Here is a 55,918-nt window from a genome sequence, read left to right as displayed (position 1 = left end):
ACGGTGGCTACCGGCAGCAATGACAACGTCCGTGCCTCAGCCACATCGCGCATGTGCAACAGGCTCAACCGACCCCGCCCGATCTCGTGCTCCGAGTCTGCGGTTGAGTCTTGCCCTGGTCGCATCCCCGCCCTGGCACTTACGTGCAGCCCCACTCCTTCGAGGTCTGGTCAGACGCGTGTGGTCGAAGAGGTTCATTTGCTGATCGATCACTTGAGGTACGTATGTCTCCGCGTTTGCTGGCGATGGCGCTGGCACCCCTGCTCGGGCTGTTCATCATTGCCCTGGGCAATGGCCTGCTGTATTCCCTGACCACCCTGCGCCTCGGCGAAGCCGGCGAATCGGCAACGATGATCGGTATCGTCTCGTCGGGCTTCTTCATCGGGCTCACCCTCGGCGCCATCTTCAACGACCGGCTGATCCTGCGCATTGGCCACATCCGTGCCTACAGCAGTTTCGCTTCGCTGATTGCCGCAACCATTCTGTTGCAGGGCCTGTTCGTCGACACCTGGGGCTGGTTCGCCCTGCGCCTGCTCAACGGCTGGGCGACGGTCGGCGTGTTCCTGGTGATCGAAAGCTGGCTGCTGCTGGCCGGTGACGCGAAGATTCGTGGACGCCTGCTGGCCCTGTACATGATTGCGCTGTACGGCGCGGGCGTGCTGGGCCAGGCGATGCTCGGCGAGCTGGTGAGCCTGGGCGCCAGTGCGCCGTTCACCGTTGCGGGCATGCTGGCGGCGCTGTCGGTACTGCCGATCGTGATCCTGCCGCGGGTATCGCCGTTGCTGGACCAGGTCGAGCCGCTCAAGCCGCGGCAACTGCTGGGGGTGACGCCGAGCGGCCTGGTCGGCTGTTTTGGTTCGGGCGTGGCGATTGCTGCGGTATATGCGCTGCTGCCGCTGTACCTGCAGCGTATTGGCCTGGATGTCGGTGAAGTCGGGCGCATGATGGCCTGGGTGATCCTGGGCGCGATGCTGCTGCAGTACCCGGTCGGGCGCTGGTCCGACCGCAAGGATCGCCAGGATGTGTTGATCGCCCTGGGTACGCTGTGCGTCGTGCTGTCGCTGGTCATCCTGCTGTTGCCCTCCACCTCGGCGTGGCTGCCAGCGGTATTGTTCCTGCTGGGTGGCGGTGTGTTCGCGGTGTATCCGGTGGCGGTCAGCCATGCCGCCGACCGCGCGCCGATGGATGCGCTGGTGCCGATGATCCAGGGCCTGCTGCTGATCAACTCGCTGGGGTCGGCGATGAGCCCGCTGGCGATCTCGCCAGTGATGACCTCCTATGGCGAGGCCGGGCTGTTCTGGGCCTTCGCCGTGATCAACCTGGCAATGGTCAGCTTCTTCGTCTGGCGGCGTGGCAAGCGCCCGGCGCCCGAGCATCCGGCCCCCTTCGCGCCTACCGCGACCTTCTCGCCAACCGGCGCCGAGTTGCGCATGACCGAGGAACTGATCCACGCCGCGCAGGATCATCCGCCGATCGTCGATGCCGTTACGGGTGAAAGCGCCCCGCTCGCGCGCTCCGAGCCTGCCTGATCGAAGTGCGCACGTGGGGCTGCATGGCATCCCCACGACCGCCCGTCGCTCGACGGGCACCCTGCCCTCTGCGCGCAGCCGAACGAAGGACGATCATCCTCGTAGGAGATTCACCATGGCTCACATGCGCCCGCTCTTTTTCTTCCTCGCCTTGGGGCTGGCTTCCAGTGCCAGCTTCGCCGCAACCGACACCAATCACTCCGACCACAAGGCCCCCGCCACACAGGGCGAGACCGCCGGCGACGGCAGCAGCGTCAACAGCCCTGGCGGCAGCAAGGGTAACGACAGCAGTGATACCGGCAGCAACGCCGACGCGGCTGACGGCAGCACCGGTGGCTCGAGCAGCACTGGCGAGGCTACCGGCAGCGGTGCCGGGGCAACCGGTGGCAGTGCCGAGGACCAGGACAGCCGGTAAGCCCTAGCGCCAGCAGCGTGGGTCATCCACCAGCCGCTCATGCGCCTGGAACAGCACCGGCAACTGCTCCTTGAGAAAGTCCAGCCAGGTACGCACCTTGGCATCGAGATAGTGCCGCGACGGGTAGATCGCATAGATCTCCCGTTGCCGCAACCGATGCGGGGCTAGCAGTCGGCAAAGGCGCCCGTCCTCCAGTGCCTGGCTGGCCGAGTAATAGGGCAGCAAGCCAATGCCCATGCCGAGCTCGGTCGCCTTGACCATCGCATCGGCCACATTGGTGAGAAAGGTGTCCTGGGGGGAAATCACGCAGCTGTCCGGCGCGTCACCGAAGGGCCAGTCCTCCTCGAACAGCGGATCGACCGTGCGCAGGCAGACATGCTCGTGCAGGTCCTCGGGACGCTTGGGGACGCCGTGGCGAGCCAGGTAGTCGGGGGAAGCACACAGCACGCTGTAGATGCTGCCCAGCGGGATGGCGATCAGTTGCGAGTCAGGCAGGCCCTGGCCGATGGCAATGACCACGTCATGCCCTTCGGCGAGCAGGTCGGGGTTGCGCTGGGACAGGGTGAGCTCCATCACCACTTCACGGCACGAGGCGTTGTAGCGTGCCACCAACGGCATCATCAGCAGACCCAGACCATGACTGCAATGCACGCGCAGGCGTCCGCGGGGCGTGAGGTGGGCGCCGCGTGCTTCGTCAAAGGCCTCTTCGGTCAACAGCATGATCTGGCGCGAGCGTTCGAGAAAGCGCTCCCCCGCCTCGCTCATGCGCAGCCGCCGGGTCGTGCGATGCAGCAGGCGAGTCTGCAACTGGTTTTCCAGTTCGGCGACGATCCGCGACACCTGCGCCGCCGAAATGTCCAGAGCATTGGCGGCTGCGGCGAAGCTGCCGCACTCCACGACTCGGGCGAAAGTGCGCATTGCGTGCAGCATGTCCATGAAGTGACGCTCCAGCGTGATTCATACCTTGAAGGCAGGAATCTATCACGGTCCAGCCCATTTATTGTGAAACACCAATGAATGGATCATGAGGGAAACCTCATCTGGAGTTCATCATGAAACGCTCGATCGCCGCACTTGCGCTGTGTAGCGCCCTCCTGCCCATTGCCGCCTTCGCCGAGCAGCCTCGCACGCCGTCTGCCGAGGGGCAGGCTTACGAATACGGTATGCCGCTGGATGTCGCCAAGGTGGTGTCGATCACCCCAGCCAGTAACGCTGCCGATTGCCAGGTGGGCACGGCGCACATGGTCTATGTTAACCATCAGGGCCAGACCCACAAGATCGCCTACCGCGAAATGGGCAACTGCTCGCAGCAATGAGCTTCAGGCCAGCAACTGGTCGATCCAGTCGATGTGCATCGCAAAAGCCCGGGCCTTGTCCTGAGGCACTTCCCTAGCCCGTTCGAAGTTGGCCAATGCCTGTTGACGCTGGCGCCGCATGCGCTGCCACTTGTTGATGAACGCCGCGCTTTTCTCGCGCATGAGCAAGGGGCCGAACAATAGCTCCTGCGGGCTGTAGCGCACCGAGTCGGCTTGTTCGGCGACGATGATCTCGTAGTCGAAGCGGTTCTCCCGCAACACCTCTTCGCTGACAATCCGATAGCCGTTGTCCATCAACCACTGGCGCAGCGGTTGCTCGCCACCATTGGGTTGCAGCACCAGGCGCTGCCCATCCTGCAACCTCGCCTTGCCTGCCTCGAGGATCTCGACAATGGTTTCCCCGCCCATGCCCGAGAGGCTGATGGTGTCGATGCGATCATCGCTTTCGATGGCGGCCAGACCGTTGGCCAGGCGCACGCTGATGCGCGCGTCCAGCCCGTTGCGGCGCACATTGCGCCGGGCTGACTCGCAAGGCCCTGCCGCCGCCTCGCCCGCCACTGCGGCCTCGATGGCGCCACGCAATACCAGGACCACCGGCAGGAAGCCGTGGTCGGAACCGATATCGGCCAGGCGCGCCCCTGGCGGGATGTGAGCCGCCACGCGTTCCAGCCGCTGCGACAATGTCTGTTCGTTCAACGCCAACCCCTTGCATGAGAATCGGCGCGATTCTGAAGGCCGGGGCGCGTCATTTCAATGCATTTGCGACCGGGGCCGCGGCTCGCGTAGGCTTGCGCTTTCACTTCCAAAGCAAGGCAGAGTCGTTCATGGCCCAGACTGGTATCACCTTCACCCCCGATGCGGACGCCGCGTCCATCTCCTCCGATGTCGCCGAATACAACGGTATCCTGGTCACCACCCAGGTCCCGGTGCGCGCCGATGGCGAGCTTGAGCTGGGCGATATCGTCACCCAGAGCGAATGCACCCTGCAGGCACTCAAGGATGCACTGGAGCGCGCGGGCAGCTCGATGGACCGCGTGCTGCACCTGACCATCTACCTGACCGACATGGCCGATCGTGCGGCATTCAACGAGGTGTACCAGCGCTTCTTCGCCAAGCCATGGCCAGTGCGTGCGGCGGTGGGCGTAGCCTCGCTCGCGTTCGAAGGGATGAAGGTCGAAGTGACGGCGATGGCGGCCAAGGGCTGATAGCAGAGCTAGACCTCCATCGCCAACAACGCCGCCCCCAGGCACTTGCCATGGGCATCCAGCGCCAACGAGCGGGTCACGCCACCACGCAATAAACCCGGCAGCACGAAGTTCAGGGCCTTGAGTTGCGGCAAGTCATAGCGACGTACAGGCCCCGCGCTTTCATCGCGAAGATGGGCGAACCACGCTGCCACCCGTTCCGCTGTCAGCTCCCGTTCAAGCAGCGGGTAGTCCTCGTCCCGATACGCGATCAGCGAGATGTTCGAGGTGTCGCCCTTGTCCCCGGTACGGGTGTGGGCAAGTTCGTGCAGTCGGCGGGTCATGGACATTGCTCCAGGTGGACTTGAGGTTGCGCGAGTTCACGCGGCAGGTAGAGGCTGGCGACGGCCAATACTTCGCGGACCTGGCGAGTGGCCCCGCCACCGCCAGCCGGGCCATTGGTGTAGAGGGTCTCGACCTCGTTGGCGACCGCCTGCGCCGCTTCACGGCTCGGGCAACGCGCCGCAACCCGCAGACGTACCTCCCAGGGTTCACCGCCCATGCCGAAGTGGCTGGCGTGCAGCGAATCAACCCCCATCAGCTCGCAGCGCAGTTCTTCGACGGCGACGCCCGTCAATGCCAGGCGTTCTTCGACGATCCGCCCGGCCAAACGCGCCCGCGCCACGGCGTTCGGGCCACCGTAGGACATCTGCCCTTCGCCGATCCAGCCATCCCGATAGCCCACGGTAACCTTGAGGTGCTGCGGGCGAGCCGTGCCTTCGCCACCACTGACGCGCACCTGATCCTTGCCGCAGGCCTGCAAGTGCACGCCCGAAAAGTCGGCCGTGACATCCGGCGTCAGATACCGACGTGGATCGTGTACCTCGTAAAGCAGTTGCTCGGTGCACGTCGCGACATCGATGCGACCGCCACTGCCGGCCACCTTGCCGAGCGTGGCCAGGCCTTCGCTGTCGATATCGGCGAAGGGGAAACCCAGCCGTGCCAGGTCGGCCACATCCTTCATGCCGGGGTCGGCAAAGTAGCCGCCACTGACCTGCCCCGCGCATTCGAGCAAGTGACCGGTCAGCGTCCCTCGGCCACGGCGGCGCCAATCGTCGGCAGGCCAGCCAAAGTGATGCACTTGGGGGGCAAGGAACAGCGACGGATCGGCGACACGACCGGTAATCACCACATCGGCGTCCAGGGCCAGCGCCTGAACGATCCCTTCGACCCCCAGATAGGCATTGGCCGAGACCAGCCGCTCACCCAACCCGGCCACCGTCAGGCCATTGTCTAGTGTCCACTCCGGGTGCTGGCGCAGCACGTCGAGCACATCGTCACCTTCCACGGCCGCGACCTTCAGCCCCTGCACCCCGAGTTCAGCCGCGATGACCGACACTTGTCGCGCGGCGCCACGCGGGTTGGCTGCGCCCATGTTGGTGATGATCCGCAGTCGCTGCCCGCCGCGGCGTACGTAGGGCAGCAGCGCCCGCATGCGCTCGGCCAGCAACGGATCGAAGCCGGCACGAGGGTCAGCCAGTCGGGCTTGCTGGGCCAGGGCAATGGTGCGTTCGGCCAGGCACTCGAAGACCAGGTAGTCCAGCTGCCCATCCCGGGCCAGTTCCACCGCAGGCTCCAGGCGATCGCCGGAATAACCGGCACCGGCGCCGATTCGCAAAGTGTTCATGTTCAGAAGACTCCAAGTGCCAGCGCGGTCAGGGTCATCAGCACCGACGCGGCGAACAGAAATGGCAGGGTGAAACGCTGGTGATCGGCAAGGTCAAGCTTGCACAGCCCCACCAGCAGGAAAGTCGCCGGGGTCAGCGGACTGACCGGGAAGCCGGTGGTATGGACCCCGAGCAGCGACGCCTGGGCCACCTGCACCGGGTCCACGCCCAGCGAGCGGCCGACTTCGGCAATCACCGGCATGACACCGAAGTAGAACGAATCCGGGTCGAACAGCAAGCTGAGCGGCATCGACACGAAGCCCACAAGGGCAGGAATCAGTCGCCCGTGCCCCGGCGGAATCTGTTGCACCGCCACCTCGGCCATGGCCTTGAGCATGCCCGTGCCCTGCATGATCCCGGTGAACACCCCCGCGGCAAGCAGGATGCTGGCCATGGTCAGGGCAGTCTTGGCGTGCGCGTCGATGCGTTCGCGCTGCTGGTCGACACGCGGGTAGTTCAGGCAAAGCGCCGCGACAGTGCCGAGCATGAACATCACCACGGGGTCGACCCAGCCGGCGATCATCACCGCCATCACCAGCACGGTGAGCAGCAGGTTCGGCCAGAACATGTGGGTCCGGCGCAGGGCCTGTTCATCGGCGCTCAAGATGCGCTGCGGTGCCGCGCCGGCATCGGCGCCGGCCATGAGCCCCAGGCGCTTCTCTTCACGTCGGCCCAGCCAGTAGGCACAGCCGAAGACGAACAACAGCCCCACCACCTGCACCGGAATCAGCGGCTGGAACAGCTCGGCCACCGGCACGTGCAGCGCGGCGGATGAACGCAGCACCGGGCCGGTCCAGGGCAGGAAGTTCACCCCCGCCGCCATCGCCGCAACGCAGGCCAGGACCCGCCGGTCGATGCCCAGGCGCGTATACAGCGGCAGCATCGCTGGCACCGTGACGAGGAACGTCACCGCACCCGAGCCGTCCAGGTGCACCAGCAACGCCAGCAGCGCGGTGCCGCAGACGATACGGGTCGGGCGGGTCCCGACGGCGCGCAGGATGCGGTCGATGATCGGGTCGAGCATGCCGGCATCGGTCATCACCCCGAAGAACAGGATGGCGAAGATGAACATGCCGACCACCGGGGCGACATTCTTGATACCCGTGAGAATGAAGCCGCTGGTCTGCAGGCCGAAGCCCGCGAGCAAGGCGGCAACGACGGGAAAGGCGATCATCGCGACCAGGGGCGAGATGCGCTTGCTCATCACCGCGATCAGCAAGGACAGAATGGTAATGACGCCGTAGAGGGCGAGCATGGGGGTACTCCGGCTTGTTTTTGTTGTTGCCCCGAGTATCAGGAGAGGGCCGGTAGCGTGTAAATTGCAATTTAAAGCCATGCACATTCGGAAAAACAAAATGAAGAACGCCCTGCAGCATATTCGTGCCTTCATCACCGTTGCCCAACGTGGCAACTTCGCCCGCGCCGCCGACGACCTGCACCTGTCGCCCTCGGCCCTGACCGTACAGATCCGCCAACTCGAAACCTGGCTGGGCGTCGCCCTGCTCGAACGCAGCCCTCGGCACGTCACCCTCACGGGCGCAGGGCGCGAGGCGCTGCCGGCAATGGAGAAGCTGCTGCTCGATCTTTCCAACATCGTCAGTGCCAGCCAGGGCTTGGCGGCGGTGCGCCGCGGGGTGGTCACCGTGGCTGCCCTGCCCTCGCTGTGCGCCGGGGCGCTGGCCGAGCGGCTGGCGGTGTTCCGCCAGTGGCATCCAGGTGTCGAAGTGCGTCTGCGCGACCTGGTTGCCGAGCGCATCGTCGAGCGCGTGCGCGAAGGCGATGTGGATTTTGGGGTGGGTGTGCGCAGCCAGTTCGGCCATGGGCTGGACTTCACGCCGCTGTTGCGCGATCGACTGTGCCTGTTTGTGCCCGCCGGGCACCCGCTGGCCACCGGCCCTGTCGGTCTGCAAGCCTTGGACGGCCTGCCAATGATTCTCACCGGGCGCGACAGCAGCGTGCGGGCGCAGATCGAACAGGTGTTCCGCGCACACGGGCTGGTGTTGCAAGCGGCCATGGAAGCCAACTACATGTCGACGGTATTGGCGCTGGTGCGCAATGGGTTGGGCGTCACGCTGCTGCCGGAGTCGGCGCACGACGGTACACACAGGTTGCTGCGCAGGCCCTTGGAAGCGCGAGGTCTGGAGCGTGAAATCGGTATCATCACCCGCACAGAGTGCAGCCTTTCGCCAGCAGCTTCGGCCTTGATCGATTGCCTTGGTGATCTGTCTGGCACAGATGAGTGACCTATCATTTTTGCCAGTTGTCGACGAGCGCGGAACCTCAGTAGGTTAGATCTCAACAATGTTGTCCGAAACGGCGATGTCGTGTGTTGCTGTTCAAAGGATCTGACCCGAGGGAGCAAAGACCATGGCGAGTAAAGCACCGACCTCAATTAGTCTATTGGCCGCATTATTTTTATCGTTTTCTGCACTTTCCTCCGCCTGGGCAGCCGAGGTTGCCCCTGATGAAGTAAACAAAGAAAACGCCTTGGCGACAGTTGAAACATTGGGGGAGGAATTGACCAAGGCTCTCACCCCTGGCGTCCTGTATCAGTTGGATTGGGGCAACCCCAAGCATTATGCGTTCTACAAGGCTCAACAACTCCAGGCAGGGAATACAGAAGCACATGCGCCCGAACTGTTCAGGCGCATGGAAGCTGCGCATGAACAGCGGGTGAAAGCGCTAGCGGTTTCCGGCACAAAGGCCAATCCCGTAAAACCGGTTGACTTCCCCGAGACGTCCATTAATGCCGACGCCCCATTGGAAGATCTTCAGTTCATCTCGGAGCTTTCGCGCTCGAGCGCGGCGGTAAATAGTTCAGCGATCACCTACCAGTCTGAAGCCATTTCCTCACTTGTGAACGGCAGTGACGCGAACACGATCACACTCGTTATGTATAACGACTTCACGGGGGATTTTGTTGCCTCGCAGACCGCGACTGACCTGACGAGTCTTCCTGACTTCCGCGTTAGCATGAGTGCCACGGTGGCGTCGGCAATTCCCGTTCGCGCTGTCGCTGTCTTCAGCGTGATCCCCAAAGACCCTGACGCTGAACTTCCACCGCCTGTCATGATAAAGGCGGTCAGTTCAACGGGGCTCGTTGACGCGTGTATGACAGAGCCCAGGCCCTGCGAAAGAGGCGCCAATGGCCAATGTGTCGCTGCTTCTGCATCGACTGAAGCCTGCAGCAATAAACTCGCTGACAAAGATAAACCCATCTTGATGTGCTGGAACCGCCTCAGCCGCGAAGAGTGCGATTATTGGGCAAGCCAGAACAAGCCTGTCAACTATGTAATTCCCGTCTCTGGCTACGCCGTCACCGAGGAAAAGACCGGATCCACGCTCACTGGCGCTACGACGATCTATTTACAAAGTCTGGCTGGAGGGGGATGCCGGGTGTACTCCAAAACAGGGGAAAATTTGGACGATTGGACATCTGACGGTAACGGAAAGATGAGTTTCCAGTACGCTGCCGAAACGTTCAAACGTAATCCGTCATGCTTGACTAACAACGTAGACTCACTCGTCAACTTCTGGATGACCAACAACGTCATCCTCCCAGGAACACCAGACGACCCCTTGCCACGAAACGTAACGTTTGTATTTACCAGCGATACCAGATCCGCTGGGCAACCCGGCAGGGAGATCATCCCTCAACTCCGCATCATGGAAGGTTGTGTCGCAGGGGGCACCTTGATCACCCTGGCGTCGGGCAAGACCAAGAAAATTGAAGATATCGTCTCGGGAGACCAGGTGAAGACACCTGCTGGCGTGCGCACCGTCAGTGAAAGAACCACGGGTACAGAAAATGAATTCATGCTTGAGATACGCACTACCGGCCAGACCCTCCATGTCACGCCCACCCATCCCATCATGCGAGCGATTCAAGTCGGGAGCGCCGTGAGAAACGTAGAGGTACAGGCACGGGAAATCCATCCAGGCGACAAGTTGGCCGTCGAGGGTTCTCCGGTTACGGTGACGGGCGTCGACTATGTCGAGGCTCACGCCACCCCTGTATACAACTTGCAGTTCAACGGTGGCGTCGAGGGTAGTTATTATGCCAACGGCATTTTGTCGGGTAACCTCGCGACGCAAAATATGCTGGCAGATCTCAAAAACAGAGCGCCACTTCTCAGCCCAGCGCAACAGCGAGCAAAAGTCCATCCGGCGTTCTTGACCGATTACGATAACCAGCAAAAACAAAAGGCGCAGCGTTCCTCTGACAAAAGCGGTGCTTCACAGGAGGTCAACAATGCTGCGCGATAACGATGCACTCAGGCCCACCATCGTCCGGGCGGTTTACGAGGCAGACTGCCTGAGCGTGGCATGGAACCCTCTCGAGTGGGTCAAGCCCGCGGGTTGGGTGATCACCTTGTGCCATCAGGACGCAAGTGGCTGGACGTCATTGAAACATCAGTTCATTCCAGACCGCGCGGCCACCGCCGGCATATTGCCTCTGGCCGAACCCCTGAGCGCGATGCGCGAATATCGCGTCACCCTGATGGCCCTGCTGGAGAAGGGGGAATCAAAGAGCAGCGCCCCACTGCCCCTGGCAACCCTCCAGCCGGTCCTGCACTCGGCGATATACGATGGCGAGGCCTTGCACATTGATTGGCAGCCCTCCAGCCAGGCTCTCCTGGGCTATGAGATCGTCGTGTCATCCACGGTCAGCGGCACGACATTCGTCATTCCAGTCAGCGGAACAGACAGCGCCTGTGCTGTCGTGAGCAATTCGCAACTAGACGGGGGGCTAGGCAATAACCAAGGCTGGACAGTCGGCGTGGAGGCTGTGGCTTGCGAGCGTACCCGCGCCCGATCGGAGCTGATTCATTTCCCGCCATCCATGAACCCGCCGAATCTGGAGCAGAGCCCGCTTTATCGCGGTGGAAACCGCATAGCAGTAGCATGGTTTACGCTGGATCCCACAGAGATCGTGCAATACCAACTGAAGCTGCACAGTACGCTTACCGGCAAGCATTACGAAATGAGCCTGCCCATGGAATACGAGTTCGCCGACTTTCCACTGTCGTCGCCACTGCCGGAATTCGATGAGCTCACCTTCACCCTCACGGCCCTGACCGCAAAAGGTGCAGGCATCAGGACCACGCCTTTGCGCGTTGTGGCAGCCAGGCCCGAAATCACTTCAGTGGTGTTGGACAACGAGGGCGTCGATGTAGCCTGGAACATGTCGAACAGTCTGCAGTTCACTCACTACATCGTGCAGGTGTTTTCGCCAGAGACCGGCACGGTCGCCGCCTCTGCGAGCGTCGATGCCCCTCGGACCCAGGCACGCTTGTCGTTGAAAGCGCCGCTCAGGACCGACAAGAAGTGGGTGTGTCAGGTCATTGCATATCCTGGGTCCGGGATCGGTACAGAAGGCGATTGGGTGCCGATGATCACGGGGGCTCCACGGCTTGCCCTGCTCCGGCCGAGAGTGGGCGTCGTGGATGTCACTTGGTCGCCTCCGGAGTCGGTGGTGTCGCCTGAAGGCACATGGATATCGATTATTCGCGCAGGGAATGTCATCAGTCAGGACCGGGTCGCTGGCTGCAGTGCCCGGATGATGATTCCAGTGTTCGATGCGAACCTGGATCAATTGCTGAGCGTACAGCTGACGCCCATCTGTGGGAAAGCCTCCAGCAGGACGCAATGGCAAACCGAGCAAACTGCTCCGGCTCGCTGAAAGGTGTGGGCGCAGACGGGCCTGTTTCGAGGGAAGCGGGCCCGTCGCCGCGAGTATGCCCATCTGGAACGTCACGGGTGCCTGCGCGGCAATTCATCGCTACAATGCCACCCTAAACCGTGACAGCCCGAACCTATAACGACATGTCCCTTCCAAAGAATCACCTGGAACTGCTCAGCCCTGCCCGCGATGTGGCCATAGCCCGCGAGGCCATCCTGCATGGCGCCGACGCCATCTACATCGGCGGCCCAAGCTTCGGCGCGCGGCACAACGCGTGCAACGAGGTCGGCGATATCGCCGAGTTGGTGGAGTTCGCCCGGCGCTATCACGCGCGGGTCTTCACCACGATCAATACCATTCTCCATGACAACGAGCTGGAGCCTGCACGCAAGCTGATCCACCAGCTGTACGACGCCGGTGTCGATGCATTGATCGTCCAGGACCTGGGGGTGATGGAGCTGGACATCCCGCCGATCGAGCTGCATGCCAGCACCCAGACCGACATCCGTACGCTCGAGCGGGCCCGGTTTCTCGACCAGGCCGGTTTCTCCCAACTGGTGCTGGCCCGTGAACTGAACCTGCAGCAGATCCGCGCCATCGCCGCCGAGACCGATGCTGCCATCGAGTTCTTCATCCATGGCGCGTTGTGCGTGGCCTTCTCCGGTCAATGCAACATCTCCCACGCCCAGACCGGCCGCAGCGCCAACCGCGGCGATTGCTCGCAGGCTTGCCGCCTGCCCTACACCCTCAAGGACGACCAGGGCCGAGTGGTTGCCTTCGAAAAGCACTTGCTGTCGATGAAGGACAACAACCAGACCGCCAACCTGCGTGACCTGGTCGACGCCGGCGTGCGCTCGTTCAAGATCGAAGGGCGCTACAAGGATATGGGCTATGTGAAGAACATCACCGCCCACTACCGCAAGGAGCTGGATGCGATTCTCGAGGATCGCCCGGACCTGGCCCGCGCGTCGAGCGGTCGTACCCAGCACTTCTTCGTACCCGATCCAGACAAGACCTTCCACCGCGGCAGCACTGACTACTTCGTCAGCGACCGCAAGATCGACATCGGTGCCTTCGATTCACCCACCTTCACTGGCTTGCCGGTGGGTGTGGTGGAAAAGGTCGGCAAGCGTGACCTGATGGTGGTGACCGAGGTGCCGCTGACCAACGGCGACGGCTTGAACGTGTTGGTCAAGCGCGAAGTGGTGGGCTTCCGGGCCAACATCGCCGAGCCGCGTGGCGAGTTCGAGGAAGACGGCCAGACACGCTACCGTTATCGCGTCGAGCCCAACGAGATGCCCGACGGCTTGCACAAGCTGCGACCGAACCACCCCCTGTCGCGCAACCTCGACCATAACTGGCAACAGGCGCTGCAACGCACCTCCTCCGAGCGTCGCGTCGCGGTTCAGTGGCAGGCCGTGCTGACCGAGCAACGCCTGGCGCTGAGCGTCACCAGCGAGGAAGGCATCACTGTGCAGGTTGCCCTGGACGGCCCGTTCGGTGCGGCCAACAAGCCGCAACAGGCACTGGATCAGTTGCACGACCTGCTGGGCCAACTGGGTACCACCCAGTACTACGCCGAGACCATTGAGCTCGATGCCCCGCAGGCGTATTTCATCCCCAACTCTCAGCTCAAGGCCCTGCGCCGCGAGGCTATCGAGGCGCTCACCGAGGCGCGGGTCAAGGCGCACCCTCGCGGCAGCCGCAAGGCCGAGACCAGTCCGCCACCGGTCTATCCCGAGGCGCACCTGTCGTTCCTGGCCAACGTCTACAACCAGAAAGCCCGTGACTTCTATCATCGCCATGGGGTGAAGCTGATCGATGCTGCGTTCGAGGCCCATGAGGAACACGGCGACGTGCCGGTGATGATCACCAAGCACTGCCTGCGCTTCTCGTTCAACCTGTGCCCCAAGCAGGCCAAGGGCGTTACCGGTGTACGAACCAAGGTCGCGCCAATGCAGCTGATTCATGGCGACGAAGTGCTGACCCTCAAATTCGACTGCAAGCCGTGCGAAATGCACGTGGTCGGTCGAATGAAAGGCCACATCATCGACCTGCCCTCCCCCGGCAGTGCGGTGGGCCAGGTGGTTGGGCACATCAGCCCGGAAGACCTGCTCAAGACCATCGTGCGCGCGCCGCACTGAGTCCGAGCCCGGGCGCTGCCTGACAGCGCCCGGCATTTTCTACAGGCTAGAGCCAGAAAAGTCTCAGATGAGGCTTTTTCATCTCGAAAATATTGAACAGCCTGGTATTTTCTGCACAATGGTTTCCATGCGACCCACGCGAGGAACCCTGATGCAACCCACCCCCCACGACGAACGCCTGCTCAAGGCGCTTGCCCATGCCATCGTCGTCCACCCCCGTGCCACGCTCAAGGAGCTGGCCGAGACCGCCGGCATCAGCAAGGCCACCCTGCACCGCTTCTGCGGTACCCGCGACAATCTCGTGGACATGCTCGAGAAGCACGGCGAGCGCGTGCTGAACCAGGTTATCGAGGAAGCCGACCTGGCCAACGCCGAGCCGCTGTAGGCGATACGCTACCTGATCACCGAGCATCTCAAGCACCGAGAGATGCTGGTATTCCTGATGTTCCAGTACCGCCCCGACACCTTGCTCGGCGACGGCGACGACCGTCGTTGGGACACATACACCCAGGCCATGGATGCATTCTTCCTGCGCGCCCAGCAGATGGGTACGCTGCGCATCGACATCAGTGCGGCGGTCTTCACCGAAATGTTCCTGACCATGATCTTCGGCATGGTCGATGCCGAGCGCCGAGGTCGGGCGGCCAGCGCCAATTCGGCGCTGGCACTGGAGCAGTTGTTCCTGCAAGGAGCAAGGGTCCAGGCCTGAGGCATGGCAAAAAAAAGGCCCCGGGACACAAGGTCCAGGGGCCGAACGGTTGGATCGTCCAACCAAAGGAGCCCTTCAGCCCTTGGGCGCGGGCCATCCCCCGCCCAACGCGCGGAACAGATCGACCAGGGCAATCTGACGCTGGGTGCTGGCGTCGATCAGCGTTGACTCGTTCACATAGCTGCTGCGCTGCGCATCCAGGTAGCGCAGGTGATTGTCTATCCCGCCCTGATAGCGCGCCCTTGCCAGCTCCAGGGTTGCACGGCTGGTCTCGACCAGCGCGCTGCGCGCCGCTTCCTCTCGGCGCAGCGTGTCGCTGGCCGCAAGCGCATCGGCCACTTCGCGAAATGCCGTCTGTACCGTACCCTCGTAGGCCGCCACTGCCGAGTCCTTGCGTACCTGCGCAAGATCCAGCCCGGCGCGGTTGCGCCCGCCATCGAACAGCGGCAACGACAGTTGTGGCATGAAGCTCCAGCTACGCGAGCCACCGTCGAACAGCCCCGACATCTGTGCGCTCGAGGTACCGAAGCTGCCGGTGAGGCTGATCCTCGGGAAGAACGCCGCGCGGGCCGCGCCGATATCGGCGTTGCGGGCCCGCAGCCGGTGCTCGGCAGCGAGAATGTCAGGGCGCCGTTCGAGCAGCGCCGAAGGTGCACCCGGTGCGATGTCCTGCAGCACTCGGGGGGCTTCGCCGGCAGATACCGGCAGCTCTCTGGCCACGTCGGCACTGCCGACCAGCAGCACCAACGCATTAAAGGCCTGGCGCTGCTGGCGCAGGGTGCTCTCCAGCTCCGCGCGTGATTGCTCGACCAATCCCAGCGCCTCCTGATGGTCCAGCGCCGTGGCGGTACCGGCGGCGCGTCGTTGGCCGACCAGGGCAAGGGAATCCTCACGGCTGGCCAGCGTCTGGCGGGTCAGGGCCAGGCGGCGCTGAGCGCCATCCAGGGTGAGGTAGACCTGGCTGACCTCGGCGATCAGCGCCAGGCGCGCCGCTCGACCGGCCTCCTCCGTAGCCAGGTACTGCTCCAGTGCCGCATCGCTCAGGCTCTTGACCCGACCGAACAGGTCCAGCTCGTATTCGGGCAAGGCAAGACCGACCTGATAGGTGCTGGCCACACCGCTGCGTCCGTCGGCCGCCAGGCTCGCTGGCTGGTGCTGGCGATTGCCCGACGCGCCGGCGTTCAAGCCCGGTATACGATCGGCGCGCTGGATCCGGTACTGGGCACGGGCCTGCTCGATATCGAGCAAGGTCTGGCGCAGCGAGCGGTTGCCGTCCAGAGCGCTGCTGATCAGCTGGCGCAGGCCCGGGTCGACCACGAACGCCTGCCAGTCCAGTTGCTCCACGCTCTGCCCTTGAGCTGCCGCGCCGTAGTGCCATTGCGCCGGGATCGGCGCCTCGGGGCGTTGGTACTGCGGCGCCATCGAACAACCCGCCAGCATCAACGCCATCGCCAAGGGGGCGATTCCTTTACCCATGACCATCACTCCGGCACCTCGACAGAACGTTGCGCAGCAGCCTTGCCGGCCCTGCGCTTGAGCAGCGACAACACCCAGACGAAACAGATCGGCACGAACACCACCCCCAGCAACGTCGCGCTGAGCATGCCGCCGATCACCCCGGTGCCGATCGCCCGCTGACTCGCAGCCCCCGCGCCAGAGGCGATAGCCAGCGGTACCACGCCGAGGATGAAGGCCATCGACGTCATCACGATCGGTCGAAAACGCAGGCGCGCAGCCTCGATGGCGGCTTCACGCAGGCTGTGGCCCTTCTCCACCAGATCCTTGGCGAACTCGACGATCAGGATCGCGTTCTTCGCTGCCAGGCCAATGATGGTGATCAGGCCGACCTTGAAGTAGACATCGTTGGGCAGGCCGACCACCATCACCGCCAATACCGCGCCCAAGGCACCGATCGGCACGATCAGCATCACGGTCAGCGGAATCGACCAGCTCTCGTACAACGCCACCAGCAGCAGGAACACCACCAGGATGGCCAGTGCGAACAGGCTGCTGGCCTGGCCGCTGGAGACTTTTTCCTGATACGAGAGCCCGGTCCAGGCATATCCAATGCCGGGTGGCAGATCACTGACCAGATGCTCCATCTCGGCCATGGCTTGACCGGTGCTATAGCCTGGAGCCGCGTCACCGGCAATACGGATCGAGGGGTAGCCGTTGTAGCGCACGATCTGCACCGGGCCTTCCTCCCAGCGCGTGGTGACGAAGGCGCTGAATGGCACCTGCTGCCCTTCGTTGTTCGGCGCATAGAGGCGCAGCACCGCGTCCGGGGTCATCCGCTCGCCCTGTTCGGCCTGGACGACCACGCGCTGCTGACGCCCGGCGTTGGTGAAGTCATTGATCACCTGCGAACCGAACGCCGCCGACAGGGTGCTGTTGATGCTCTCGAAGGTCACGCCCAGGGCGCGGGCCTTCTCACGGTCGATATCGACCCGCAGTTGCGGCGCCTCGGCGAGCCCTTCCATCATCGCGTAGAGGATCGCAGGGTTGCCGTTGGCCTGCTGCAAGAGCCGGTCACGCGCGGCCAACAACGCTTCGCGCCCCAGGTTGCCGCGGTCGAGCAGCCGCAGGGCGAACCCGCCGGAGTTGCCCAGGCCATCGATCGGTGGCGGGTTCACTGCCATGATGCTGCCGTCACCGTGCGCCGCGAACTGCGCGTTGATGACCTGGGTTTCGGCATCCACCGACTGTTGCGCGCTGCGCTCGGACCAGTCCTTGAACGTCGGGAATGCCAGCGCCGCGTTCTCACCCATGCCCGAGAAGCTGAAACCGCTGACCAGAAACGCCGAAGCAATGGCTTCGCGTGACATCAGGAACTGCTCCAGCGCCTGGCCTGTGGCATCGGTGCGCACGCGGCTGGCGCCTGGCGGCAGTTGCACATCGACAATGGCGTAGCCCTGGTCTTCTACAGGCACGAACGATTCGGGCAGGCGCAGGTAGAAGTAGCCCAGCACCACAAGAATCCCCGCATACACCAGCATGAAGCGGCCAGCGCGCGCCACGAAGGCGCTGTTGAGCGAAGAGTAGCGTGCGGTCAGGCGGGCAAAGCCGCGGTTGAATGCGCCAAAGAAACCGCGTTTCTCATGTTGCCCCTGGGGCACCGGCTTGAGCAGCGTGACGCACAGCGCCGGGGTGAACGTCAGCGCCAGGAAACCCGAGAACAGGATCGACACGGCCAGCGACAGCGAGAACTGCTGGTAGATCACCCCCACCGAGCCAGACATGAACGCCAGCGGCAGAAACACCGCCGACAGCACCAGCGTGATACCGATGATCGCCCCGGACACCTGGCCCATGGCCTTGACCGTCGCCTCCTTGGGCCCCAGGCCCTCCTCGGCCATGATCCGCTCGACGTTCTCCACCACTACGATGGCGTCGTCGACGAGGATACCGATGGCCAGGACCATGCCGAACATGGTCATCATGTTCACCGAGAAGCCGAGGAGCTTCATCACCAGCAAGGTGCCGAGCAGGCACACCGGCACGACGATCGACGGGATCAGGGTGTAGCGGATGTTCTGCAGGAACAGGAACATCACCAGGAACACCAGTACCATCGCCTCGATCAGGGTATGGATGACTTTCTCGATGGCCACGTCGACGAAACGCGAGGTGTCATAGGGCACCGAGTATTCGACACCTTCGGGGAAGAACTCGGACAGTTCGGCCAGGCGCGCCTTGACCCGCGCGGCGGTCTGCAGGGCGTTGGCTCCAGGAGCCAATTGCACGGCACCGGCCACCGCCGGCTTGCCATCGAGGCGCGAGGAGAAGTTGTAGCTCTCGCTGCCGACCTCCAGCCGCGCGACATCGGCCAGGCGTACCATCGAGCCATCGGGATTGGCACGTAGCACCACTCGGCCGAACGCCTCTGGATCGTCCAGGGTGCCATGCACCGCCAGGGTCGCGGTCAGCTCTTGCTCGCTGCTGCCCGGCGCACTGCCGAAGGCGCCGGCCGGCACCTGCACGTTCTGCCCACGGATGGCATTGCCGACATCGTCGATCGACAGCCCGTAGCCAACCAGCTTCTGCGGATCGATCCACACACGCATGGCCGCTTCCGAGGAGAAAAACTGCAATTTGCCCACCCCGGGGATGCGTCGCAGCTCGTTGTTGATGTTGCGCGCGGCATAATCGCCCAGTTGAGTGGTATCGCCATGGCTGGCCGCGTCGGTGTAGCTCAGGGCGTAGATCAGCAGGAAGCCAGCGCTGGTTTGTTCGACCTCGACACCTTGGGTGGTCACCGCCTGCGGCAGCCTCGCCTCAGCTTTTTTCAGGCGGTTCTGTACGTCGACCTGGGCCAGCTCGGGTTCGGTGCCCGGCTCGAAGGTGACGACGATCTCGGCGATGCCGTTGGAGTTGTTGGTCGACTCGAAGTACAGCAGGTTCTTGGCGCCGTTGAGCGACTCTTCGATGACGCTGGTGACCGACTCCACCAGCACCTTGGCCGAAGCCCCCGGATAGGTGGCGGTAATGGTGATCTGCGGCGGTGCGACACTGGGGTATTGCGCGACCGGCAATGACGGAATCACCAGCAGGCCGGCCAAGGAAATGAACAGCGCCACGACCCAGGCGAAGTTCGGACGATTGATGAAGAACGTGGACATCATGCTTTCCCCGCCTTATCGCGCCGCGGCTTGCTGGGTTGCCGATGGCGCCACCGGCATGCCTGGAGCCAGACCCGCTGGGCTGCCGACGATGACCTGATCACCCGGCTGCAAACCCTCGGTGATCAGCCAGCGCGCGCCATGCATGGTGCCGGTCTGCACGCCACGGGCCTCGGCCATGCCGTCTGCACCTACCAGCATCACCCGTGCCTGGCCATCGGCGCCGCGCTGCACCGCACGTTGCGGCACGAGAATGGCGCGGTTGTCGGTGCCCTGTGGGGTGTATACGCGCACGTACATGCCTGGCAGCAGGATGCCGTCAGCGTTGTCGAAGCGTCCGCGCAGGGTGACCTGGCCGGTACCGCGATCGACCGAGACGTCGGTGAAGACCAATTGCCCGGAGCGCTCGTAATCGGTGCCTTCGACCCGCGCCGTGAGGTGCTGGTCGCTGCCGGTGGCCAGTGCGCCATCCTTCAGGGCCTGGCGCAAACGCAGGGCATCGGCGGCGGACTGCGTGAAGTCGACATAGATCGGATCGAGCTGCTGGACGCGCGCCATCAGGGTCGCGTCGCCCTGCCCGACCAACGCACCTTCGGTCACCAGGGCGCGACCGATACGACCGGAGATCGGCGCCTTGACCGTGGCGTAGCCCAGGTTGAGACGTGCGGTTTCGACATCGGCCTGGGCCGAGCGAATCGCCGCTTCGGCGCTACGCAGGTCGGCGCTGGCAGTGTCGAAGTCCTGCTGGCTGACCGCTTCGATCTTCACCAGAGGTGCATAGCGCTTGACCCGTGCCTGCGCTTCCTGACGCACCGCCTGCGCGCGCGCCAAGTCACCCTCGGCGCGCGACAGCGCGGCCTCGAAGGGCGCCGGGTCGATCTGGAAAAGCACCTCGCCGGCCTGGACGTCCGCGCCTTCTTCGAAACGCTTGTGCAAGACGATACCAGCCACCCTGGCACGCACTTCAGCGACACGCATCGGCTCTACCCGACCGGGCAATGTGGAACTCAAGGTCAACGCCTCATTGGCGACGGTCAGGGTTTGTACGGGTAAGGCGCTCTGGGCGCTGGCCTGAGGTTCTTCGCCCCCCCCGCAACCCGCCAGTGCCAAGGTGGCTGCCAGGCAGCTGGCCAATGCTGTTGCACGCAAATTGCTCATTTTTGCTCACCGAGCCTTTGATAAAAACGGCTCGGATGGTACTAATCGATCGTCATTGAGTCAATTTAGTCTCATTTGATATTTATGTTAAAGATTGTAAGCTGATTGGTTTCAGACAGCGGCTTGTTCTGTCTCCGTTGCGGTGCCGAGCTACCCGGCACCGCGCAGCATCGCTTACGAGCGACCGCCCTTGCGGCCCATGTCGTCGCTCTGCTTGTTGCCACCGGACTGCTGGCCACCTTTGCGACCGGCTTCAGACGCTTTTTCCCGGTCGTTGGCGAAGTTGCCAGGATTTTTGCTACCACCCTGACTGCCAGTCTTGTTCTGGTTATTGGCCATGGTCTTGCACCTCTTGTGGCTGTGGGATATGCACGGGCGTTTGCCGTACATAAGTTCGGAGCTCAGCGGCAACAGGGGATTCGGTTTATTACCGAGCCGCCAGACCGGCGGCGCTAAAGGTGCATGGCGGTGTATTTGGCGCGAGGTGCATTGCGCTACGGAGCATTCTCGAGGCGACGCTGGCGACGGCCCAACCAGGCGCCGGTACCCCCCCAACCAAGCGCGAGGATGGCGCCAATCGACATCGCCAACTGCGGATGCTCGCCCAGCAGGTCCAGGCCACGCTTGACCCAACCGCTCAAGGCATCGCCACCCCGGTAGACCACGGTGTCGATGAAGTTCTTGGCTTTGTATTTCTCTTCGGCGGGCAACACGGTAAAGAGCATCTCCCGCCCTGGGCGAACCAGGGCGTACTCACCCGCACGACGCATGACCATCACGAAGACGAACACTGCAAATACCGGCGCCAGCGCCAGCCATAGGAAACCGACCGCCATCACCAGGGGCACGCCGACCAGTAGCACGCCGACACCCAGGCGCCGGGCCAGGCGTCCGGTGAGAAAGACCTGGGTGAGTATCGCCAGGGTTTGCACGACCGTGTCGATCAGGCCGAAGACCTGTGTCTGACGTGTCCGGTCGCTGAACGTCTCGCTGACGATACGGGCCTGCTCGAAATACAGGAACGTGCTGACGCTGGCCAGCAGTACGACGAACAACGCGATACCCAACAGGTAGCGCGACCGCAGCACGGCGGTGGCGCCGGAAAATGGATTGCCGCCCAGCGGCCGCGAGGCCGGATGCGCGGTGCTGGTCGGCAGCGGATTCAGCTCACGCCAGTGTTGCAGGTACAGCGCAGCGCCTGTGCTGCCAAGCAGGCAGACGCCCGCCAGCACCAATAAACCCGCGTGCCCGAGGGGAGAAACCAGCAGAGTGCCAAGAATCGGCCCGCTCAGGCCCCCGAGGCTTGCACCCGCCGCGAGCAGGCCGAACAGGCGCTTGCCCTGCTCGCTGGAAAACAGGTCTGCCAGTACGCTCCAGGCCAGGGAGATGGCCAGCAGGTTGAAAACCGACAGCCAGATATAAAAAGCCCGCGCATTCCAGAGGTCGTCCGGGTCGCGGGCAAAGAGCACAGCAAACAACAGCAGGTTGCTGGTGAAGAAGGCGTAGGTCCACGGCAGGATGCGTCGCCTCTTCGCCCGTGAAGCAAGCCATCCGAATAGCGGCAGGCAGGCCAGGGTGGCAACGAAGGTACCGGTGAACAGCCATTGCAGATTGTCCACCCCACCGGCCACGCCCATGGTTTCACGGACCGGGCGCAGCATGAAATAACCGGTGAACAGCAGGTAGAACAGCGCAAGACCTGCAACCACCGCCGGGCCTTCGCCGGGCTGGATGTTGAGGCTCTGGTCCAGGCGCCGCCGCCAGCCGTTCATGGCGTCAGGCAAATTGCTTGATCAGCGCCTGGCGCTGGGCTTCGCTCAGCAGCGGCCCGCTGCCCGCCTTGAGCTGGTCAAGCTGACGGTCCGGTCGGCCGGTCGCAGGAATTACTGTGGTCACCGCCGGATGACTGATGGCGAACTTCAGGAACATCTGCGCCCAGCTGCCGATACCCGCCTCGGCCGCCCACCCCGGCAATGCCTGACCTTTGACCCGGGCGAACAGCCGGCCATCGTCGAAAGCACGGTTGACCAGCACCGCGACGCCTTTGTCCTGGCACAGCGGCAGCAGATCGCGCGCGGCATCCGGGGCGTTCACCGAGTAGTTGATCTGGATGAAATCCAGCGGCTCGTTGCGCACGATGCGCGCCACCTCATCCTGGCCACTGTTGAGATAGTGAGTGATGCCCACATAGCGCGTCTTGCCTTGCTGCTTCAACTCCCGGGCATAGGGGAGCTGGGTCTGCCAGTCGCGCAGGTTGTGGATCTGCAGCAAGTCGACCTTGTCGGTGCGCAGGCTGGACAGGCTTTGCGCCCATTGCCGTTCGGCGGCGTCGCGGCTGTCGGCGGCGATCTTGGTGGCGATGAAGCACTGGTGGTGCCAGCCGCCCTCCTCCAGCAACTGGCCGAGAATAGCGTCGGCACCGCTGTAGTTGGGCGAGGTGTCGATGACTTTGCCGCCGCCTTTGAAGAACGCCTCGAGCACAGCCTTGAGCTGTTGGTACTGGGCAGAGCCGGCCTGGACCTCGAAACTGCCGGAAGTGCCGGCACCGATGACCGGCAGGGCCTCCCCGGTCGAGGGGATCTTGCGGGTCAGCAGGCCGCTGCCGGACTCGGCGCGCAGCCAAGGGCTCAGGGCCAGCGCGCCAAGCGCGGCGCTGGCCCGCAGGACATCGCGACGTGCGTACATGAAGGAGGCTCCCGTTTACAGGGGTAAACCTTCAAGGCTAGTCGCTCTACCCCGCGATGCGCAGCGATTCTGTATCGGGATATTTAACCGAGCAACAGGCGCAGGTCCAGGCCTTCAGCCCCCATTGGCGGGCACCAGTAGTAGCCGCCGGTCAGTGGTCGGCTGAAGCGGTACAAGGCATCGACCACGCCATCTTCCAGGCCACTCATGCGCCGCAGCTGGACTTCGAAGGCATCGAACGAGCGGCCCAGGGCAACGAAAGCCAGCCCTGCGCCACGGTTGTCGGCCCAGGCCACCGAACGGCGCACCATGAAGGCCGCGGGGTCATAGCTTTCCTGCGCGGTACGCTTGACGTGGGCCGACTCCGGCGCGTCTTCCAGTTCCTCGTTGTCGCTCAGGCGACGGCCAATGATGTCGTCCTGCTCTGGCTGAGGCAGCGACTTGAAATAGTTGAGGTCGTGTTTCCACAGCTGGAACGCAGCGAAACTGGAACCTGCCAGGCCCGCTTGCTCGCCCGCCACGATGGCTGCGTCGACAGCATCGTTGTCCCGCGGGTTTTCGGTGCCGTCTTCATAGCCGGTCAGGTCGTGTCCGCCGTGGTGCAGAAAACCATCGACACTGTCGACCAGCGTGAATGCCGGCGCCAGGGACTGCTCCAGGGCTTGGGCACGCAGGAACAGATCACCACGCGCGTCATCACGCAACCAGAGCCACAGTGCATGCTGGGTGGCCGGGTTTTCGACCGCCGCGTCCAGCTGCGGGAAGCTGCGCAAGCCCGGGACATCGCGCCCCAGTGCCTTGGCCAGCGGCGCGCCGACGGCCAGGATCAGGCTGTGGCCATCGACTTGCTGCAACAAGGCATCCAGAACGGCAGGCAGCGCCTCCCCCGTATGCAGGGCAAAGAACAGGTGACGGGCGTGGGCCGGCACCGGAGTGGCGAGCAGACCTTGCTGGAACGACATGACGAGCTAATCCTTCGGCAAAAGCGCGAATCCTACTGTGCTCGGCAGCCCATCGCAACGCGTCAGGTCGCGGCGAGGTGCGGCTCATCCGGAAATAATCAGTTACCAAAGGCTGGCACTTTGCGATTAGCTGATCGATGGAGCCTGCCTACACTCTCCGGAATCCCTCGCCCACGAGCATGCCGATGACCGCCTCCCCTTTGCTGACTGCCTTCCTGCCCATCGCCCTGGGCATCATCATGCTGGGCCTGGGGTTGTCGCTGACCCTCGCCGACTTCGCCCGAGTGGTGAAGTATCCCAAGCCCGTGCTGGTCGGCCTGGCCTGTCAGATCCTGTTGCTGCCGCTCATCTGCTTCCTGATCGCCAACGGGTTTGGCCTGGAGGCCGCGCTGGCAGTGGGCCTGATGCTCCTGGCCGCATCGCCGGGCGGGACTACCGCGAACCTGTTCAGCCACCTGGCACATGGCGACGTGGCACTGAACATCACGCTGACGGCGGTCAACTCGCTGATCGCCATCCTCACCATGCCACTGCTGGTCAACCTGTCGCTGATCTACTTCATGGAGTCGGACCAGGCCATTCCGCTGCAATTCGCCAAGGTCATGCAGGTCTTCGCCATCGTCTTGCTGCCTGTGGGCCTGGGCATGCTGATCCGCCGCTACGCACCGGGTTTTGCTGCGCGGATGGAGAAGCCGATGAAGCTGGTAGCGGCGTTGTTCCTGGCCTTCACCATCGTCCTGGCACTGGCCAAGGACTGGCAGACGGTGGTGGAGTACGCGCCGGTGGTGGGGGTCGCCGCGCTGCTGTTCAACGTGATCAGCCTGGGGCTGGGGTATTGGGTGCCGCGCCTGTTGCGCATCCCGAAACGCCAGGCAATTGCCATCGGCATGGAGATCGGCATTCACAATGGCACCTTGGCCATCGCGCTGGCGCTGAGCCCCAGCCTGCTGAACAACGCCACCATGGCCGTGCCGGCAGCGATCTACAGCCTGATCATGTTCTTCACGGCCGCCGCCTTTGGTTGGTGGGTGAGTCGGGGACACAAAGAAGCCATTGCCGCGCAGGAAACCGCGAATTGAATCCTGCGCGACTCAATCACCTCGCCGCGCGCGCAACTGGCGCTTGAGCTCGCGCAGCGGTGGCGCGTAGAAGAAACCGAACGACACGCTACCTTCGCGCCCTTTTACCGCGTGATGAAGCCGGTGCGCCCGGTACAGGCGTTTGAGGTAGCGCTGCATGGGTTTGGGTTTACGCGGCCAATGCCGATGGAAGAAACCGTCGTGGGCCAGCACGTACAGCACACCATAGCCCGCTACACCTGCGCCGACCCACTGCAGGGGCGCGTAGCCGGCCTTGCCCAGCGCTATCAGACCAGCCGCGATCAGGGCCAGCGCCACCAGGTAGAGGTCATTGGTCTCGAGTACACCCAGGTGCGGCTCATGGTGCGAGCGATGCAGCCACCAGCCCCAGCCGTGCATGACGTACTTGTGGGCCAGCGTACCGACACCCTCCATTGCCACCAACGTGGCGAGCAGCACGGCGATGTTGAACAGCATGGGACAGTCCGGCGTAGATGGTGAAAGGCGCCAAGGTTACCACCGCTGACGAACGCACCGGAAACGGTAGGAGGTTTCGGCAATGAAGCAATTGTCATGAATTCGGCCTTGATTCTGCGCGACTGCAGGCGTAAGGTCCGCGACGCACTTATGCATCCCCTACAGGAGTCCTGCATTGGACAGTAGCCCCAGTCGATTGCGACAGGTCCACACGGCAAGCTAGTCCGGCAGCATTCCTGCCGCTGTCTTGCCGAATACGGTAGACGGCGGTCCATCTCGCCTGCAAAGGCAGATCTCCCCTCTTCTTTCTCGCTCAGCCAGCTCATGCCGGCGAGTGTCGTGGTCCTGCGCGCTCATTCATTTCATCGGCGTCACGCTTGCCAGTGGCGCATGCGCGGGCCATTGCCCGTGGAAAGAGGTTTGCTATGGATTGGAAAGTATTTCTGCTGCGCGTCAGCGTGGCCCTCGTACTCGGCGCCCTGATCGGCGCCGAACGTCAACTGCGCCAGCGCCTGACCGGCCTTCGCACCAATGCACTGGTCAGCACCGGTGCCTGCCTGTTCGTGCTGATGACCCAGGCGGTACCTGGCATGGAGCCCAGCGACGCCTCGCGTATCGCCGCATATGTCGTGTCCGGGATCGGCTTTCTCGGCGGTGGCGTGATCATGCGTGATGGTTTCAACGTGCGCGGCCTGAACACGGCTGCCACGCTCTGGTGCACCGCGGCCATTGGTGTGCTGTGCAGCCTGGGGCTGTTGCTGGAGGCCACTCTGGGCAGCCTGGTGGTGCTGTGTGCCAACATCCTGTTGCGCGACATCGCCCAGCGCCTGGACCGTCAGGACGTGGTGCCCGCCAGTGAAGTTGAGCAGCGCTTCGAGGTGCGCATCGTCTGCCGGGCCGAAGACGAGATCCAGGTACGCAGCCTGATGCTGCACAGCCTCAGTGACCCAGGCCTGCGCCTGCAGTCGCTGCACAGCGAAGACCTTCACGACCCGCTGCGCCTGGAAGTACGCGCCGAACTGCTGGGCACCCCACAGGCGCCCACACAACTCGAGCGCCTGGTCAGCCGAGTGAGCCTGGAGAAAGGCGTCAGCTCGGTGCGCTGGCAACTCCATGCCCAAGCGGTAGAAGTCGATTAAGCATCGTCGCGCAAATGCCGCTCTCTGAGTTCCTGCCGCTCCTTGGCCTCGATGCACAGGGTCGCGGTCGGACGCAGCAGCAGGCGGCGCAGACCGATCGGCTCGCCGGTCTCTTCGCACCAGCCATAATCCCCCTTGGCCAGGCGCTCGAGCGCCTGGTCGATCTTGTCCAGCAGGCGCTTTTCCCGCTCAAGGGTGCGCAACTGCCAATGCCGCTCCTCCTCGGCACTGCCCAGGTCGGCCGGATCGCTGTGCACTTCCTGCTCGCGCAGCGCCTGGAAATCCTGCTCTATACGCTCCTGCAACTCCACCCGCTGCCCCAGCAACAGGTTACGAAAGTACTGGCGCTGGGGTTCGTTCATGTAGGCCTCGGCCGGCTGGCCGAGCAAGTCTTCTTCAGTCATGGGGCACACTCGTGCAATAAAGGGTCATCGATCGAACATCAGCGGCAGGCCCTGACAGCGTGGCTGCACCTGGCCCTGATGCCAGGCGAGTTGGCCGGATACCACGGTGGTGCGCACCACATGCCGCAGGCGTCGATGCTGAAAGGGTGTCCAGCCACAGCGGGACAGGATCGGGTCGTCGGCGACCGGGCGCGGTTGCGCCAGGCGCTCGACCAGCGCCAGGTCGGCCCAGTAGCCTTCGCGCAGAAAACCGCGCTCGCGGATGGCGAACAGGCGGGCCACTGCGTGGCTGGTCTTGTCGACTACCTGGGTCAGGCTCAGCACGCCCTCGCCGACCAGCTCCAGCGCGGCTGGTAAGGCATGCTGCACCAGTGGCAGGCCCGAGGGCGCGCGACCATAGACTCGGCGCTTTTCCTCGAGCGTGTGCGGAGCATGATCGGTGCCAATCACGTCGATCACGTCGCCGGCCAGCGCCTGGCGCAGTGCATCGCGGTCGGCACGAGTCTTGATGGCCGGGTTGCATTTGATCAGATGGCCGAGTTGCGCATAGTCGCTGTCATCGAACAGCAGGTGATGCACGCAGACCTCGGCGGTAATGTGCTTGTTGTGGACGGGACCTGGGGCGAACAGTGCGAGTTCGCGCGCGGTGGTCAGATGCAGCACATGCAGGCGCGTGCCGAAACGCCTGGCCATGTCCACGGCCATTGACGAGGAGCGATAGCAGGCATCGGCATCGCGAATCAGCGGGTGAGCGGCCGCTGGAATGAATTCGCCATGGCGCTCCCGCCACAGCGTCTCGTTGGCCAGGATGCTCGGGGTGTGTTCGCAGTGGGCCAGCAGGATGGTCGGGCAATAGATGAATAGCCGCTCGAGCACCTGCGGGTCGTCCACCAGCATGTTGCCGGTGGACGCGCCCATGAACACCTTGACCCCGGCGACTTCACGCGGGTCGAGCGCGGCGATGGTGTCCAGGTTGTCGCGACTGACGCCGAAGTGAAAGCCGTAGTTGGCCTGCGAGCTGGCCGCCGCGCGACGTTTCTTGTCGGCCAGCGCCGCGGTGGTGAGGGTTGGCGGGTCGGTGTTGGGCATGTCCATGAAACTGGTAATGCCGCCCGCCACCGCAGCCCGCGACTCACTGGCAATGTTCCCCTTGTGCTCTGCCCCGGGTTCACGAAAGTGCACCTGGTCATCGATCATTCCCGGCACCAACCATTGCCCTTGCGCATCGATCTCGACTTTAGCGCGCACGCCTTCGATGCTCGCGGCGATCTTGTCGATGCGCCCGCGGGCGACCAGCAGGTCAGCCTCGAACTCGCGCCCTTCGTTGACCAGCCGTGCGTTGCGTATCAGCAAGTCGGCCATGATCAGAACTCGTTCTGCAGGGCCTTGTAGCCCTGCACCAGGTCGATGTTGGTGCGGGCGACATCCTCGGAGAACTCCGAGGCTGACACGCTGACCGGTGGGTAACGGTCAAGATCGGTGTGTGGGCCGATATGTTCGGTGGGCGGTACGTAAAAGCGCTCCGGCAGGTCGCGACCATCGACCACCGAGTTGTGACGCACGACGCTGCCATCACCCACGCGGCAATTGAACAGCACGCTGTTGAAACCGATGAACACCCGATCACCGACCACGCAGGGGCCATGCACGATTGAGCGGTGGGCGATGGAGGTGTATTCACCGATACTCACCGCCGCGCCGGATTTGGAGTGGATGACCACGCCATCCTGGATGTTGGAGTTGGCACCAATGACGATCGGCTCCATGTCCCCGGTGGCGTCTACCTCGTCGGCGCGAATGACCGCGTAGGGGCCGACGAACACATTGTCCTTGATGATGACCTTGCCGCAGATGATCGCGGTCTTGTCGATGTAGGCCGATTCGGCGATTTGCGGGAGGTGGCCGGAAGGGTTTCTGCGGATCACGGTGCGTTTCCTGAGGCAGGCTGATTCACGTAAATGTTACGTTATAACAGTTTACTTGCAACCCCCTTCCCCTCCCGCCGAGCATGACGCCGGTGAGAAATTTCAAACTTTCGCCGCCGACCGACGCTCAACCGTCTGCGACACCGATGTCGCGACCACGGACAAGGAGAGACACATGAATACTCTGTTCCTCAAGCGAGCCGGTCTGTGCATGGCCATGGGCCTTGCCTCGATGCAGGTGATGGCCGCTTCATCCGACGACTTCGTCGATGCCGCGACCGAGGCCGGTATCGCTGAAGTCGTAACCGGCAACCTGGCGCTGGAAAAGAGCAAGGATGCCGAGATCAAGACCTTCGCCCAGCAGATGGTCACCGATCACACCCAGGCCAACCAGAAACTCGGTGATATCGCCGGCAAGCTGGATATCAGAGTGCCTGACGAGGCTGCGCTCACCGACAAGGTCAAGAAGATGATCCTGGAATGGCGCGACGAGTCGTTCGACAAGTCCTATGTCAACAATCAGGTCGATGCCCACGAGAAAGCCGTGGAGCTGTTCAAGAAGGAAGCCGCATCGTCCGACAAGCCGGAGCTCAAGGCCTTCGCCAGCGAAACCCTGCCCACCCTCGAGAAGCACCTGGAGCATGCCAAACAGCTTCAGGCCAAGCACGGCAAGTGATCCACAGGTAATCAGAGAGGCTTGATATGAGTAATGATGCTCTGCGCGCCGAAGTACTGACTCGGCTACTGCATGCCCACCCTGAAGGTCTGGGTAAGGAAGTACTGGACAACTACCGCGGCGAAAAGGCCGTGGCCGGCATGCTCAAGACGCTTCAGGAGGCCGGCTTGATCCATGATGGCAGCGTCAATGTCGATGCCGATCACCAGATCAGCGTGCGTTATCCAATCAAGTTGTCCAGTGCCGGCGTAGACGCGGCGCGTCAGCTCGACAGCTGAACCCTCGGGCTGCGGGCGCGGCACTTGCTGCCGCGTGCGCACGCCCGGGATCATGAATGGATTACTTACCTTTCTTCTCGTGATCGCGAGGTGGCTTTGCCGGACCTTGCGGGTCGACTTGCGGATCCTCCAGGTCAGGGGAGTCCGGATCAAAGCCCAGGTCCTGCTTGCTGGACGCCTTGTCGGATGAGTGAGGCCCTTGCGCGGGGTGTGGACGTTTCTGTTCGCTCATGGTGCGTTCTCCGTAACGGTGTCTACAGAAGAAAGCGCGGGCCTGGCGAAGTTTGATTTATCTACGCGCCCTTTGCCTGGAAGGTCTCGAGCTGCGCACAGCGCGCCTCACTGAGTATCAGACGATCCTGCAGGCGCTCGATCAGGCGCATCTGTTCGGCGCAGATGTCACGCTGGCCCACCAGCGCCTGACGCTCGCTGTCCAACTGCCGGCGCACCTCCTCGCTCGCCCCCTGCGCCTGGGCCAGGATCGAGCGCAGCCCTTGAACCTGGGCATCGCGCTGCTCCAATTGTTCGTCGAGTTGTTTGTGCTGGGCGCTGGCCTGTCGGTATTCGGTCAGCAGGCGCTCATTCTCACGGTGCATGTGTGTCAGTTCTTCCTGGCGGGCGATCGCGTCCTGCTGCAACTGACGCAATTCCCCTTGCGACTGCTGCAACTGCTCGTCCTTGTCGGTCAGCCTGAGCCGCAGTTCGCCCAGGGATTGGTTGAGGCTGGCGCTGCGCAGTTGCTCGGCCTGCAGAGTGCTCAGCGCTGTCTCGAGCTTTTCCGACTCCGCCGCAAGGGCGCTGGCCTGAATCTGTTGTTGCTGGTGAGCAGCCGCGAGTGCTTGCTGGGCAAGTTGCAACTGCGCCTGCAATTGGCCGCGCTGTTCATCGAACACCGCCTGCGCGTCGCGAATACGGGCCCCTGCTTCCTCGCGCAACTGCTCGGCCAGTTGGCCGACGAAACGCCCCAGCGTGTCGCTGAGGGCCGGTGAACGCTTGTCAGCCAGCGGTTGCAGCGCTTCGAGCTCGCGCATGTAGCGATGAATGGTGGTTTTCGAACCGGTGTTACCCAATTCGATACGTACTGCATCAATACTCGGATGCTCGCCCCGGGCGATCAGCGCTTGCCGTGCCTGCTGTACTGCCGCCTTGTCGATACCGCCGCGGGCCATGTTCGCTCCTGGATTTCGTACCGTGGTATGTAGCCCGTAACAGTACCAATTGCCGAGCATAGCCGCCAGCCTGCTCTACAATTCCCTTCATCATTCAGTTGGCTGTATCTCAGGGATTGGAGAGCACCGATGAGCCCTTTGCCTTTGCTATTCGACGGCACCCCAAGTGTCATAGCCCTCGACAACCGGGGACTGCCGGTGCGCGACATCGCCCACCATCGCCACCCCGACACCCCAGATATCAAGCACCAGCGTCTTACCCGCCATCGGTACGCCCCTCAAGGCTTTCTGATGAGCAGTACCGATCCTCGCCTGCACGACGTCGGGCTGTTCAACTTCATCTATCTCAGGCACCTGAACGGTGGGTTCCTGTACACAAAAGGTGCGGATAACGGCACCACCCTTAATCTGAGCGACACGGCAGGACGCCCACTCGTCACGGTCAGTAACCTCAGCACCGACATTGGCGGTACACAGGACAACAGTCAGTCGGTGACACGCACTTGGCAGTATGAGGGCCGTACCCTCCCAGGGCGGCCACTGAGCCTGACAGAACAGGTCAGCGGCGAAGCTGCCTGTATCACTGAACGTTTTGTCCATGGCAGTAATTCGCAGGCGCGGAAAGGCCTGAATCTGGCCGGACGATGCGTCAGTCACTACGATACTGCGGGGCTGGTGCAAACCGACAAGATGGCACTCACCGGCATCGCGCTGTCCCTGACCCGCCGCCTGCTGAAGGAGTCGGGTGAGGCGCAGATGCCCCCCAACTGGAAGGGGCAAGCATCCTGCAACTGGAATGACCTGCTCGCCGCAGAGGGAGAACGCCATACCACCCTGACCACTGCGGACGCCTGCGCAGCTGTATTGGCCACTACGGATGCAAAAGGGAATGTGCAGCGAGTGGCGTACGACGTGGCGGGCTTGCTCGCAGGCAGCTGGCTGACAATGAAAGACGGCACCGAGCAGGTCATAGTGAAAGCGCTGGCTTACTCGGCTGCGGGACAGAAGCGGCGCGAGGAGCACGGTAACGGCGTGGTGACCGCTTATTCCCATGAACCCTATAAGCAGCGTCTCAGCGAGATCAGAACGGAGCGCCCGAAAGGACATGTGCTAGGGGCGAAGATGCTGCAGGACCTGCGCTATGCGTACGATCCGGTGGGTAACGTCCTGAAAGTCAGCGACAACGCCGGACAGACGCGCTTCTGGCGCAACCAGAAAGTGCAGCCGCAGAATAGTTACCGCTATGACAGCCTGTACCAACTGGTCAGCGCCACTGGACGTGAAATGGCCAACGCCGGCCAGCAGGGCTGCAATCTCCCGCCCGCTACTATACCGCCCTCCCCCGACGACTCTGCCTATACCGGTTATCTACGCACCTATACTTACGACATCGCTGGCAACTTGACGCGGATACGCCACGATCCAGCCACAGGCAGCGGTTACACGACGAAAATCACCACAAGCAACCGCAGTAACCGAGCCGTATTGAGCACCTTGGCCGACAAGGCCGCAGACGTGGATGCGCTGTTCAGGACCGGTGGCCAACAGACTCAGCTTCAGCCAGGTCAGAGCCTCACCTGGACACCACGTAACGAACTGCTGAAGGTGACGCCTGTGGTACGCGCGGGCGGCGCTGATGACAGTGAGCACTACCGCTATGACTCGAATAGCCAGCGCATCCTTAAAGTCAGCGTACAAAAAACAAACAGCAATCTACAGATATATCGCACACTGTACCTTTCGGGACTGGAACTGAAGTTTCACGCGTCTGGCGATACGCAAATGCAGAGTTTGCAGGTAATCACCGTAGGCGAGGCTGGCCGCTCGCAAGTTCGGGTGCTGCACTGGGAGATCGGTAAACCGACCGACATCGGCAACGACCAGATACGTTACAGCTACGACAACCTCACGGGCAGTAGCGGGTTGGAATTAGATGGCAGCGGCAACCTCATCAGTCGAGAGGAATACTATCCGTATGGCGGCACATCCGTGCTGACAACACGAAGTCAGACCGAGGCGAAATACAAAACCCTCCGTTATTCGGGCAAGGAGCGGGATGCGACGGGGCTGTATTACTACGGTTATCGGTACTGTCAGCCTTGGGTTGGACGCTGGCTGAGTGCAGACCCGGCAGGCACGGCGGATGGGCTAAATCTATTCCGTATGCTCAGGAATAATCCGTGCTCGGGCATGGATCGTGATGGACGGATATGGGAGTGGCCGGAAGAAGCCCAAATAGAAACCCTTGCCGAAAAACTGCGTGACATCGACCGCAATGTTGTATTGGCGATATTGGAGCTCGTCCAGGAAACGGATCCAGACCCGAGAGACCTCGCCGCATATATCATCAGCGGGATTAATAATGACTTCGGGCCTGCCAAAGATGCCATGACATACGTGAAATCAGTCGAACCTCCGGCACCGACACCCCCCGCCGAGATCGCAGCGACAACATCGGTGCCCGCCCCCAGCAACCCCCAACAGAGCTGGACCTCTTCACTGGACATCGATCCTGCCATGCAAATTCGAATGAACTGGATCAAAGGCAATGCGCAGGTTCGCCAATCCGGAAATTTCATCTCCACAAACATTGAGGGCGATATATTTCAAAGTGACTATTTCCCCAGGGCATGGATAGTTTATGCAATTTTTAAAGACCCACGCCACAAGCATTACTTTGCCAGCGATGTTGCTAAACTGCAGTATGACGCAGTCTCAGAGCGAGAAAAATTTGACCGAAGCCCAAACATAATCATCCATGACACTGTCATCAATCAAGAAACGCTCAAGGTCATGAATGAAGCCGCCCAGTCTGGAACGCCCTTACGACAACCATTTCTTTGGAATACGCCAAATGGGAAAAGCGCCAGGAGGCTCATGGATGTTTTTAATCTAGAAGCTAGAAAAGTCACCCGGGCGGGCGATAGCTTCATCATCCATGTCAAACCCAAACCCTCAAAACTGTGGCGCCCTTGGCAAAGTTGAAGCATGTTCAAGCTTGGCGTAACCAATCGATGAACCGAGCGAAAAGTTCCGACTGCGAGTTGATGCCAAGCTTCAGATAGAGATTCTTGCGGTGCATGCGCACGGTTTCAGGCGAGATACCCAGCTCCAACGCAGTGGATTTGACCGAATGGCCACGCAGGATCATGTGTGCGACTTCACGCTCGCGATCGGTCAGCACCTCGCAACCGAAGCTGTCGAATGCAGCCTGCAGGCTGCCGTGCTCCAGTGACACTTTGCCCGGCTCGAGGTTGTGCCGTGCATAGCGGCCCAGCAGTTCGCGCACCACCGGCTCGACCGCGCGAAGCAGGTCGATCTGCTGCGGGCTGAGGTGCGTGCCACTACGCCCCTGGAACAAGCTCAAGGAAAGCTTGCGGCCATCGCACAGGTCGGCGATGTAGTAGCTGTCTTCGCTGCAGCCGGTGCCCAGGTAATAGGTCTTGTAGTAGTCGCTGTCGAAGAAGTTGTCCGGAGCGATGTCCTGCAGATGGTAAAACCCCTCGGCCAGGCCACCCTGCACTGCCAGGCAAAAAGGATCCAGCAGGTAGCCTGCGGCAAAGTAACGACCCAGCACGGCATCGCGATGAACCAGGGGAATCCCTTGCTGGTACAGCAGTTGCGGCGCCTGGCCCTGGCTCTCCAGGCTGATCATCATCGATTCGACCGCAACCAGATGTCCAAGCGCTGCCGCCAGATGCTGCAGGGCGTCGGGCGATTCGCTGTGAACCAATGCGCATTGCAGCGCCGCATGCCATTGCTGCAATGCACCGAGGGTCAAGGTGAGCGGTGTGTCGGGGGAGGCCTGGGTCATGCCCGGCAGTCTAGCCTGCCGGGCTACCCCACGCACAGCCCGTTGCAGGCTGCTCATCGCCCCTGATACAGCCCTTGCGCGGCAAGTTCGCGCGCGGTTTCGAGGATGCACTGACGCAGGGTTTCGACGATCTCGTCGACCTGGGCGTGGGTGACGATCAGCGGCGGCGACATCACGTTCAGGTGCATGATCGGCCGCACCAGCAAACCCCTGGCCTGGGCCTTGCTGTGGATGCGCTCACCAATATTGATCGCATCGTCGAACAGTGCCTTGCTCGCCTTGTCGGCAACGAACTCGACGCAGGCCATCAGCTTCATGCAGCGCACATCGCCTACCAGCGGCAGCTCGCGCAGGCTCTGCAGGCGTTGTTCCAGGTAGCTGCCAACATCCTTGACGTGTTCCAGCAAGCTTTCCCGCTCGATGATCTCGATGTTCTTCAGCGCCGCGGTACAGCACACTGGATGGCCGCTGTAGGTGAACCCGTGGGTGAAGCAGCGTCCCTTGCCCGGCTCGGCGATCACCTGCCAGATACGCTCGGAGAAGATGCACGCACCCAGCGGCAGGTAGGCGGACGTCAGGCCCTTGGCCGTAGTGATGATATCCGGGGTGACACCGAACAGCTCTTCGCTGGCGAAAAAGGTACCCAGGCGTCCGAACGAGGTCACTACTTCGTCGGCGACGAACAGGATGTCGTAGGTCTGGCACAGCTGCCACATGCGCGCGAAGTACCCCTCGGGCGGGATGATCACCCCGCCCGAGCCCATGATGGGTTCGGCGAAGAAGGCTGCGACGTTGTCGGCCCCCAGGGAGAGAATCTTGTCTTCGAACTCGGCGACCAGAAAGTCGAGGAATTCGACTTCGTCCATGTTGTCCGGGGCGCGGTACGGGTTGGGGTTGGAGATGTGGTGGATCAGGTCGTGGGCATAGTCGAATTCAGGTACCCGGTCGGCAGCCTTGTTGCCGATCTGCATGGTCAGGGTGGTCGAGCCGTGGTAGGCGTTATAGCGGGCGATGATGTGTTTTTTGCCCGGCTTGCCGCGGCAGTTCTGGTAGTACTGGATCAGTCGGTAGGCGGTGTCCACGGCAGTCGAGCCGCCTGTGGTAAGGAAGACATGGTCCAGGTCGCCTGGCGCCAGTTGCGCGAGCTTGCGGCACAACTCGATGGCCACGTCGTTGGCCATGTCCGAGAACGGGTTCGAATAGGCAAGTTTGCGCACCTGGTCGGCAATGGCCAAGGCCATTTCCTCGCGCCCCAGGCCAATGTTGGTGCACCACATGCCGCCAACGGCATCGAGGAAGCGGTTGCCTTGGGTATCGCGGATATAGGCGCCTTCGCCTTCGGTGATGTTCAGCGCGCCCTGTTCGCGATGCTCGTCGAACATATGGTAACCGTGCATGTAATGGGCCTTGTCGGCTTCCACCAATGGGTCGTGGGCGATAGCGAATGCGTTGCTTGAGGTGGCCATGGGCAGCTCCTTGGCGAGGATCGTTCGAAAGTGTTCAGAATCCGGTCTTGACCGTGCTCCAGACCCGCGTGATCGCACGCATGTCCTTGGGTGTCTGGGTCTTTTGCGCAAACAGCCGTTCACGGGTCTGGCGTCCGGGTAGATCGCCGGGTCCTGGCGGATATCGGCCTGCACCAGGGCGGTGGCCGCGGCATTGCTGTTTGCGTAGTGGATGTAGTTGGTCACCTTGGCCATGGTCTGTGGCTGCAGCAGGAACTCGATGAAGCGATGGGCGTTGCTGACGTGCGGCGCATCCTTGGGGATGTAGAGGTTGTCGAACCAGATCAGCGAGCCTTCCTTGGGAATGAAGAACGCCAGCTTGATAGCCTTCTTCGCCTCCACCGCACGCGCCTGCGCGGTGGCGTAGTCGCCCGACCAGGTCAAGGCCAGGCACACGTCGCCGTTGGGCAGGCTGGTCAGGTAGTTGACCGAGTCGAACTTGCGGATATAGGGGCGGATGCCCAGCAGTAGCTGCTCGGCGGCCTTGAGATCTGCCGGTGCGGCGCTGCGCGGATCCTTGCCCAGGTACTGCAGGGCCAGTGGAATCACTTCGGTGGGGGCGTCCATCAAAGTCACCCCGCAATCGGCGAAGCGCGAAACAATGGCCGGGTCGAACAACATGGCCAGCGAGCCGATCGGTGCGTCGGGCATGCGCGCCTTGATCTTGTCGACGTTGTAGGTAACGCCGGAGCTGCCCTAGGTGTAGGGCGCCGAGTACTTCAGGCCAGGGTCGTAACCTTGCAGGTTGCTGACCACCTGCTCGTCGAGGTTGTGCCAACTGGGCAGTTGCTGTTTGTCCAGGGTCTGGAATACGCCGGCCTGGATCAGCGGCGGTACCAGCGATGCATTGAGCATGACCAGGTCGTAGCCGGAGCGGCCGGTGAGCAGTTTGGTCTGGACCGTTTCATAGCCATCGAAGGTGTCGTAAACCACTTTGATGCCGGTGGCCTTTTCGAAGTCGGCCAAGGTGGTTTCACCGATGTAGTCAGTCCAGTTGTACAGCCTGAGCGTGTTGCTGCTGTCCCCCTCTGCCGCTGCCTGCACCAGTGCCGTCGAGGACACCAGCAGCAGACCGCCAATCACCTTCAGTGCCTTGCGCATAGCAACTCCATCGTGTGACTGCTCCGGATTGAGCCGATGGAGTCACTATGGGAGGTCTGGCAGGCTGCAGACATACCCCGAATGTGTGGGTGGTCGTTTTTGGGAAGGTCGCAGATGTGTCACTGGTTGATCAGCGTCAGCGTACCGATGTCCAGCAGGCTGAAAAAACCGCTGCTCCAGCCACCGGTATCCAGGTGCCACACGTTGCCCAATACCTTGTGCGTGAGCACCGGGGTGTGGCCGACCAGCAGCGCACGCAGCCCCTGGATGGGTTGGCTATCGCCGCTCTTCAGGCGCCGGCGCGACCATTGGCAGACCTCGCGCACGGCAGGGTCGTCCCTCGTCTGCAGGCAGGCGCGCAGCTCAGCCCAGTCGGCGAACGGACTGTCTGCATGCAGCATGCCGACCAAACCGTGTGCAGTCTGTACTTCGAGCGCGACCGGCAGACGCTCGAACTGCTCGACGAAGCGCGCCTGCTCAGCCTTGGGCAAGTCGAGAAACCAGCCCCCGCCAGCCGCACGGTACATGTCCAGATCAACAAGGCCACCGCGATAGTGGCTGATGGCCAATGCTTCGTGATTGCCCTGCACGGCATGAAACCAGGGTTGCGCCAGCCAGTTCAGGGCCTCTTCGCTGGCCGGGCCCCGGTCGACCAGGTCACCGACACTGAACAGCCGATCGACCTCGGGATCGAATGCCGCCTGCTCGAGCGCGGCCTGCAGGCGTTGGAAGTGCCCGTGGATATCGCCGACCGCCAAGTCGCGCCCTTTGTCGTTGGCAGCTAGCTGCCGAAAACGCGCCATTACATCATTCCTCTGCTGTGTCGCCGGCACCAGGCGTAGAATGGCGCGACAACGACGACCCTAACGCGGAGATGCATCATGCGCTCTACCCTCGCCTGCGCTGCACTGCTGGTGCTGGCATACGACAGCATGGCACAAGGCATCCCGCCCGCGCAGGTCCAGGTAAGCTTCGATCACCCGGAAAAATTCCGCGATGCCAGCCTGAACAGCCCCGGCTATGAGCGCGGCGCCGACCCAGAAGTGATGAAGGTACTCACCCGGCACCTGGAAAAACTTGGCCAGCGCTACCTTCAGCCCGGTCAGCGAGTACACATCGACATCCGCGACATCGACCTGGCCGGCCGCTACGACCCCTGGAACAGTCAGGCCTACAACGTACGTTTCATGCGCGAAATCACCTGGCCGACCATCGACCTCAGCTACACCCTCGTTCAACCCGGCCAGCCCGAGCGCAAGGCCCAGGAACGCGTCAGCGACAAGATGTACCTGAGCCGCCCAGGCCGCGTGGGCAGCAGCGATCGCCTGTATGCCGAGAGGGCCATGCTCGATGACTGGTTCCGCCAGCGCTTCGCTGCACGGCCGGCGCCCTGAGTTTCGCTGGTTAACGGCGGGCGGCTGAGGGTATCCTCTCCCTTTGTATCACCCAAGGAAGGATCCCCGTGAAGTACCTGCTGCTGGCATTCGCCAGCTATGCCTCCTGCTACTACCTGGTTGGTTTGCTGATTCGCGGCAGGCTGGCAGACATCGCCGAAGGGTTGCGCCATCGCCCGGATGCACCGACACCCGGCCAGTACCTGCGTGAGGTCGAACGCCATGCCCGACAGGCGCATCGGCACTACAGCCTGTTCGCAGGCTCGGTACTCGCACTGGCGCTGTGCGCATTGGCGTGGTGGTTGAGCTGAGCGCTCAGAACAGCGACAGGCTCTGCCTGCCCTCGAGCGCCAGCAGATACTGCTTTGCCGGCAACCCGCCAGCAAAGCCTGTCAGGCTGCCCGAGGCACCGATCACCCGATGGCAGGGTGCGATGATCGAGATCGGGTTGCGGCCATTGGCTGCCCCTACCGCACGCACTGCCGTGGGGTTGCCGATCTGTCGGGCGATATCGCTGTAGCTGCGAGTCTGGCCGAAAGGAATGGTCAGCAGCGCCGCCCACACCTGGCGCTGGAATTCCGTGCCATCGAAGTCCAGCGGCAGCTCGAAGCGCTGCCGCTGGCCGGCGAAATACTCGCCTAACTGACGGGCAGCTTCCCGCAGTACGGGCACCTGGTCATCACGGTGCAGTTCGCCAAGGCGCACCCGGTTGGCACGCTCCTCTTCCCATAGCACGGCGGCCAGGCACTCGCCACGGGCGACCAGTGTCAGGGTGCCGACTGGCGATGACATGAGGGTGAAAGCGCTGGACACAGGCAACTCCTGATGCTGGCTGGCGACCCCCGGCACTCTACCTATCGCGCGATCGTGCTGCATCCGCTTTCTTGACGTGCAATGCTCAAACCACGGCCGTCGCTCGCGCCGCGAGGGCGCGGGCCTGCTGCAGGTCGATCCTGGGGATCAATGCCGGGGGGATGCGTGAGCGGGTCGAGAGGTTATGAACGCGGAAACGCTCACCCACCACTTGATGCGCCATCAGGGTCAGTGACGGCAGGATACGGCTTTCCCAATGCTGGTCGAGGCCGCAGGGCGAACGCTTGCCGCCGCTGGTCTCATAAAAGCGCCCTGCCGACTGGTTCAGATCCACGCCGACCAGTAGCACGTCATCGAAGCCCAGGTGGTAGGCCAGTTGCAGGGCCACAAAAGCCACAGTCCGGGCATCGAAGAACCCGTATGACAGGTTCCTGCTGAAACCGATCGAACGCGCCCGCTTGCTCCACAGCGCGCGGTTGCGCGCATAGCGTCCATCACCGAGCCCCAGCCATTCGCTGAACGTTGGCTCCAGAGCCTTGAGCAGCGGGTAGCGCTCGGTGTCGTCAGGCAGGTCGAACAGGTCGAACTGCTCCGGCCACAGCGCCAGTCGCGGACTGGTGTGCAATGCCGTGGCAAAAAGCTCGGGTTGCTGGTTGCAGAAATCCTTGTCGGTGCAAATGTAGAAGAACGGACGCACATCCGTGCCCACCAGCATCGAAATGGAGCCATTCATGGCGATGATCGGGACGCTGGCAAAATCTTCGAGCGGAAAGTCTTTCGCTGACGCACCTGACGCCAGGATCACCACAGGGCCTTTCTGGGTATTGCGACACGCCTCAAAGCTGGAGAACGCCCCGCGTGCAGCCTCTGACTGCGACGGAAGTTGGTTCATGGGTCTGGCCAATGGTGTAGGTCTTTTCAGAATACAGTTGTTCACAATTCTTAAACGGTTTTTTACATAACCCTTACACAGACCCGAGGGGATGGATGTTGTAGGCAAGCGAGGCTGCAGCGCGGGTCGGCATGCACGGCGACATGTTTCCCTGGCAACTGTCTGACCAGCAACACCTGGCCAACAGTTGATTGCCCAAAGGGCGACACCTCCCGCATAAAACAATTTCAAACCATTGATTTTATTGAAATAAAGCCGCTGGCACGGTTTCTGCTCCGGTGAGCTGTGTACACGCACAGTTTCCCGAGGAACCCATGTCCACGCCTGCCGTCTCAGCCTCCTACGACATCCGCCAGCCGGATGCCCATGTCATCCGCGACGATGCCGAAGCCATCGCCGTTGCCCACCAGATCGCCGCGCTGCTGCGCGAAGGCGCTGCCGAGCGTGACCGACGTCGAGAAGTCCCTGCCGATGTGGTCGATGCCTATTCCAACAGCGGTCTGTGGGGCATCACCGTGCCACGTGCCTACGGAGGTGCCGAAGTGTCCTTCGCCACCCTGGCGCAGGTGATCGCCATCGTCTCGGCCGCCGACCCTTCGCTTGGCCAGATTCCACAAAACCACTACTGCCTGCTCGAAGACATTCGCCTGCAAGGCACCGAAGAGCAGCGCCGCTTCTTCTTCGACCTGGTGCTAAAAGGCCATCGCTTTGCCAATGCACTGTCTGAAACCGGTGGCAAGACCGTCCAGGACATCCGTACCCGCCTGGTTGCCGAAGCCGACGGCTACCGCATCGACGGCCGCAAGGGCTACTGCACCGGCTCGCTCTATGCCCACTGGATCGGCGTCCTGGCCCTGGACGAACTGGACCGGGCGCAATTGGCCTTTGTGCCACGTGGCACTCCTGGGCTGGTGGTCGTCGACGACTGGAACAGCATGGGCCAGCGCACCACCTCCAGCGGCACCGTGCTGCTGGACGGATTGCGCGTGCCCGCATTCAACCTGTTCCCCAGCTACCGCTCCTACGAGCACCCTACCCTCGCCGGACCCTTCGCCCAACTGACCACTGCGGCGATTGACGCCGGTATCGGCCGCGCGGCGCTGGACGACACCATTGCCTTCGTACGCGACCATGCCCGTCCGTGGATCGATGCCGGTGTTGAAAAGGCCAGCGAGGATCCGCTCACCATCATTCAGATCGGCTCCCTGGAGATCCGCCAGGAGGCCGCCGAGGCCCTGCTCGAACGCGCCGGCAAGGTGCTGGATGCCGCCAAGCCTGCGCCGAACGAAGACAACGTCGCCGCTGCCTCGGTGGCGGTGGCCAAGGCCAAGGTGCTGACCACGGAGGTGTCGATCGAGGCCAGCAATCGCCTGTTCGAACTGGGCGGGACCCGCTCCTCGTTGCTGCAGCACAACTTTGACCGGCACTGGCGCAATGCCCGGGTGCATACCCTGCACGACCCCGTGCGCTGGAAATACCACTTGGTCGGCAACTGGGCCCTGAACGGTATCCGCCCCACGCGCCACGACTGGAACTGAGGCCGCGCCATGACCAAGCAGATCCGTCTCAATGCCTTCGCCATGAACACGGTCGGGCATCTGTCGCCTGGGCTGTGGCGCCATCCGCGCGACCAGGCGACGCGTTACACCGATATCCACTACTGGATCGAACTGGCCCAGACCCTCGAGCGCGGCTGTATCGACGGCCTGTTCCTCGCCGATGTGCTGGGTGTCTATGACGTCTACGGCGGCAATGCCGACGAAGCGCTGCGCAGCGGCGCCCAGGTACCGTTGAACGACCCCCTGCAATTGGTACCGGCGATGGCCGCAGCCACGCGCCACCTGGGGTTTGGCGTCACCGCCTCGGTGTCGTTCGAGCATCCCTTTCCCTTCGCCCGGCGCATGAGCACCCTCGATCACCTGACCCAGGGCCGTGCCGGCTGGAATATCGTGACCTCCTACCTGTCCAGCGGGGCACGCAACCTTGGCCAGCCCGAACAACTGAGCCATGACCAGCGCTACGCGCTGGCCGAGGAATACCTGCAGGTCTGCTACAAGCTTTGGGAAACCAGCTGGGACGAGGATGCCGTGCGCGCCGATCGTACCAGCGGTGTCTACACCGACCCGAGCAAAGTCCACGGCATCGAGCATGACGGCCCCTACTTCAAGGTTCCGGGGTTCCACCTCAGCGCCCCATCGCCCCAGCGCACACCCGTGCTCTACCAGGCAGGGGCATCCAGCCGAGGACGAGCCTTTGCCGCAGCAAACGCCGAATGCGTGTTCGTTGCCGCACCGAGCAAGACCGTGCTGAAGAAGCAGGTGAGCGATCTACGTGCCGCCGCGGTCGCCGCCGGGCGCAAGGGCTCCGACATCCTGATCCTCGAACAGCTCACGGTGATCGTCGCTGAAACCGACGAGGCCGCGCAGGCCCGTCTGCGCGAGTACCGCGAGTACGCCAGTGCCAGCGGCTCGCTCTCGCTGATGTCGGGCTGGACCGGCATCGATTTCGCTGCCTACAGCCCCGACCAGATTCTTCGCGAGGTGCCCAGCGAAGCCATCCAGTCGGTGGTCGAGGGCTTCACCCGCGCCGACCCGACGCGGACCTGGACCGTTGCCGAGATCGCCGAATACTGCTGCCTGGGTGGCGACGGCCCGCTGCTGGTCGGATCGCCCTCGACCGTCGCCGATCAGTTGCAGGCCTGGGTCGAAGAGACCGACGTGGACGGCTTCAACCTGTCCAGCGTGGTCGTGCCGGAAACCTTCGTTGCCGTGGTCGATCTGTTGGTTCCGGAACTGCAGGCTCGCGGCCTGTTCAAGCGCGAGTACGCCGAAGGCAGCCTGCGCAACAAGCTGTTCGGCCAAGGTGATCGCCTGCGTGCGCCCCATCCGGTGGCTGCGTTGCGCCAGGAGCGTGGGCGATGAATGCACTGTTGGCCAACCTGGACTGGAGTGAAATCGGCCTCGCCTGCCTCGAGACCCTGAGCATGCTTGGCGCCGCACTGGGCTTCACCGTAGCGCTGGGGCTGCCGTTGGGGGTGCTGCTGTTTCTCACCGGGCAACGCCAGCTGCTGGCCAATGCGCCGGCCTATCGGGCCATGTCGGCCGTGGTCAACGTGCTGCGCTCATTGCCGTTCATCATTCTGCTGATCGTGCTGATACCCCTGACCACCTTGGTTGTCGGCACCTCGCTCGGTGTGCGCGGCACCATTCCACCACTGGTGGTGGGCTGTACGCCGTTCTTCGCGCGCCTGGTGGAGACCGCCCTGCGCGAAGTCGACCGTGGCGTGGTCGAGGCCACCCAGGCCATGGGTGGCAGCACCTGGCAGATCATCCGCCACACCCTGCTGCCCGAAGCCCGTACCGGGCTGATCGCCGCCGTCACCGTCACCGCCATCGTGCTGGTCGACTACACGGCGATGGCCGGTGTGATCGGTGGCGGCGGCCTGGGCGACCTGGCCATCCGTTTTGGTTACCAACGCTTCCAGACCGATGTGATGGTCGTCACCGTACTGTTGTTGATCCTGCTGGTGCAGGCCCTGCAGATGAGTGGCGATCGCCTTGTCAGACACTTCACCCGACGTTGATCCCCGACCTTATTCGGAGCATTCCCATGAAGAAAATCCTCGCCACCCTGGCTGCCGTCATCGCCCTCAACGTTCAGGCCAACGAGCACCTGGTCGTCGGTGCCACCCCCGTTCCCCACGCCGAGATCCTCGAGTTCGTAAAACCGGTACTGGCAAAGGAAGGTGTCGACCTGGACATCAAGGTGTTCAATGACTTCATCCAGCCCAACCTGCAGCTTGCGCAGAAGAACCTGGACGCAAACTACTACCAGTACCGTCCCTTCCTCGACGACTTCAACAAGACTCGACACACCGACCTGGTCCCGGTGGTCGGCGTGCACATCGAGCCGTTCGGTGCCTATTCGGCCAAGTACACGAACCTCGCGGAGCTGCCGGACGGTGCCAGCGTGGCCATTCCCAATGACCCGGTGAACACCGGTCGTGCCCTGGTACTGCTGGCCGAGGCCGGGCTGATTGAACTCAAGGACCCCAGCAACCCGCAATCGACCCAGCGCGACATCGTCGCCAACCCGCACAAGTTGAAGATCCGTGAGCTGGAAGGGGCAATGCTGGCGCGCTCGGTGAAACAGGTGGACCTGGCATTCGTGTTCGCCAACTACGCGCTGGAGGCAGGTATCGATACCAGCAGCGCGCTGATCGTCGAAAAAGGCAAGGATCTGTACGTGGAATACCTCGTGGCGCGTCCGGACAATCTCCAGGATCCCGGCATCCAGAAACTGGCCAAAGCGCTGAACTCCCCTGAAGTGCGTCAATTCATCCTGACCCGCTACAAAGGGCAGATCGCGCCTGGCTTCTGACAGCGCAACGTGGGTGCAGGGCATAAAACCTTCCCTGCACCCCGCCCAATCTCCCCTTATTGAAGGGCAACAAGCTGGGCGCGTTGCGCGGGATCAAGGTCATTGATCGAGACGATCCGAAGCGCGCCCTGCACCGCTTCCGCCACTGGCTGCCCAAGGTCAGCCGAGACCTCGTCCGGCAACTTGTACATCGCTCCGGTCAGCGGATCGACGATCAGCATGCCGATAACACCGCCAACAAGATGTTCGCCCAGTACCAACCGTCCACACTCGAGTCGAGTTCGACCTGTCGATCTGGGTACCCCTCCCTCATGAAACGCAACGTGTAGGTTTGGCCGCGAAAATATCCCTCCCCCGACATCAGTGTCACGACCCCAGGGGTGCTGCCGCGATGAACGACCACCCCTGATTTGTTGATGACCTCGAAATTCGCACCCGCCGGGCTGCTCGTGACAGTCACCGGATACTTGGAGTCACTGATGATGCTGGCGCAACCCTGCAGCGCCAGGAGCGCCAGGAGCGCCCCCATGGTTCTGGTTTTGTGAAAGCACACGGAATCGTTCCTCTAGACACTGATCGACATTGACCGAGAAAGGATTCTCCAGGGACGCTTTAGCGATGCATGCCATCCAAATAGCCATTGGCAGTAGGGGCTTTCCCAAAATTGGTTTCCCGCCCGTTGTACGCATTTTTTGACACCCCCTTCACGACATTTTCACGTCGCGGCTGGCACAGTCACCCTACATCCGTGAAATACTTCGCCCGCCCTCCCCAGCGGGCTTTTCTTTGCCTGCAGCATCCCTCGCAGGATGACCACGCTCGCTTCTGATAGAAATGGGCAAGGTTTCAAGAGCCCCCGGCATAGGGACGATCAGCCAATCCACCTAGCATGCTCGCGTACTCCACACACAGGATCGCGATCATGAGTGACAGCAAGACTCTCTTTATTACCGGCGTCAGCAGTGGTTTTGGCAGTGCCCTGGCCCAAGCGGCGCTTGCTGCAGGCCATCGCGTCATCGGCACTGTGCGCAACGACAGCGCGCTGACGGCATTTCAGACCCTGGACAGCGAACGCGCTCACGCGGTGATCCTCGATGTCACCGACTTCGCCCGCATAGACGCGGTGGTTGCACAGGTGCAGGCGCTTCACGGCCCCATTGATGTGCTGGTGAACAACGCAGGCTACGGCCACGAAGGCATCTTCGAGGAATCGCCACTGGAGGAGATGCGCCGCCAGTTCGAGGTCAACGTGTTCGGCGCCGTGGCCATCACCAAGGCCTTCGTCCCGTATTTTCGAGAGCGACGGGCCGGGCACATCATCAACATCACCTCCATGGGCGGCACCATCACGATGCCGGGCATCGCCTACTATTGCTCGAGCAAGTTCGCACTGGAAGGCATTTCCGATACCCTGAGCCAGGAACTTCGCCCGTTTGGCATCGCCGTTACCGCAGTGGCGCCGGGCTCGTTCCGTACCGACTGGGCCGGTCGCTCCATGCAGCGTTCACCGCGCAGCATCGCCGACTATGACCAGAGCTTCGACCCGATTCGCAAGGCGCGCCAGGACAAGAGCGGCAAGCAGCTGGGCGATCCGCGCAAGGCCGCCCAGGCGATCCTGCAGGTCATCGCCAGCCCCAGCCCGCCCGACCACCTGTTGCTGGGCAGCGACGCACTGGGCCTGGTGCGCGACAAGCTGCAGCGCATGAGCAAGGAGATCGATCTATGGCAAGACCTGACCTACTCGACCGATGGTTGAGCGCCAGGCAGAGGACCGGGCAGTGACACGGACCGACACCCGCAGCGCGCGCATGGTGCAGTTGCTCACGCAGCTCGCGCCGGTGGAAGGCTATAACCTCAGCGCGCTGCAAGACGTGCGCTTCCTGCGCTCGAACCGGCCGCTGAGCCATGTGCCGGTGCTCTACGAGCCCGGCATCGTCATCCTCTGCCAAGGCTGCAAGCGCGGCTACCTGGGTGACCAGGTATATGTGTACGACGCTCGGCACTACCTGGTGGTGTCGGTTCCGGTGCCCTTCACCATGGAAACCGATGCCAGCGAACGCGAGCCGATGCTGGCCATCTACATACGCCTGGACCTGCAGCTGGCCAGCGAGCTGACCCTGCAAGTGGATGAACTGCTGGGCAGCAGCAGCGAACCGCCACAGGGCATGTACGCCTCGCCCATGGACGATGCATTGCAGGCCACGACATTGCGCTTTCTTGAAGCCATGGCCATCGCCAGCGACGCACAGATCCTCGGCCCGGCGCTGGTGCGTGAAATCTACTACCGCATCCTCTCTGGCGCGCAGGGCGGCTCGCTGCGGGCGGCGTTGGCTCGGCACGGCCATTTCGCCAAGGTGACCCGCGCCCTGCGCACCATTCACAGCCGCTACCGGGAGCATCTGGACGTAGAGTCGTTGGCCCGCGAGGCCAGCATGAGCGTGCCCAGTTTCCATCGGCACTTTCGTAGCGTGACCAACACTTCGCCCATGCAGTACCTGAAGTCGGCCCGCCTGCACCAGGCACGCCTGCTGATGTTGCACGACGCCCTGAGCGCATCGGCAGCCGCCTTCAGCGTCGGCTACGAGAGCCCCTCGCAGTTCAGCCGCGAGTTCAAGCGCTTCTTCGGCCGTACGCCCCAGGCCGAGATCGACTGGATGAAGGCAACCTATGCACTGCCCGCCCCCACTGGCTCCCCCGTGTATGTTTCGTCCCATTGAGCAAGGCGCGACTATCGGCCGCTGTCCCGCGTGCGTGACTGCAATGGCTACTTCCCCAGGCGCGCTGAGGTCTCAACCTTGGCCTGACTGTTCGCAAGCCTCACGCAGCCGCGCCATGGCATCCGGCGCCATGGGCGCGGTCATCATTGATCGGTAGGTCCTGCACGCATCGCTCTGCTGGCGCTCAGGGCGCAGCTGCAAGGGGCTGCTGGAGCAACCCACGAGTGTGGCCAGCAGGGCCAGTGCGAACCATGGCTTCATATCATTGCTCCACTGTCTGGTGTCGGACGGATGATAAGCCATGTTTCAGAGATGCACGGGTGTCCATGATTCGGATCAGCCTGTCCCGGTTCAGGAGCTATTCCCCTCCCGCCGCCCCCACCAGAATATCGGCTCCTTCCCCGTTCGGATTCACCACATGCCTAAGTTCCTGACCTCGGACGCAGTTTCCCTGCACTACAACGACTGGGGCCATGGCCGCCCCGTGGTGTTGATCCATGGCTGGCCGATGTCGTCTGCCAGCTGGGATTACCATGCCACCCGCCTGGCCGAGTCCGGTTACCGCGTAATCAGTTATGACCGCCGCGGTTTCGGGCGCTCCGACCAGCCCTGGAGCGGCTATGACTACGACACCCTCAGCAACGACCTCGCGCAACTGATCGAGCACCTGAACCTGCACGATGTGACACTGGTGGGGTATTCGATGGGTAGCGGCGAAGTGGCGCGTTACCTGACCCGCCACGGCGACCGTCGAATCGCAGCGGCCGTGCTGCTGGCCGGGGTGACACCGCAGCTGGCCAGCTCGCCAGGCAACCCCGACGGTATGCCGTTGGCAGCCTTCGACGGCTTGATGCAGGCGTTGCGTCAGGATCGACAGCGCTTCTTTGGCGACTATGCGCAGGCCTCGTTCTCGGAGCCGGGGCTGCGTGACTGGTATCTGGCCCAGACCTACCAGTCCTCTGAGCGTGCTATCGCAGCCTGCGCCCAAGCCTGGTACGCCACCGATTTTCGCCAGGACCTGGCTGGAATCAAGGTGCCGACCTTGATCCTGCATGGCGCCCGCGATGACAGCGCCCCAGCCGCGACCACCGGCCGGCTGGCAGCGCAGATGATCGGGCATTCGCAATACCTCGAATATCCCGAAGCCGGCCATTACCTGCTGATCGAGCAAAAGGACGCCGTGCTCCACGATCTGCTGGCGTTCCTTGCGGGCGACAGGTCAATCGGCTGAGAACCCATGGCCGAGTATCTGATCGGGGAAGGCTTCGCACAGATAGTCGATGAACGCCGTAACTTTGCGACTAACCAACCGACGCGAGGCATGCAGGGCCCATAGCTCGATAGGCCTGTCAGGCATGCGTCCCCAGATCGACAGCTTTGCCAGTTGCTCGTCGCGCTGCAGCAAGGATCGGGGGATCAACGCAGCCCCCGCGCCGGCGAGCACTGCATCACGGATCATGATCAACGATGACAGGCGCAGGCGCACGTCCGGCATCACCGTGCCCAGGGTGTCACCGTCTTGGTAGTGCCAGGGACCCTTATCGAACCGGTTGGCCAACGCCACGGCAGGTACTTCGGCGATCTCGCCGTCGCAGCTTGCGCTAGGCCGAGGCAAGGCTGCCGGTGCTACCAGCAGCATGTCATCGCGGGCAAAGCAGCGCCCCACCAGCAGCGCGTCCGCTTTTGGATTGACGCGAATCACCACGTCGTAACCATCCTCGACCAAGTCGACATTGCGATCCTCGGCAGTGATATCGAGACGTACCTGCGGGTATCGCAGGGCGAAACCTGCCGCGAGGCGGCCGACCAGCGTGTGGGAGAACAGTACCGGCGCACTGACCCGCAAGTAGCCGCGCGGGCTGGTCTGCCCTGCCGAGACCAACTCGCCCGCCTCGAGGATATCGCCCAGCAAGCCATGGGTGCGCTCGTGCAACACCTGCCCTTCCTCGGTCAGACGCAACGACCGTGCCCCGCGCTCCAGAAGCCGAACGCCCAAGCTTTGCTCGAGGTCCATGACACGCCGCGAAAGCGTGGCCTTGGGACGTCCACTGAAGCGACTGGCCTTGCCGAAGCCGCCATGGGCCGCCACAAGATTGAAGTCCGCCAAGGCTGAAAGGTCCATGATCGATCCATTTATGAGACATTAAGTCCAAATATCAGAATCTATTTCACAAATACGGAACACAATAAGCTGTGTCTCACGCGAACGCACCTCAACTCATCCGCAGGAGACACCTGATGACCTCGCTCTGGGACCCTATCCAGCTCGGCAAACTCCAACTGACACATCGCCTGGCCATGTCGCCCCTGACCCGCAGCCGTGCGCTGCCCGACGGCACACCAGGCCCGCTGGCCGCAGAATACTATGGCCAGCGCGCCTCACTGGGGCTGTTGATCAGCGAAGGCACGCAACCCAGCGCCGACGGCCAGGGCTTTCTCGACTCCCCAGGGTTGCACAGCGATGCCCACGTGGCTGGCTGGCGTCGGGTCAGCGATGCGGTGCATGTCGGCGGCGGCCACCTGTTCATTCAGCTGATGCACGCCGGACGCATGTCACATCCATCCAATACCGCCCATGGCCGTCAGGCTCTGGCGCCATCGGCCATCGCTCCAGACGCGCAGATCTTTACACCTCAGGGCATGCAGCAAGTGCCGACGCCACGCGCCATGAGCGAGCAGGACATTCGGACTACCGTGGACGATTTCCGTCAGGCTGCAGCCCGTGCCATCGAAGCGGGTGCTGACGGCGTGGAGATCCACGGCGCCAACGGTTACCTGATCCAGCAGTTCCTGGCTGTCAATGCCAACCAGCGGGACGACGCCTATGGCGGCTCCATCCAGCGACGACTGCGCTTCGCACTCGAAGTGGTCGATGCCGTGGTGGCCGAGATCGGCGCCGACCGTACGGGTATTCGCCTGTCGCCAGGCTCCGCGCTGGGTGGCATCGCAGAAGGCCCGGAGCATGCAGAGCTGTACAGCATGCTGGTTACCGAGCTGGCACAACGCAACCTGGCTTACCTGCACCTGGCCCACAACGGTAACGATGCCCTGCTCAAGACACTGCGCCAGGGATGGCCAGGCGTACTGCTGGTCAACCGGGTGAACCGCGCCCGCGAACACCTGGCAGCCGACATCGAGGCCGGGCTTGCCGATATGGCACCTGTCGGGCGCTGGGCGCTGGCCAACCCGGATCTGGTGCAGCGCCTGCGTGACGAGCTACCGCTGAACGAAGCCGACCCGCAAACTTTCTATGGAGGCGGCGCCAAGGGATATACGGATTATCCGGTACTGACGGTCTGATCAGATAACCCAGAAAACCCGCCCATCACTCCATGGGCGGGTTTGTATGTTCACCCAGGATTTAGCCCAACAGCTCATTGGCCACTTGATCAACGGCACCCTTGGTGATGTTCACAATCAAGTCCGCTTCAGACTCGGTGAGAATCAATGGCGGGGCGAAGCCGAGGATGTCGCCATGGGGCATAGCCCGGGCGATCATGCCGTGCTCAAGGCAGGCCGCCGAGACTTTCGGGCCGACCTTCAAGGCCGCATCGAAGGGCGTGCGCTGTTCACGGTCGGCCATGAATTCGACGGCCGCGAGCATGCCGTCGCCGCGCACTTCACCCACCAACGGATGACCCTCAAGGGTTTCGCGCATCCGGCGGTTGAGATAGGCACCCACCTTGTCGGCGTTGGCCGTGAGGTTTTCCCGCTCCAGGATGTCGAGGTTGGCCAGGGCCGCCGCCGCACAAATCGGATGCCCGGAGTAGGTCCAGCCATGCCCCATCGGGCCGTGGGACTCGGAGGCTTTCTCGATCACATCCCAGACTTTTTCGCCGACGATCACCGCCGAAAGCGGCGCATAGGCGCTGGTCAGGCCTTTGGCCGTGGTGATCAGGTCCGGACGCATGCCATAACGCTGGCTGCCCATCTTCGCCCCCAGGCGACCGAAGGCGCAGACCACTTCGTCGGCGATCAGCAGCACGTCGTATTTGTTCAGCACCGCCTGAATCGCCGCCCAGTAGCCTGCCGGAGGAACGATGATCCCACCGGTGCCCATCACTGGCTCGCCGATGAACGCGGCCACGGTGTCCGGGCCTTCGGCCAGAATCATCTTTTCCAGCTCGTCGGCGCAGTAACGCACGAAGGCCGCTTCATCCATGCCGGTGGGTGCCTTGCGGTACCAGTGTGGGCACACGGTGTGCTTGATGCCCTCGGCCGGCAGGTCGAAATGCTGATGAAAGCTCGGCAGGCCGGTCAGGCTGCCGGTCATGATGCCCGAGCCGTGATAACCACGGTCACGAGAGATGATTTTCTTCTTCTGCGGCCGACCTCGCACGTTGTTGTAGTAACGCACCAGTTTGATCTGGGTTTCGTTGGCGTCGGAACCGGAGAGGCCGTAATAGACCTTTTTCATCCCTTCCGGCGCCCAGTCGATGATGCGGCTCGACAGTTCGATGATCGCCTCGGTCGAGTGGCCGACATAGGTGTGGTAGTACGCCAACTCCTTGGCCTGCTTGTAGATGGCGTCCGCCACTTCGGTGCGGCCGTAGCCGATGTTGACGCAATACAGGCCGGCAAAGGCGTCGATCAATTCGCGACCTTCGTGGTCACGGATGCGGATGCCCGAAGCACCCGTGATGATGCGCCCCTTGAGCGCACCGCTGGCATGGTCGTGAGCGTGGGTGGAGGGGTGCATGAAGTGGGCACGGTCTTGTTCGAACAGCGGGTCGAATTCTTGGTTCATGGCGATCTCCTGGGAACGGGCCTTAGAACTGGCCTTGATGGTGCAAGCAAAAGTATTTGGTTTCGACAAAGGCTTCGAAGCCCTCGGTGCCGCCTTCACGGCCCAGCCCCGAGGCTTTCATGCCACCGAACGGGATCGGATGGCCGGTGAACTTGACGCCGTTGACCGCGACCATGGCGTGGTCGAGTCGACGGATCAGCGGGTAGATCAGATCCAGGCGATTGGAGCAAATGTAGGCCGCCAGACCGTACTCGGTGTCGTTGGCCATCTCGATGGCCTGGTCGAGGGTGTCGAACGGCATCACCCCGGCAATCGGCGCGAAGTTCTCTTCACGGTAAATGCGCATTTGCGGCGTGACGTCGGCCAGCACCGTGGGCTGGTAGAACAAGCCGCCGAGGGCATGGGCTTCGCCGCCCACCAGCCGTTGCGCACCCTGTTGCAACGCATCGGCCACGCGCTCGGCAGTCACATCGAAGGCGGCCTGGTGCATCAACGGACCCACCTCCACCTGTTGCTCCCGCTCGCCGATCATCGCCGGGCCGACCCGTAGCTCACGCACGGCCTCGGCAAAGCGCTCGAGAAACGCCGGATAGACCGAACGCTCGACCATGATCCGGTTGGCGGCGCAGCAATCCTGGCCGGAAGTCTGGAACTTGGCGGCCACCGCGACTTTCACCGCCCGTTGCAGATCGGCATCGGCGCAGACAATGAATGGCGCGTTGCCCCCCAGTTCCAGCGAGACTTTCTTCACGTCATGAGCAGCCGCTTGCAAGACCAACTTGCCGACGCGGGTGGAACCGGTGAAGCTCACCGAGCGCACGCGCGTGTCCTGCACCAGGGTTTGCATGGCCATCTGTGGTTCACCCAGCACCACGTTGAAGACCCCGGCGGGGACCCCGGCTTCTTCCGCGAGTTGCGCCAGGGCGAATGCCGAGTAAGGGGTTTCGTGGGCCGGCTTGACGACCACGGTGCAACCGGCGGCCAATGCGGCAGCGGCTTTGCGGGTGATCATGGCCGAGGGGAAATTCCACGGTGTCAGCAGTGCACAAACGCCGACCGGTTCCTTGACCGTACCCAGATGAGCGCCGGGAATGTGGCTGGGAATGTTCTGTCCATAGAGGCGCCGGGCTTCTTCGGCGAACCACGGAATGAAGCTCGCGGCGTAGGCGATTTCACCCCGAGACTCGGCCAGGGACTTGCCCTGCTCCAGGCTGAGAATACGCGCCAGGTCTTCCTGATGTTCCAGGATCAACGCCGCCCAGCGCCGAAGAATCGTCCCGCGAGTCTCCAGGCTCTGCTCACGCCAGTCGGCAAATGCCCGGTGCGCGGCACCCACGGCGGCGACGATCTGCGGTTGATCGAGCATCGGCACATGGCCGATCAGTTTCTGATCAGCCGGGTTGTGCACGGCGATGCTGTTGCCACTGTCGCTGTGCAACCAATGGCCATCGACGTAGCAGAGGGCTTTGAACAGCAGGGGATGTTTGTAGGTCATGGCATTCACTCCGAACCGTGTGCGTGGAGTTCATGCTAGGGCAGCGAGGCGTCGGGGAATTGCGGTTTGCAGGGGGGTGTGCAGGTGGTTTTTTCTGATTGAGAGGGATGATTCGGAGGTTTTTGCGGCGGGGCTATCCCCCATCCTGCAGGCCCGCTCGCACAGCCTGATCGGGGGGTGTTGCAGGTTTCAGTAGTCCTGAGACAGCTCCGCAGGCAAGGCGCCGGCTGTCTTGATGGTCTTGGTGACGATGTAGGTGAAGTACCGCTCGATCCCCAGGTCATCGAGCAGCAACTGATCGATGAATCGCTGGTAGTGATCAATGTCCGGCGCCTGGATCATCGCCATGTAATCCACCCCGCCACCGGTGGCGTAACAGAACGCCACCTCCGGCGCGTCGTTCATCCGCTGTTCGAAGCGCCGCATGTCCAGCGCGGTGTGTCGGGCCAGGGTGATTTCCACCAGCACTTGCTGGCTCTTGAACACCGCGCCCCAATCGATCTGCGCGCGGTAGCCCTTGATCAGGCCGAGGGTTTCGAGCTTGCGCACGCGCTCCCAGGCCGGGGTAACCGACAGGTTGATCGCCTCGGCCAGGCTCGACTTGGTGATACGCCCGTCGCCAGCGAGGATCCGCAGGATTTTCAGGTCATAGCGATCGAGTTTGTGCATGGGCCAAGAAGCTCCTGAGTGAATGGCAACCCCTGTGGAAATCAACCCAGTGGCAGCGAGGCTGCCACTGGGCGGGGACAGTGTATTACTCCAGTATGTCCGCGATCACGGCAAGGGTATCGCCACACTGCACCAACCCCGGAAAATGCCGCGCCGCCAGCAGGCCGCCGCGTGCAGCACGATACTCCACCGGGGCCACGCCGCTGCGGGTAGCGTCGTGGACCCGGGCGATGACTTCGCCCTTGTCCACGCTGTCGCCCAGGTCGCGACACATTTCCAGCAGGCCGTCATGTTCGCTGGCGATGAAGCAATCACCGTCCGGCATGTCGAGCATGACCGACGGCCCCCTCTGCACCTCGCCCTGAAGAATCCCCGCATGCACCAGCAAGTTACGCACGCCGCGCTCGGCAATCGCCACACTGCGCGCGGTGGAGGAACCGCCACCGCCCAGTTCCGTGGTGACGAAGACCTTGCCCTGAGACTCGGCAGCCGTGTCGTACATCGCCCCGGCATCCAGCTCCAGCATCCGCATGCTGTATGGCGCATTGAACGCGCGCATGCCCGCCTCGCATCGCGCCTGCTGCTGTTTGTCCGGCAGCACATGGCAGGCGGCGAATGGCAGGAAATCCAGGGTGCGCCCGCCGGAGTGAATGTCCAGCACGAAGTCCGCCAGAGGCAGCAAAGTGCGGGTGAAATAGTCGGCGATTTTCTCGGTCACCGTGCCGTCCGGCTTGCCGGGAAAACTGCGGTTGAGGTTGCCCCTGTCGATGGGCGACGTGCGTCGCCCAGCACGGAACGCGGGTGTGTTCATGAACGGAATGATGATGACCCGCCCGCTGACCTCGGCGGCCGCCAGGCCCTGAGCCAGCTTGCTCAGGGCCACCGGACCTTCGTATTCGTCACCGTGGTTGCCACCGGTGAGCAGGGCCGTCGGCCCCTCCCCCCGCGCGATCACCGTGATCGGAATCATTACCGCGCCCCAGGCCGAATCATCCCGCGAATACGGCAACTTGAGAAACCCGTGCTGCACGCCTTCACGGCACAAATCCACAGTGGCGCTGATCGGGTTGGCAGGCAGATCGCTCATTGGCTCAATCCTTCACGAACAGTTGG

The 55,918-nt window shown here is 62.7% G+C and carries 54 protein-coding genes and 2 pseudogenes (1 of these 56 cut by a window edge); 24 read left to right on the top strand and 32 right to left on the bottom strand.

The window, feature by feature from the left end; genetic code table 11:
* Nucleotides 1-224 precede the first annotated feature (224 nt).
* The gene (locus APH44_RS04025; RefSeq protein WP_054891406.1) at nt 225-1,529 is read left to right on the top strand and encodes an MFS transporter; all 1,305 of its coding nucleotides are present in this window, start codon (nt 225-227) and stop codon (nt 1,527-1,529) included.
* A 115-nt stretch (nt 1,530-1,644) separates the two neighbouring features.
* Complete coding sequence (locus APH44_RS04020; RefSeq protein ID WP_054891405.1) at nt 1,645-1,944, top strand: hypothetical protein; 300 nt, start codon at nt 1,645-1,647, stop codon at nt 1,942-1,944.
* Nucleotides 1,945-1,947: 3 nt separating this feature from the next.
* On the opposite strand, the gene APH44_RS04015 is transcribed toward APH44_RS04020, so the two are convergent.
* Nucleotides 1,948-2,880, bottom strand: coding sequence for a LysR family transcriptional regulator (locus APH44_RS04015; protein ID WP_054891404.1), 933 nt, complete (start codon nt 2,878-2,880; stop codon nt 1,948-1,950).
* 116 nt (nt 2,881-2,996) lie between these two features.
* Between APH44_RS04015 and APH44_RS04010 the strand changes: the two genes are divergently transcribed.
* Complete coding sequence (locus tag APH44_RS04010; RefSeq protein WP_054891403.1) at nt 2,997-3,260, top strand: DUF2790 domain-containing protein; 264 nt, start codon at nt 2,997-2,999, stop codon at nt 3,258-3,260.
* A 3-nt stretch (nt 3,261-3,263) separates the two neighbouring features.
* Here the strand turns inward: APH44_RS04010 and APH44_RS04005 are convergent, their stop codons facing one another.
* Entirely contained in the window at nt 3,264-3,956 is a 693-nt protein-coding gene (locus APH44_RS04005) for a class I SAM-dependent methyltransferase (RefSeq protein ID WP_054891402.1), read from the bottom strand.
* Nucleotides 3,957-4,084: 128 nt separating this feature from the next.
* Between APH44_RS04005 and APH44_RS04000 the strand changes: the two genes are divergently transcribed.
* A complete protein-coding gene (locus APH44_RS04000; protein ID WP_054891401.1) occupies nt 4,085-4,465 on the top strand; it encodes a RidA family protein in 381 nt (126 codons plus the stop codon).
* 8 nt (nt 4,466-4,473) lie between these two features.
* On the opposite strand, the gene APH44_RS03995 is transcribed toward APH44_RS04000, so the two are convergent.
* Genes APH44_RS03995 through APH44_RS03985 form a run of 3 tightly spaced genes read right to left on the bottom strand, consistent with a single transcriptional unit; the run spans nt 4,474 to nt 7,507 of the window.
* Nucleotides 4,474-4,788, bottom strand: a complete 315-nt coding sequence (locus APH44_RS03995; RefSeq protein ID WP_054891400.1) for a hypothetical protein — start codon at nt 4,786-4,788, stop codon at nt 4,474-4,476.
* A complete protein-coding gene (locus APH44_RS03990; protein WP_054891399.1) occupies nt 4,785-6,131 on the bottom strand; it encodes an acyclic terpene utilization AtuA family protein in 1,347 nt (448 codons plus the stop codon). The genes APH44_RS03995 and APH44_RS03990 overlap by 4 nt, the downstream gene beginning before the upstream one ends.
* Before the next feature lie 2 nt (nt 6,132-6,133).
* Nucleotides 6,134-7,507 (bottom strand): CitMHS family transporter, encoded by a 1,374-nt coding sequence (locus tag APH44_RS03985; RefSeq protein WP_156343718.1) that lies wholly within the window; start codon nt 7,505-7,507, stop codon nt 6,134-6,136.
* Nucleotides 7,508-7,526: 19 nt separating this feature from the next.
* Here APH44_RS03985 and APH44_RS03980 point away from each other — a divergent pair, with 19 nt between their 5' ends.
* The 5 genes and pseudogenes from APH44_RS03980 (at nt 7,527) to APH44_RS03960 (ending at nt 14,707) form a co-directional block, all read left to right on the top strand.
* Entirely contained in the window at nt 7,527-8,414 is an 888-nt protein-coding gene (locus APH44_RS03980; RefSeq protein ID WP_054891434.1) for a LysR family transcriptional regulator, read from the top strand.
* A gap of 124 nt (nt 8,415-8,538) precedes the next feature.
* Nucleotides 8,539-10,437 carry a Hint domain-containing protein gene (locus APH44_RS03975; RefSeq protein ID WP_082420831.1) on the top strand — a complete coding sequence of 633 codons (1,899 nt, stop codon included), beginning with the start codon at nt 8,539-8,541 and terminating at the stop codon, nt 10,435-10,437.
* Nucleotides 10,424-11,854, top strand: a complete 1,431-nt coding sequence (locus tag APH44_RS03970) for a hypothetical protein (RefSeq protein WP_054891396.1) — start codon at nt 10,424-10,426, stop codon at nt 11,852-11,854. The genes APH44_RS03975 and APH44_RS03970 overlap by 14 nt, the downstream gene beginning before the upstream one ends.
* Nucleotides 11,855-11,997: 143 nt before the next feature.
* Complete coding sequence (locus tag APH44_RS03965) at nt 11,998-13,998, top strand: U32 family peptidase (protein ID WP_054891395.1); 2,001 nt, start codon at nt 11,998-12,000, stop codon at nt 13,996-13,998.
* 151 nt (nt 13,999-14,149) lie between these two features.
* Nucleotides 14,150-14,707: pseudogene (locus tag APH44_RS03960) on the top strand (TetR/AcrR family transcriptional regulator).
* A gap of 75 nt (nt 14,708-14,782) precedes the next feature.
* Here the strand turns inward: APH44_RS03960 and APH44_RS03955 are convergent.
* The 7 genes from APH44_RS03955 to APH44_RS03925 form a co-directional block, all read right to left on the bottom strand.
* Entirely contained in the window at nt 14,783-16,189 is a 1,407-nt protein-coding gene (locus APH44_RS03955) for an efflux transporter outer membrane subunit (protein ID WP_054891394.1), read from the bottom strand.
* Nucleotides 16,189-19,326 (bottom strand): efflux RND transporter permease subunit, encoded by a 3,138-nt coding sequence (locus APH44_RS03950; RefSeq protein ID WP_054891433.1) that lies wholly within the window; start codon nt 19,324-19,326, stop codon nt 16,189-16,191. The genes APH44_RS03955 and APH44_RS03950 overlap by 1 nt, the downstream gene beginning before the upstream one ends.
* 15 nt (nt 19,327-19,341) lie before the next feature.
* The gene (locus tag APH44_RS03945; protein WP_054891393.1) at nt 19,342-20,484 is read right to left on the bottom strand and encodes a MexC family multidrug efflux RND transporter periplasmic adaptor subunit; all 1,143 of its coding nucleotides are present in this window, start codon (nt 20,482-20,484) and stop codon (nt 19,342-19,344) included.
* Nucleotides 20,485-20,658: 174 nt separating this feature from the next.
* Complete coding sequence (locus APH44_RS03940) at nt 20,659-20,823, bottom strand: general stress protein (protein ID WP_054891392.1); 165 nt, start codon at nt 20,821-20,823, stop codon at nt 20,659-20,661.
* 155 nt (nt 20,824-20,978) lie between these two features.
* Nucleotides 20,979-22,256 carry an NTP/NDP exchange transporter gene (locus APH44_RS03935; protein WP_054891391.1) on the bottom strand — a complete coding sequence of 426 codons (1,278 nt, stop codon included), beginning with the start codon at nt 22,254-22,256 and terminating at the stop codon, nt 20,979-20,981.
* A gap of 4 nt (nt 22,257-22,260) precedes the next feature.
* Nucleotides 22,261-23,169, bottom strand: coding sequence for an aldo/keto reductase (locus APH44_RS03930; protein ID WP_054891390.1), 909 nt, complete (start codon nt 23,167-23,169; stop codon nt 22,261-22,263).
* 83 nt (nt 23,170-23,252) lie between these two features.
* A complete protein-coding gene (locus APH44_RS03925) occupies nt 23,253-24,131 on the bottom strand; it encodes a Dyp-type peroxidase (RefSeq protein WP_054891389.1) in 879 nt (292 codons plus the stop codon).
* Between the two features lie 185 nt (nt 24,132-24,316).
* On the opposite strand from APH44_RS03925, the gene APH44_RS03920 reads away from it, so the two are divergent.
* On the top strand, nt 24,317-25,210 hold the full coding sequence (locus APH44_RS03920; RefSeq protein WP_054891388.1) for a bile acid:sodium symporter family protein: 894 nt from the start codon (nt 24,317-24,319) through the stop codon (nt 25,208-25,210).
* 12 nt (nt 25,211-25,222) lie between these two features.
* Here the strand turns inward: APH44_RS03920 and APH44_RS03915 are convergent, their stop codons facing one another.
* The gene (locus APH44_RS03915) at nt 25,223-25,687 is read right to left on the bottom strand and encodes a sterol desaturase family protein (RefSeq protein WP_054891387.1); all 465 of its coding nucleotides are present in this window, start codon (nt 25,685-25,687) and stop codon (nt 25,223-25,225) included.
* Between the two features lie 425 nt (nt 25,688-26,112).
* On the opposite strand from APH44_RS03915, the gene APH44_RS03910 reads away from it, so the two are divergent.
* Nucleotides 26,113-26,826, top strand: coding sequence for an MgtC/SapB family protein (locus APH44_RS03910; protein ID WP_054891386.1), 714 nt, complete (start codon nt 26,113-26,115; stop codon nt 26,824-26,826).
* Here the strand turns inward: APH44_RS03910 and dksA are convergent.
* The 3 genes from dksA to APH44_RS03895 are packed head-to-tail and all read right to left on the bottom strand — an operon-like array spanning nt 26,823 to nt 29,155.
* Nucleotides 26,823-27,230 carry an RNA polymerase-binding protein DksA gene (gene dksA, locus APH44_RS03905; RefSeq protein WP_054891385.1) on the bottom strand — a complete coding sequence of 136 codons (408 nt, stop codon included), beginning with the start codon at nt 27,228-27,230 and terminating at the stop codon, nt 26,823-26,825. The two genes, APH44_RS03910 and dksA, sit on opposite strands and share 4 nt — an antisense overlap.
* A gap of 24 nt (nt 27,231-27,254) precedes the next feature.
* Nucleotides 27,255-28,592, bottom strand: coding sequence for a dihydroorotase (locus APH44_RS03900; RefSeq protein WP_054891384.1), 1,338 nt, complete (start codon nt 28,590-28,592; stop codon nt 27,255-27,257).
* 2 nt (nt 28,593-28,594) lie between these two features.
* Entirely contained in the window at nt 28,595-29,155 is a 561-nt protein-coding gene (locus tag APH44_RS03895; protein WP_054891383.1) for a carbonate dehydratase, read from the bottom strand.
* A 175-nt stretch (nt 29,156-29,330) separates the two neighbouring features.
* Here APH44_RS03895 and APH44_RS03890 point away from each other — a divergent pair, with 175 nt between their 5' ends.
* Both APH44_RS03890 and APH44_RS03885 read left to right on the top strand, forming a co-directional pair.
* Nucleotides 29,331-29,831 (top strand): DUF4142 domain-containing protein, encoded by a 501-nt coding sequence (locus APH44_RS03890; RefSeq protein ID WP_054891382.1) that lies wholly within the window; start codon nt 29,331-29,333, stop codon nt 29,829-29,831.
* Between the two features lie 26 nt (nt 29,832-29,857).
* On the top strand, nt 29,858-30,109 hold the full coding sequence (locus APH44_RS03885) for a hypothetical protein (protein ID WP_054891381.1): 252 nt from the start codon (nt 29,858-29,860) through the stop codon (nt 30,107-30,109).
* Nucleotides 30,110-30,170: 61 nt separating this feature from the next.
* On the opposite strand, the gene APH44_RS30015 is transcribed toward APH44_RS03885, so the two are convergent.
* Both APH44_RS30015 and APH44_RS03880 read right to left on the bottom strand, forming a co-directional pair.
* On the bottom strand, nt 30,171-30,341 hold the full coding sequence (locus tag APH44_RS30015; RefSeq protein WP_177339335.1) for a DUF6021 family protein: 171 nt from the start codon (nt 30,339-30,341) through the stop codon (nt 30,171-30,173).
* Nucleotides 30,342-30,402: 61 nt separating this feature from the next.
* Complete coding sequence (locus tag APH44_RS03880; protein ID WP_054891380.1) at nt 30,403-31,278, bottom strand: DNA-binding protein; 876 nt, start codon at nt 31,276-31,278, stop codon at nt 30,403-30,405.
* Nucleotides 31,279-31,407: 129 nt separating this feature from the next.
* Here APH44_RS03880 and APH44_RS03875 point away from each other — a divergent pair, with 129 nt between their 5' ends.
* Nucleotides 31,408-34,263, top strand: coding sequence for an RHS repeat-associated core domain-containing protein (locus APH44_RS03875; RefSeq protein ID WP_054891379.1), 2,856 nt, complete (start codon nt 31,408-31,410; stop codon nt 34,261-34,263).
* Nucleotides 34,264-34,270: 7 nt separating this feature from the next.
* Here APH44_RS03875 and APH44_RS03870 read toward each other — a convergent pair whose 3' ends face one another.
* The 4 genes and pseudogenes from APH44_RS03870 to APH44_RS03855 form a co-directional block, all read right to left on the bottom strand.
* The gene (locus tag APH44_RS03870; RefSeq protein ID WP_054891378.1) at nt 34,271-35,092 is read right to left on the bottom strand and encodes a helix-turn-helix transcriptional regulator; all 822 of its coding nucleotides are present in this window, start codon (nt 35,090-35,092) and stop codon (nt 34,271-34,273) included.
* 53 nt (nt 35,093-35,145) lie between these two features.
* Nucleotides 35,146-36,558, bottom strand: coding sequence for an aminotransferase (locus APH44_RS03865; RefSeq protein WP_054891377.1), 1,413 nt, complete (start codon nt 36,556-36,558; stop codon nt 35,146-35,148).
* 34 nt (nt 36,559-36,592) lie between these two features.
* A pseudogene (locus APH44_RS03860) lies at nt 36,593-37,698 on the bottom strand (polyamine ABC transporter substrate-binding protein).
* 119 nt (nt 37,699-37,817) lie between these two features.
* Complete coding sequence (locus tag APH44_RS03855; protein WP_054891376.1) at nt 37,818-38,501, bottom strand: metallophosphoesterase; 684 nt, start codon at nt 38,499-38,501, stop codon at nt 37,818-37,820.
* Nucleotides 38,502-38,579: 78 nt separating this feature from the next.
* Here APH44_RS03855 and APH44_RS03850 point away from each other — a divergent pair, with 78 nt between their 5' ends.
* Together APH44_RS03850 and APH44_RS03845 are read left to right on the top strand one after the other, a co-directional pair.
* Entirely contained in the window at nt 38,580-39,092 is a 513-nt protein-coding gene (locus APH44_RS03850) for a DUF3016 domain-containing protein (protein WP_054891375.1), read from the top strand.
* 68 nt (nt 39,093-39,160) lie between these two features.
* A complete protein-coding gene (locus APH44_RS03845) occupies nt 39,161-39,403 on the top strand; it encodes a hypothetical protein (protein WP_054891374.1) in 243 nt (80 codons plus the stop codon).
* A gap of 4 nt (nt 39,404-39,407) precedes the next feature.
* Here the strand turns inward: APH44_RS03845 and APH44_RS03840 are convergent, their stop codons facing one another.
* Together APH44_RS03840 and APH44_RS03835 are read right to left on the bottom strand one after the other, a co-directional pair.
* Nucleotides 39,408-39,905 (bottom strand): methylated-DNA--[protein]-cysteine S-methyltransferase, encoded by a 498-nt coding sequence (locus APH44_RS03840; RefSeq protein WP_054891373.1) that lies wholly within the window; start codon nt 39,903-39,905, stop codon nt 39,408-39,410.
* A gap of 85 nt (nt 39,906-39,990) precedes the next feature.
* Nucleotides 39,991-40,797 (bottom strand): hypothetical protein, encoded by an 807-nt coding sequence (locus APH44_RS03835; RefSeq protein WP_054891372.1) that lies wholly within the window; start codon nt 40,795-40,797, stop codon nt 39,991-39,993.
* A gap of 314 nt (nt 40,798-41,111) precedes the next feature.
* Here APH44_RS03835 and APH44_RS03830 point away from each other — a divergent pair, with 314 nt between their 5' ends.
* Genes APH44_RS03830 through APH44_RS03815 form a run of 4 tightly spaced genes read left to right on the top strand, consistent with a single transcriptional unit; the run spans nt 41,112 to nt 45,177 of the window.
* Nucleotides 41,112-42,335: an SfnB family sulfur acquisition oxidoreductase gene (locus tag APH44_RS03830; protein ID WP_054891371.1), complete on the top strand. Its 1,224-nt coding sequence runs from the start codon at nt 41,112-41,114 to the stop codon at nt 42,333-42,335.
* 9 nt (nt 42,336-42,344) lie between these two features.
* A complete protein-coding gene (locus tag APH44_RS03825) occupies nt 42,345-43,718 on the top strand; it encodes an LLM class flavin-dependent oxidoreductase (RefSeq protein WP_054891370.1) in 1,374 nt (457 codons plus the stop codon).
* Nucleotides 43,715-44,380 carry a methionine ABC transporter permease gene (locus APH44_RS03820; RefSeq protein ID WP_054891369.1) on the top strand — a complete coding sequence of 222 codons (666 nt, stop codon included), beginning with the start codon at nt 43,715-43,717 and terminating at the stop codon, nt 44,378-44,380. The genes APH44_RS03825 and APH44_RS03820 overlap by 4 nt, the downstream gene beginning before the upstream one ends.
* Nucleotides 44,381-44,406: 26 nt before the next feature.
* The gene (locus APH44_RS03815) at nt 44,407-45,177 is read left to right on the top strand and encodes a MetQ/NlpA family ABC transporter substrate-binding protein (RefSeq protein WP_054891368.1); all 771 of its coding nucleotides are present in this window, start codon (nt 44,407-44,409) and stop codon (nt 45,175-45,177) included.
* A gap of 56 nt (nt 45,178-45,233) precedes the next feature.
* On the opposite strand, the gene APH44_RS30310 is transcribed toward APH44_RS03815, so the two are convergent.
* Entirely contained in the window at nt 45,234-45,398 is a 165-nt protein-coding gene (locus tag APH44_RS30310; RefSeq protein ID WP_256216353.1) for a hypothetical protein, read from the bottom strand.
* 701 nt (nt 45,399-46,099) lie between these two features.
* Here APH44_RS30310 and APH44_RS03805 point away from each other — a divergent pair.
* Both APH44_RS03805 and APH44_RS03800 read left to right on the top strand, forming a co-directional pair.
* Entirely contained in the window at nt 46,100-46,933 is an 834-nt protein-coding gene (locus APH44_RS03805) for an oxidoreductase (RefSeq protein WP_054891367.1), read from the top strand.
* A 52-nt stretch (nt 46,934-46,985) separates the two neighbouring features.
* Nucleotides 46,986-47,894, top strand: coding sequence for an AraC family transcriptional regulator (locus APH44_RS03800; protein WP_177339337.1), 909 nt, complete (start codon nt 46,986-46,988; stop codon nt 47,892-47,894).
* 72 nt (nt 47,895-47,966) lie between these two features.
* Here APH44_RS03800 and APH44_RS03795 read toward each other — a convergent pair whose 3' ends face one another.
* Nucleotides 47,967-48,155 carry a hypothetical protein gene (locus tag APH44_RS03795; RefSeq protein ID WP_054891366.1) on the bottom strand — a complete coding sequence of 63 codons (189 nt, stop codon included), beginning with the start codon at nt 48,153-48,155 and terminating at the stop codon, nt 47,967-47,969.
* 157 nt (nt 48,156-48,312) lie between these two features.
* On the opposite strand from APH44_RS03795, the gene APH44_RS03790 reads away from it, so the two are divergent.
* A complete protein-coding gene (locus APH44_RS03790) occupies nt 48,313-49,125 on the top strand; it encodes an alpha/beta fold hydrolase (RefSeq protein ID WP_054891365.1) in 813 nt (270 codons plus the stop codon).
* Here APH44_RS03790 and APH44_RS03785 read toward each other — a convergent pair.
* Nucleotides 49,114-50,016 carry a LysR substrate-binding domain-containing protein gene (locus APH44_RS03785; RefSeq protein WP_054891364.1) on the bottom strand — a complete coding sequence of 301 codons (903 nt, stop codon included), beginning with the start codon at nt 50,014-50,016 and terminating at the stop codon, nt 49,114-49,116. The genes APH44_RS03790 and APH44_RS03785 overlap by 12 nt on opposite strands.
* Before the next feature lie 116 nt (nt 50,017-50,132).
* Here APH44_RS03785 and APH44_RS03780 point away from each other — a divergent pair, with 116 nt between their 5' ends.
* Complete coding sequence (locus tag APH44_RS03780; RefSeq protein ID WP_054891363.1) at nt 50,133-51,194, top strand: alkene reductase; 1,062 nt, start codon at nt 50,133-50,135, stop codon at nt 51,192-51,194.
* A gap of 61 nt (nt 51,195-51,255) precedes the next feature.
* On the opposite strand, the gene APH44_RS03775 is transcribed toward APH44_RS03780, so the two are convergent.
* The 5 genes from APH44_RS03775 to doeA form a co-directional block, all read right to left on the bottom strand.
* Nucleotides 51,256-52,641, bottom strand: coding sequence for an aspartate aminotransferase family protein (locus APH44_RS03775; RefSeq protein ID WP_054891362.1), 1,386 nt, complete (start codon nt 52,639-52,641; stop codon nt 51,256-51,258).
* Nucleotides 52,642-52,663: 22 nt separating this feature from the next.
* Complete coding sequence (locus tag APH44_RS03770; RefSeq protein WP_054891361.1) at nt 52,664-54,136, bottom strand: NAD-dependent succinate-semialdehyde dehydrogenase; 1,473 nt, start codon at nt 54,134-54,136, stop codon at nt 52,664-52,666.
* Nucleotides 54,137-54,325: 189 nt separating this feature from the next.
* Complete coding sequence (locus tag APH44_RS03765; RefSeq protein WP_054891360.1) at nt 54,326-54,805, bottom strand: Lrp/AsnC family transcriptional regulator; 480 nt, start codon at nt 54,803-54,805, stop codon at nt 54,326-54,328.
* Nucleotides 54,806-54,890: 85 nt separating this feature from the next.
* Nucleotides 54,891-55,892 carry a N(2)-acetyl-L-2,4-diaminobutanoate deacetylase DoeB gene (doeB, locus tag APH44_RS03760; protein ID WP_054891359.1) on the bottom strand — a complete coding sequence of 334 codons (1,002 nt, stop codon included), beginning with the start codon at nt 55,890-55,892 and terminating at the stop codon, nt 54,891-54,893.
* Between the two features lie 4 nt (nt 55,893-55,896).
* A protein-coding gene (gene doeA, locus APH44_RS03755; protein WP_054891358.1) for an ectoine hydrolase DoeA crosses the window boundary here: on the bottom strand, nt 55,897-55,918 show its end. Its footprint extends 1,169 nt past the window's final position; 22 of the gene's 1,191 nt are visible here — the last part of the coding sequence; its start codon lies beyond the right edge, outside the window; the stop codon is at nt 55,897-55,899.

The sequence above is a fragment of the Pseudomonas sp. NBRC 111143 genome (assembly GCF_001320965.1).
Classification (GTDB): domain Bacteria; phylum Pseudomonadota; class Gammaproteobacteria; order Pseudomonadales; family Pseudomonadaceae; genus Aquipseudomonas; species Aquipseudomonas machongensis.
The sequence above is the reverse complement of the archived record's forward strand: the minus strand, read 5'-3'. Positions and strand labels throughout refer to the sequence as shown.

Bases quoted from the DNA above. Each gene is read 5' to 3' on its own strand.
- APH44_RS03930 (WP_054891390.1), bottom strand. From the start codon at position 23,169: ATGTACGCACGTCGCGATGTCCTGCGGGCCAGCGCCGCGCTTGGCGCG.
- APH44_RS03805 (WP_054891367.1), top strand. From the start codon at position 46,100: ATGAGTGACAGCAAGACTCTCTTTATTACCGGCGTCAGCAGTGGTTTT.
- APH44_RS03945 (WP_054891393.1), bottom strand. From the start codon at position 20,484: ATGAGCAATTTGCGTGCAACAGCATTGGCCAGCTGCCTGGCAGCCACC.
- APH44_RS03795 (WP_054891366.1), bottom strand. From the start codon at position 48,155: ATGAAGCCATGGTTCGCACTGGCCCTGCTGGCCACACTCGTGGGTTGC.
- APH44_RS03995 (WP_054891400.1), bottom strand. From the start codon at position 4,788: ATGACCCGCCGACTGCACGAACTTGCCCACACCCGTACCGGGGACAAG.
- APH44_RS03815 (WP_054891368.1), top strand. From the start codon at position 44,407: ATGAAGAAAATCCTCGCCACCCTGGCTGCCGTCATCGCCCTCAACGTT.
- APH44_RS03925 (WP_054891389.1), bottom strand. From the start codon at position 24,131: ATGTCGTTCCAGCAAGGTCTGCTCGCCACTCCGGTGCCGGCCCACGCC.
- doeB (WP_054891359.1), bottom strand. From the start codon at position 55,892: ATGAGCGATCTGCCTGCCAACCCGATCAGCGCCACTGTGGATTTGTGC.
- APH44_RS03970 (WP_054891396.1), top strand. From the start codon at position 10,424: ATGCTGCGCGATAACGATGCACTCAGGCCCACCATCGTCCGGGCGGTT.
- APH44_RS03855 (WP_054891376.1), bottom strand. From the start codon at position 38,501: ATGGCGCGTTTTCGGCAGCTAGCTGCCAACGACAAAGGGCGCGACTTG.
- APH44_RS03985 (WP_156343718.1), bottom strand. From the start codon at position 7,507: ATGGCTTTAAATTGCAATTTACACGCTACCGGCCCTCTCCTGATACTC.
- APH44_RS03940 (WP_054891392.1), bottom strand. From the start codon at position 20,823: ATGGCCAATAACCAGAACAAGACTGGCAGTCAGGGTGGTAGCAAAAAT.
- APH44_RS03830 (WP_054891371.1), top strand. From the start codon at position 41,112: ATGTCCACGCCTGCCGTCTCAGCCTCCTACGACATCCGCCAGCCGGAT.
- APH44_RS03800 (WP_177339337.1), top strand. From the start codon at position 46,986: ATGGTGCAGTTGCTCACGCAGCTCGCGCCGGTGGAAGGCTATAACCTC.
- APH44_RS03990 (WP_054891399.1), bottom strand. From the start codon at position 6,131: ATGAACACTTTGCGAATCGGCGCCGGTGCCGGTTATTCCGGCGATCGC.
- APH44_RS03975 (WP_082420831.1), top strand. From the start codon at position 8,539: ATGGCGAGTAAAGCACCGACCTCAATTAGTCTATTGGCCGCATTATTT.
- APH44_RS04015 (WP_054891404.1), bottom strand. From the start codon at position 2,880: ATGGACATGCTGCACGCAATGCGCACTTTCGCCCGAGTCGTGGAGTGC.
- APH44_RS03910 (WP_054891386.1), top strand. From the start codon at position 26,113: ATGGATTGGAAAGTATTTCTGCTGCGCGTCAGCGTGGCCCTCGTACTC.
- APH44_RS03900 (WP_054891384.1), bottom strand. From the start codon at position 28,592: ATGGCCGACTTGCTGATACGCAACGCACGGCTGGTCAACGAAGGGCGC.
- APH44_RS03980 (WP_054891434.1), top strand. From the start codon at position 7,527: ATGAAGAACGCCCTGCAGCATATTCGTGCCTTCATCACCGTTGCCCAA.
- APH44_RS04010 (WP_054891403.1), top strand. From the start codon at position 2,997: ATGAAACGCTCGATCGCCGCACTTGCGCTGTGTAGCGCCCTCCTGCCC.
- APH44_RS03780 (WP_054891363.1), top strand. From the start codon at position 50,133: ATGACCTCGCTCTGGGACCCTATCCAGCTCGGCAAACTCCAACTGACA.
- APH44_RS03870 (WP_054891378.1), bottom strand. From the start codon at position 35,092: ATGACCCAGGCCTCCCCCGACACACCGCTCACCTTGACCCTCGGTGCA.
- APH44_RS03790 (WP_054891365.1), top strand. From the start codon at position 48,313: ATGCCTAAGTTCCTGACCTCGGACGCAGTTTCCCTGCACTACAACGAC.
- APH44_RS03915 (WP_054891387.1), bottom strand. From the start codon at position 25,687: ATGCTGTTCAACATCGCCGTGCTGCTCGCCACGTTGGTGGCAATGGAG.
- APH44_RS03880 (WP_054891380.1), bottom strand. From the start codon at position 31,278: ATGGCCCGCGGCGGTATCGACAAGGCGGCAGTACAGCAGGCACGGCAA.
- APH44_RS30310 (WP_256216353.1), bottom strand. From the start codon at position 45,398: ATGCTGATCGTCGATCCGCTGACCGGAGCGATGTACAAGTTGCCGGAC.
- APH44_RS04020 (WP_054891405.1), top strand. From the start codon at position 1,645: ATGGCTCACATGCGCCCGCTCTTTTTCTTCCTCGCCTTGGGGCTGGCT.
- APH44_RS03770 (WP_054891361.1), bottom strand. From the start codon at position 54,136: ATGACCTACAAACATCCCCTGCTGTTCAAAGCCCTCTGCTACGTCGAT.
- APH44_RS30015 (WP_177339335.1), bottom strand. From the start codon at position 30,341: ATGAGCGAACAGAAACGTCCACACCCCGCGCAAGGGCCTCACTCATCC.
- APH44_RS03950 (WP_054891433.1), bottom strand. From the start codon at position 19,326: ATGTCCACGTTCTTCATCAATCGTCCGAACTTCGCCTGGGTCGTGGCG.
- APH44_RS03785 (WP_054891364.1), bottom strand. From the start codon at position 50,016: ATGGACCTTTCAGCCTTGGCGGACTTCAATCTTGTGGCGGCCCATGGC.
- APH44_RS03890 (WP_054891382.1), top strand. From the start codon at position 29,331: ATGAATACTCTGTTCCTCAAGCGAGCCGGTCTGTGCATGGCCATGGGC.
- dksA (WP_054891385.1), bottom strand. From the start codon at position 27,230: ATGACTGAAGAAGACTTGCTCGGCCAGCCGGCCGAGGCCTACATGAAC.
- APH44_RS03885 (WP_054891381.1), top strand. From the start codon at position 29,858: ATGAGTAATGATGCTCTGCGCGCCGAAGTACTGACTCGGCTACTGCAT.
- APH44_RS03935 (WP_054891391.1), bottom strand. From the start codon at position 22,256: ATGAACGGCTGGCGGCGGCGCCTGGACCAGAGCCTCAACATCCAGCCC.
- APH44_RS04000 (WP_054891401.1), top strand. From the start codon at position 4,085: ATGGCCCAGACTGGTATCACCTTCACCCCCGATGCGGACGCCGCGTCC.
- APH44_RS03955 (WP_054891394.1), bottom strand. From the start codon at position 16,189: ATGGTCATGGGTAAAGGAATCGCCCCCTTGGCGATGGCGTTGATGCTG.
- APH44_RS03865 (WP_054891377.1), bottom strand. From the start codon at position 36,558: ATGGCCACCTCAAGCAACGCATTCGCTATCGCCCACGACCCATTGGTG.
- APH44_RS03920 (WP_054891388.1), top strand. From the start codon at position 24,317: ATGACCGCCTCCCCTTTGCTGACTGCCTTCCTGCCCATCGCCCTGGGC.
- APH44_RS03850 (WP_054891375.1), top strand. From the start codon at position 38,580: ATGCGCTCTACCCTCGCCTGCGCTGCACTGCTGGTGCTGGCATACGAC.
- APH44_RS03775 (WP_054891362.1), bottom strand. From the start codon at position 52,641: ATGAACCAAGAATTCGACCCGCTGTTCGAACAAGACCGTGCCCACTTC.
- APH44_RS03835 (WP_054891372.1), bottom strand. From the start codon at position 40,797: ATGAACCAACTTCCGTCGCAGTCAGAGGCTGCACGCGGGGCGTTCTCC.
- APH44_RS03965 (WP_054891395.1), top strand. From the start codon at position 11,998: ATGTCCCTTCCAAAGAATCACCTGGAACTGCTCAGCCCTGCCCGCGAT.
- APH44_RS04025 (WP_054891406.1), top strand. From the start codon at position 225: ATGTCTCCGCGTTTGCTGGCGATGGCGCTGGCACCCCTGCTCGGGCTG.
- APH44_RS03820 (WP_054891369.1), top strand. From the start codon at position 43,715: ATGAATGCACTGTTGGCCAACCTGGACTGGAGTGAAATCGGCCTCGCC.
- APH44_RS03765 (WP_054891360.1), bottom strand. From the start codon at position 54,805: ATGCACAAACTCGATCGCTATGACCTGAAAATCCTGCGGATCCTCGCT.
- APH44_RS03825 (WP_054891370.1), top strand. From the start codon at position 42,345: ATGACCAAGCAGATCCGTCTCAATGCCTTCGCCATGAACACGGTCGGG.
- APH44_RS03875 (WP_054891379.1), top strand. From the start codon at position 31,408: ATGAGCCCTTTGCCTTTGCTATTCGACGGCACCCCAAGTGTCATAGCC.